The organism is Rickettsia honei RB, from assembly GCF_000263055.1.
In the GTDB taxonomy this organism is placed as follows: Bacteria; Pseudomonadota; Alphaproteobacteria; order Rickettsiales; family Rickettsiaceae; genus Rickettsia; species Rickettsia rickettsii.
Map to the genome: position 1 here is coordinate 115,343 of NZ_AJTT01000002.1, position 57,671 is coordinate 173,013.

Sequence of the window (57,671 nt, forward strand, 5' to 3'; positions counted from 1 at the left end):
AGTAAATGTTCATTATAATTGGAACTCCGAAAAAGGAAAATTTGTTAAAACTAATCAGATAGAATTTAATAATAGCAAAGGTGGATGATTAAATCAAATACTGTATACTCGTTTAATTTGAAAAATTGGCTACGTCGTCGTCCTATAAGTACTGTGTACTCACGTATTAAGTATACGTTATTACACTGGGAGTATATTGTTATTGTCACAAAGCTTATTATCTTAAAACAGCAGCTTAAATATGGAATTTGATCAAGGATTATTATCAAGGATTCAATTTGCTTTTACCATAAGTTTTCATATAATATTCCCTGCTTTTACTATAGGGCTTGCAAGCTTTTTAGCGGTAATTGAAGGGTTATGGTTGAAAACAAAAAAGCCGGTTTATCAAGAAATATACAAATTTTGGGTGAAGATTTTTGCCGTTACTTTCGGTATGGGAGTAGTTTCGGGTGTTGTAATGTCTTATCAATTCGGTACTAACTGGTCGAATTTTTCAGATAAGGTTGGAAATGTCCTTGGTCCGCTTCTCGGTTTTGAAGTATTTACTGCCTTTTTCCTCGAATCTTCTTTTTTAGGTATAATGTTATTTGGCTTTAATAAAGTCAGTAAAAAAGTACATTTTATTTCTACGTTAATAGTTGCCGTTGGTACTGTAATCTCAGCTTTTTGGATACTTGCAGCTAGTAGCTGGATGCATACGCCTGCTGGTTTTGAACTGCGAGGCGAAGGATTCTTTTATCCTTTAAATTGGCTAGAAATTATCTTTAACCCTTCTTTCCCATATCGCTTTTTCCATATGATTACGGCGGCTTATTTAACTACTTCTTTTGTTATCGGTGGTGTAGCTAGCTTTTATTTATTAAATAATCGTTATAAAGAGCATGCTAAAATTATGCTTTTTATGGCGGTGTTAATGGCGTTAATCGTTGCACCTATTCAAATAGTTATTGGTGATCTGCATGGTTTAAATACTCTTAAATATCAGCCGGTCAAGGTCTCGGCTATGGAAGGTATTTGGAATACAGAAAAAGGAGCAGCTTTTAATCTTATCGGCTTTCCTGACGGGGAAGAAGAAAAAACAAAATATGCTGTAGAAATACCTTATGCTAGTAGTTTAATATTAACGCATAGTTTAGATGGTGAAGTGAAAGGATTAAAAGAATGGACAAAAGAAGAGCGTCCGCCGGTTGCAGTAGTATTTTTTAGCTTTCGTATTATGGTAGGAATTGGTTGCTTAATGGTATTTATAGGTATTGTGGGGTTATATCTTTACTTGAAGGAAAGATTATATACTACGCATTGGTTTCAATATTGGTATATATTAATGTCACCTTCAGGTTTTATTGCAGTACTTGCCGGTTGGTTCGTAACCGAGGTAGGTAGACAACCTTATATAGTATATAATATTTTAAAAACCGTGGATACGGTATCACCGGTACTCGGCAAATATGTATTTATTTCTCTAATTGCTTTTATAGTAGTGTATGTGATCATTTTCGGAGCGGGTATATATTATATAATGCATTTGATAAAGAAAGGTATAGAAGTGATAGATAATAAAGAAATGTACGGAGAGAGTGGTTTGAATAACCCATTATTAGAAAAGTAATAAGCTTATGTTAAATTTTGCACCTTATATAGATTTACCGCTTGTTTGGGGTGGGCTTATAGCTACCGCTATTTGTTTATATGTTTTATTAGACGGTTTTGATTTAGGAGTAGGAATCTTATTTCCGTTTGCACCTACCGATGATTGCCGTCATAAAATGATCAATTCTATTGCTCCTTTTTGGGACGGTAACGAAACTTGGTTAGTACTTGGCGGCGGTGGTTTATTTGCGGCTTTCCCGTTGGCATATTCGCTATTAATGCCGGCTTTATATATTCCCATTATATTGATGTTACTCGGTCTAATATTTCGTGGTGTAGCTTTTGAATTCCGTTTTAAGGCTCATATAGGTCATCGTTATATTTGGGACTACGCTTTTCATTTCGGTTCTATGATTACTGTTTTTTGTCAAGGTTTAATGCTTGGTACGTTTGTCCAAGGAATAGAGATAGAAGGACGAGAATTTGCAGGAGGGAGCTTTGATTTTCTTACTCCCTTTTCCGTGATGACGGGGATAGCATTAATATTCGGTTATGCACTCTTGGGTGCTACTTGGCTTATTCTGAAAACAGAAAAGACAACACAAGATTGGGCTTATAAATCTGCTTTATATATTTTATTTTACGTTGCACTTTTTATGGGGCTTGTAAGCTTATGGGTTCCTTTCTTAAATAACCACATAAATCATCGTTGGTTTAGTGTACCTAATATTTACTATTTATCTATTGTACCTATTGTAACTGCTTTAATATTTATCAAGTTAATTAAAGCCGTTAAGCAGAAAAAAGAAGTAAAGCCGTTTATTTATACGATCTTGTTATTTTTATTAGGATATTTAGGGCTCGCGATAAGCATATGGCCATATATCGTTCCTTATAAAGTTACGCTTGAAACTGCTGCAGCAGCACCGGAGTCACAGTCTTTACTGTTGATAGGGGCTGGGATATTCCTACCTATCATACTTGGCTACACATTCTATTGTTATTATATATTCCGTGGCAAATCATCTCATCATCCGATATATTAAAAAATTTAAAAAAATAACCTCTTGTCTCAAAGGGTGGCAATGGTTTATTATCCTATGGCTTAGCGGATTATTATCCACATTACTTTTAACTTATGTAGTTAAGCTGGTGTTTAGGGTGATAGTAGGAATATAACCTTGACAAAACGTACTGCTTATAGTACGTTATTAATATTAAGTCTCACTAACTATAAGGAAAAAATAATGGAAATATATAATACAAGCGAAGCAAGAAGTAAGCTTTATAAACTTATAGATTATGTTTCTGATGTACACAAACCTGTTTATATTAAAGGTAAAAGAAATAATGTAGTTATAATTTCAGAAGAAGATTATCGTAATATGGAAGAAACTTTATATTTATTATCTATTCCAAATATGCATAAGTCTATAATTGAAGGACGAGCAGAGCCTATAGCAAAGTGTAGCGATAAATTAAATTGGTAATTTTTTATAAATGTATATAATTCGTTATACTATACAAGCACAAAAAGATGCTAAGAAAATAGTGCAAGCCGGTTTAAAGAATAAAGTAGAAGTTTTATTAAACATAGTTAGTACTGATCCTTGGAAAATTTACCCTCCATATGAAAAGCTCGTTGGTGACTTTAGCGGTTGCTATTCAAGAAGAATTAATATTCAACATAGGTTGGTTTATGAAGTTTATAAACAAGAAAAAGTTGTAAAAATTCTTAGAATGTATACGTATTATGAATAAGTCATTAACTGAAAAAATCTCAGCATTTATTATTACCAAAAATGAATCCACAAGGGTAGCACGAGCTATAAATAGCGTAAAAAATATTACTGATGAGGTGATAGTAGTCGATAGTGAAAGTACTGATGATACGGTAGCAATAGCTGAAAAATTAGGGGCAAAGGTAGTAATAAAACCGTGGCTTGGTTATGTAGGACAGAAATCTTTTGCCGAAAGCCTTTGCGTAAATGATTGGGTTCTTAATATTGATGCCGATGAGGAGTTGTCTAAAGAGTTACAAGACGAAATAGAGTATATTTTTGCCTCTCATAATCAAGATCGTTATTTAGCTTATCAAATAAAGCTGTTAATAATGCATCGTAATGACCAAAAGCCACGAATGTTTGCTCCATTTAATAAATGTACTCGGTTGTATAATAAAAAATTTGCAAGCTTTGCAAATACCGTAAATAGTACTACTCATGATTCGGTAATATTTAATAAAGATATTGATTTTGCAGGTAAAATTTATCTATTAAATGAAGCTGCTTATCATTATTCGGGTACTTCAATTGAGCAGTTGGTCACTAAAGCAAATTTTTATTCTAACGAGCAAGCAAAAGATTTAGTTAAGCAAGGAAAAAAGCTTTCAAATTTTCGTTTAACAACAGAAATGATATGGTGGTTTTTTAAAGCGTTTTTTATCAGACGCTATTTTGTATTTGGTTTTGACGGTTTTGTAGATTCAATAATTTTTGCTTTTGCAAGATTTCTAAGGCTTACGAAGTTAAGAGAGTCATCGCTTAAATCAAAAAACGTCATTGCGAGCGACTATAAGGAGCGTGGCAATTTCATGAAGTAATATAAAATTCCTAAGATTGCCACGTTGATGCTATGCATCTCCGCGCAATGACGATTTAGAAAATAAAAGATAAATTATGAAAGAAAATTTTAATGTTAGTAAATTAAAAAACGGTTTGACAATTTTAACATATAATATGTCTTATGTTAATTCGGTAGCAATAAATTTAATTGCTAAAGTTGGAGCACGTTATGAGAATGCAGAAGAGGATGGTATATCTCACTTTCTTGAGCATATGGCTTTTAAAGGTACAAAAACTAGAACGGCAAAACAGATAGCGGAAGCGTTTGACTCTATAGGCGGACATTTTAATGCCTATACCGGTCATGAGAATACGGTATATTATGCACGAGTCTTGTCTGAAAATTGTGATAAAGCACTTAATATACTTGCCGATATAATTCAAAATTCTATTTTTGCTGATGAGGAAATAGCTAAGGAATATCAGGTGATCATGCAGGAAATTGCTCATCATCAGGATAATCCAGATGACCTAGTATATGAGAAATTTTATAATAAAGTTTATAGAGAACAACCGTTGGGTAAGTCAATCTTAGGTACTGCTAAAACCCTTGCAACTTTTACGAAAGAACATTTTTTTAATTTTATAGATAAACATTATAATGCTGAAAATCTCTATTTATCAATTGCCGGTAATATTGATCATGATAAAATAGTAATTATAGCGGAACAGTTATTTTCTTCTTTGAAGCAAGGAGTAAAAAGTAGCTTTATTCCGGCAAAATATATAGGCGGAAAAGGCTTTATTAATAAGGAGTTAGAGCAAACTAGTTTAGTGCTAGGGTTTGAAGGTACATCATATATTAATTTAGAAAAGCTTTACCAAACCCATCTACTTTCTATAATATTCGGTGGCGGTATGTCATCGCGTTTATTTCAAAGTATTCGTGAGAAATTAGGTTTAGCATATGCAGTAGGTAGTTATAATAGTGCTTATTTTGATAGTGGAGTGTTTACAATTTATGCATCCACTGCACATGATAAATTAGAATTATTATATAGAGAGATTAAAAACGAAATAATAAAAATGACTGAACAAGTAAGCACAGAAGAGATTCTTAGAGCTAAAACACAACTACGTAGTAATTTACAAATGGCTCAAGAGAAAAATACCTATAAGTCAGAAGAAATAGGTAAAAATTATTCTGTTTTCGGTCAATATATTTCTCCTGCAGAGATTATGGAAATTATCATGAGCATAAAAGCTGATGATATTATTAATAAGGCAAATAAAATATTTAGTGGTACTACTACGTCGGCAATTATCGGTCCGAATGATCTTCAGGGATTTTAATGATATGCTTGTGTGGATACCAGAGTCGTCATTGCGAGCGGCCGTAGGCTGCGTAGCAATCTCATGAAATAATAACAAGCTCCTGAGATTGCTTCGTCAATTACTTCGTAATTTTCTCGCAATGACGAGGAAAATGAATTTTGAGACAAATAAATGAAAAAAAAATTATATGAAGGTTCAAGTAAAATTTTATATTCTGCCGAAGAAGATTTTTTACTTATAATGGCTTTTTCCGATAAGGCTATTTTAGAAACAGGTGAGATTGTTGATATATCAGGTAAAGGAGTACTTAATAATAATATTTCTTCCTTTCTAATGGATAAACTGGAAATGATCGGCATTGAAAATCATTTTATCGAAAAAATAAATATGAGGGAGCAATTAATTCACTATGTTGAGGTTTTCCCGATACAAGTAATAATATCATCAGTAGCGTGCAGTAGATTTGTAAAAGAATTCGGAATTGATGAAGGGTATGTATTTGATAAACCTATCATTGATTTTAAGGTCCGAAGTCGTGAATTTAAATATCCGATAGTTAATGAGTATCAAATATTAAATTTCGGCTGGTTAACTAGGGATGAAATTAAAGCGGTAAAAGAGCAGGCTTTGCGTATATATGATTTTCTAAGCGGCTTATTTATCGGTGTCGGGATTCGGCTTGTTGAGTGTAAATTAGAATTTGGGCGTGTGTTTAACGGTGAAGAATCTATCATTATGTTAACTGATGAAATTAGTCCGGATAATTGTAGATTATGGCATATTAACAGTAATGAAAAATTGGGATTTGAATTGCTTGAAAAAGAACCAAATAAGGTTTTTGAATCATATCAGCTAATAGCTGATCGTTTAAAAGAAAAATAAATATATTTTTTAAGCGATATATGATATTTTGGACTGTTTAAGGTTTTATTACAAAGTTCAGTTTTTCGTCATTGCGAGGAAAATTACGAAGTAATTGACGAAGCAATCTCAGGATATTTGACGAGATTGCCACGCAGCCTACGGCTGTTCGCAATGACGATTAGGTGTCTACGCAGGAACAACATTTCTGATTTTTAATAATTTTTTACAGTAAAAAAGATGAAAATACGATTTATTATAATAAGCTTTATAGCTCTAATCCTAGTAGGGTGGGGATATGCTGCCTATAAATTTGAACATCAAAGTAAAGAAAATATTATCTCTATTCTTGATAAATATGAAGAATATATAACTTATGATGCAATAAAAGTTAATAAATATGGATTTAGTGTTACTTTAAATAAAGTAATGTTAAAACCTATAGATTTTTATTTTGATGAAATAGTTATTAGACATATACCGTTTTTGAATATTACAAAAATTGATTCTTACGGAAATAATGTAAAAATTACTACCGCTCAAGATGAAAAAAATATTTTTTACTCACCTGATCATCATACAACAATTTGGTTTAGAAAATCTTTGTTTAATAGAGAGCCTGATTATTGGAAATTAAGCTTGAGTGACAATAAATCAACTCTTTATAGTTCTCTAGATGCAGAAAAATTAGCAGAGAGTGATATTAGTAATTCTGTAATTACTCATACTAAGACATCGGATAACCTTAATTTGTTAATTTTGGATGGAAAAAATACTGTTTCTTTTATTTCTGAAAATTACAGAAGAAATTTATATGATAAAATTTTTGAATTTTTGAGAGATCAAATAGCTAATGACTCTGATACTGCTTTCTTTGAGTATGGTTTGACAAAGTTAGATATATTGAATTTACCTATTTCTTACAATTCCAAATTAAAACTAAAATATAGTGATGAGTTAGTAGCTCTTGGGAAATTATTAATTCAAAATTTTTCTCTAGATCAAAGGCAAGATGAGAATATGCATGCTGTTATTTTTCTGCAGATGTTAGGAGAATTAGTAAAAGGTAAGCCGTTTTTATTTGCTTGTGATATTGAAAGAAAAGGAAAAGTAGAAAGTAATTTATATAAATTAAATATAGCAAAAGATAAAATTTTTGATTTTGCTTTAAATATTAAATCTACTATAGAACCTTCTGAAACATACCAAAAAACGGCAGCTGAAGCTTTAGGAAGCTACTTTAGTAATGGTTTAAACAAAAGAGCTGAGTTAGATAAAATTTTTAAACTAACTAGTCCTATTACTCAAGAAGATGGGGAAAGAGTAATGGGTGTTTTTGCAAAAATAAATAATTCCGAATTTAATTTAAAAGGTGAGTTTGATCCTGAAGCAAAAAAATTATCCGGTAAAATTAATCTTGTAATGGATGATTTTAATTTTGCTATTGATATTGATATGCCTACTATAGATAATCCTCTGAATCTAGAAAGCGTAATAAAATTATCGGATCCGAGTGCGGTTATAAATAATTTTGTGCATTATACTAATAATGCTATTGTACCGGTGCTTAATAAAATAGAAGATTCTAAGGAATTTGCTTTAAATCTAGGAAAACAATCTTCAGTAATAAAGCAATACGGCTTTAGGGCAATAGAAGTTTTTAGTAAAAATTCTGAATTAAAAGACGGTGAATCTTTAGTAGTGGATGTAAAAAGTAAAGACGCCGGACTAACCTTTAACGATAAAGTTATTGATCAGATCCTTAGTGATGCAAGAGTATTAGAATTTATAAATGCCATGGCTATGATAGATCAAGAAAGCAAGTAGTCTAAGTGTCATTCCTGCTTTTGCAGGAATGAAATAAGAGCTACGAGATAAGGTCTACAAGTAAAAAATTTGAAGAAAAAATAAGTTATAAAAGAATGATTAATATTTCCTTTCCCGATGGGAGTATAAAACAATTTGCAAAAAACATTACCGCCTATGAAGTAGCAAATGCAATTTCAATGTCACTTGCTAAAGCAGCAATGGTTGCTGAAATAAACGGTGAGCTTCAAGACTTAAGTATCGTAATTGACAATGATTGCAAGCTTCGTATTTTAACTGCGAAAGATCCTGAATGTCTCGAGATAATAAGACACGATGCGGCACATTTAACAGCAGAAGCAGTAAAGGAACTATTCCCTGAAACTCAGGTAACGATTGGTCCTGCAATTGAAAACGGTTATTATTACGATTTTGCTCGTGATAAACCTTTTACCACTGATGATTTAGCCGTTATAGAAGCTAAAATGCAAGAACTTTCACAAAAGAACGAGCAAGTAACAAGAGAGCTATGGGATAGGGATAAAGCCGTAGAGTTTTTTAAATCGATAGGAGAGCATTATAAAGCCGAAATTATTGCTTCAATTCCGGCAGGTGAGCCAATTACTTTATACAGGCAAGGTAATTTTATTGATCTATGCCGAGGTCCGCATGCTCCTTCTACAGGGGTTGTTAAGCATTTTAAGTTGATGAAAGTTGCAGGAGCGTATTGGCGAGGTGATAGTCGTAATGAGATGTTGCAGCGTATATACGGCACTGCTTGGGCCACGAAGGAGCAGCTAGATAGTTACCTCTTGATGCTTGAAGAAGCCGAAAAGCGTGATCATAGAAAGCTTGGGCGTGAGCTTGATTTATTCCACTTCCAAGAAGAAGCTCAAGGAATGGTATTTTGGCATGATAAAGGCTGGAGTATATATAATACCATTGAGCAGTATATTAGGAAAAAGATTCGTAAAAACGGTTATACCGAAGTTAAGACTCCTGTTTTGGTCGATAAAAGCCTTTGGGAGGCTTCAGGACATTGGGAAAAGTTTCGTGATGATATGTTTGCGTTAGAAACAGACGACAAGACATTAGCTTTGAAGCCGATGAACTGCCCTTGCCACGTGCAGATTTTCAAACAAGGTATCAAGAGTTATCGTGATTTACCTCTTCGTATGTCGGAGTTTGGTTTGTGCCATCGTAATGAGGCATCCGGTGCATTGCACGGTTTAATGAGAGTGCGGAGTTTAGTGCAAGACGATGCACATATATTTTGTGCTGCGGAACAAATTACCGATGAAACGGTGAGTTTTTGTAAATTACTGACTGAAGTTTATAAGGATTTCGGCTTTACTGATATAAAGGTAAAATTCTCTGATCGTCCTGAAATCAGAGCAGGGAGCAATGAAGTTTGGGATAAGGCTGAGAATGCTTTAAAAGAAGCAGTAGAACAAGCAGGGTTTACTTATACACTAAACCCGGGCGAGGGGGCATTTTACGGTCCGAAGCTTGAGTTTGTATTAACCGATGCGATAGGGCGGCAATGGCAATGCGGTACGCTTCAGATGGATTTTGTTTTGCCGGAGCGGTTAGACGCTAGCTATGTTGCAGCAAGCGGAGAGAAAAAAAGACCCGTAATGCTACATAGAGCGATCCTTGGCTCACTTGAGCGTTTTATTGGTATATTGATCGAAGAATATGCAGGTAGGTTTCCGCTTTGGCTTGCACCAGTGCAGGTTGCTATTGCAACTATTACCAGCGATTTGAACGATTACGCTTTGGAAGTGCAGAAAGCTTTAATTGATAACGGGGTAAGAACGGATTTTAATATCTCACCTGATAAAATTAACTATAAGATTCGTGAGTTTTCTAATCAAAAAATACCGATGATTGCAGTAATCGGTAAACAAGAGCAAGAAAATAAACAAGTAGCGATTAGAAGGCTCGGAACTACTGACCAAGAAGTATTATCGGTTGAGCAGTTAATAGCTGTGGTTAAAGAAGAGAATGAGAAATATTTGTAGATTTTAAATCTAAAGGATGATATAAGATAATAATACGTATCATAGGGATATGATATCCTAATTAGGAAAAAATCCTAAGGAGATTATGTGAGAACTATTATTAATATAGCTGATGCTAGCTGATGCGCAAATTAAAATTCTAGATAAACTATCCAAGAAAAAAATATCAAGAGATAAAATTATTGGGCAAGCTTTAACTAGTTACATTGCTAGTAATGATCACAATAATAAGGCATTTGAAAACGCTTTTGGACTCTGGAAAGATAAAAATCTAGATAGTGTAGAATATCAGGCTAAATTATGTAATGAGTGGAACGGCTACCTTTGATACTAATATATTAATAGATTATCTACAATAATGTCATTCCCTTGATCGCATATGGGTGACAACTTAAGGATCGATGTCATTCTCGCGAAGGTGGGAATCCAGGGTAAAGCGAGATAAATCGAGCTTTCCAAAAAAATCTTTTAGACCAAGATTTTTTTTATAAATTTTACTTTTCAAATAAAGTTTTAAGGTACTGGATTCCCGCTTTTGCGGGAATGACATAAGAGTCATGCAACAAGGGCACGCAGGTATGATATGAAACGGGCCATGTAATAAGGCCGCTTTTATCTAAGAATAACATACATTTCTCAACTTAATCAAAACTTATCCTGTTTCTTTTTTATGGTCTGTTATAAAGCCGTATAAATATTGGTATTTTGTTATGATGCCTTGGGCCTATTGCAAGCGGCTTTCATCCTATTATATATAATTATGCCGTAAAGCTTTTGCTTGATTTATTTACCCAAAATGAAAAGATTATATTTGCTCAAAGTTATAAACCGATAATATGGTTTGTAGCAGCACAAGCTATACTTGATGGTGCTTGGCGTGCTCATAACTTTGCACAACTTAAAGCAATGCCTCATATCTTTACAAGGCATGATGAATAAAATATGTAATCACTGTTTTAATTTGCCGTATACTTATTTTCAAAATAACCTTTCCGGTTCTATCGTTGGAAGAGTACGGGGCATAGGTGATAATTATTATAAAATGTACCAAGCAATCGAGTATCAATTAAGCAAACCGTTATTAATTACCTTGCTTTCCGGTATTGCACTGGGTCTTACTAATATTAAAGTATTTGTTGTCATTAGTACCTTTATGGCTATTGACTTACCGCTTGCTTTACAGTTTTTTACTAAACTTGCTACAATGGAATAAGATAAGCAAGACTCTTGGTAGCTGATTGTATTATAAACATCTTTACTATTTTTTCGTTTGCAGCAAAGCAGCGAGAATTAAATAAAGTAAATGATTATTACCATAATGTACATAACCCTCTAACAAAAATATTACAAATATGATTTAATTATTTGTATAATACTCAGTTTAGTATATTGGGTATAGGTGTATTTGTGTATGTAATTCATTTAACGTAATCTTGGTGAAATTAGTATCGGCGATATTGCTTTTATTATGTCCCTTACTTTTTTAGTTACTGAAAATTCGTGGCATGCCACTATGGAACTTAAAGACTTTTTAGAAGATATAGCAGCGTTTCGCTCCACCTTTACAATCATGCAAATCCCACAAGATACTGTAGATAAAAAATGCTGCTGAATTAAAAATCTTCAAAGGGGAGATTATATTTAAGGATATATCGTTTGCTTATAAAGAGGGGAGTAGTGTATTCCAGTCTCTTAATTTGTATATTAAAGCCGGTGAGAAAGTGGGTATTGTCGGGAATTCATTAGGTAGTGGTAAATCCACTTTAATTGCATTATTATTGAAAAATTTTAAGCCGGAATTTGCGATATTATAATCGATAACCAAAGCCTTTACAATACTTCCTTTGACAGCCTGTGGGAGCAGATATCATTAATTCCTCAAGATATTATGCTTTTTCATCGCTCAGTAGGTAAGAATATCGGATATGCAAAAGAGAATGCTTTGCCTTGGGAAATAGAAAATGCCGCCAAAGCTGCAAATATCCATGAATTTATCGAAAGTTTACCGGAAAAATATAACACCATTGTCGGTGAGAGAGGAGTAAAGCTAAGTGGTGGACAGAGGCAACGTATAGCAATTGTCCGTGCTATTCTTAAAAACGCTCCGATTTTGGTTTTAGATGAAGCAACTTCAAGCCTTGATAGCCATACAGAGCAAGAAGTACAAAAATCTATTAATACCATGCTTGATATTGAGAATGTCACAATAATTGCTATAGCCTACAGATTATCTACTATCAAGCATATGGATAGAATTATTGTTATGGATAAAGGCAAGATCGTAGAAGACGGCACTTTTAAGGAACTCTGGGAGCATCAAGTTAACGGATTTGTTTAAACCGGCGTTATATTAAGAATATGTAAGGTATCTCTAGGCAACAAAAAGCTAAATGTTAACCTAATAAAAGGCATTTATTACATTTATAATCAAATATTTCATGAAATGTTGTTTTGAATTGCCAATCTTTTTTACAAGATGGACAATTTGAATAATTAGAACGTGCATAGGAGTTTCCTGATACCGGTGCTGCTATAGGATAAAAAACTTTCTTTTTTAAACATTTTTGTATTCGCTTACTCATTTTTCTTCCTTTTATAGAAATATCACTATCTAATTCTGCTAATTGTTTTTCCATTAAAGGTTCTAATGTTTATAGCTTGAAAGTCATAAGCTGTAAGCCGCCGCATAATCATTTTGCCAAGAAGTAATTGTTCCTCCGAGATATCGGTCTTTATCATTTATTATATATAAAGGTAGATATCTCCCCTCATCTGTACGTAATATAAGCTGCTCTTCATAAGCTTTTGACCATGAAATAGGATATAAATAGAGAAATTTTGCATTTTCAATATTTTTTTCGATATCAATAGGTGTTTCACTAACATAGTCTGCTGTTATTTTATAACTAATTATTACGCCCAATTGCTCTAATTCATCTTTATCTTTCAATGCATGATAGCTTCAATGTGAAGCATGCAAAGCATCTTTATTAGGAATTACTGAAAATTCTCCATTATTTAATATATTACTGTTTTGGTATAAAGAACCGATAAAACTACAAAGTAAATGCCAATAATAAGAATTGCTTACTTTTATTAAACGATATAGTAACAAGATATATATTAGACATAGTTTAAATAAAATTTACCTATTTAGCTAAGAATGCTGCCTTTTATAATCTAACTTAATTGGAGTTTATTCCTAAAAAAAATTACTATTTAGGAATAAACTCCTAAAATTAGTATATAAGTAAAGGATAAAAAACATCATTGATTTTAAACATGCTTTAAAGAAAAGTATAAAATACTACTTTTCAAAGAAAAGAGTTATACCCCTAAGGCTTTTTTTCCTTTAGATTGTTCTTGTTCAACTGTTTGAGTATGAGACTTAACTTGAGGAATTGCAAGATCGACTACATGTTCATATCTAACGCCATTTTCAAATAAAACTTGACCGCATTTATTCACTTGAATAACATCTTCTTTAGAGAATTTATTTAAAATAACTTCCGTGATGTTATAAAGGAATTTCCAAGATAGTTCTATTCTTTCTTGTAATGTCAGCTTTTTATTTTCTGGTTTTTGACTATTAAGGGCCACATTTGGCGAATCATCAATATTACCTCCTTCAGCAGGTAATATATTTTTTTTACGTGCTGCTATTTTCTTATACATTAAAAATATTAATAATAATGCTAATAAGCAACCTATGGCAATTAAAATATGAGTATTAGAATTAGACACTATTTTGCTCTTCCTTGTTGTTGAGTTAAGTTGTGTGTTGTAGAAAGTATAGTAACCACTGCTTTACCTATATTAACTAAGTTAGCTATATCAGGAGTGAGCTTTGCAATTGCTAAGACCGGAGGTGGTAATAAGTTAGTTTTTATTGTGAGACTTATAACATTTCCGAGTTCTTGACTTCCTGGTATTACTCCTACTATTTTTTTATGTCGCTTGCAATTTTCGTAGCTTTTTCTGCTGCTTTACATAAGGATTCTATCTTTTCGCTATAAGAAGCTTCCGGATGTAATACTTTTAATAATTCTGTTTTAGCTTCATTTAGATTACCAGAAATAGTATTCTTTACAGAGTTTAATTTGTCAATATTTGTATCTTGTGGAATTGCACTTTCAATATTACTTTTTAGTTCTGTTATTTTTTCTTCTACTTCATCTTTGCTTTTTGGTATAGCTTTAGTAGCTTTTACAATATTCTCTAGTGAAGCTTGGTTATTAGGGTTTTTATTTGCTATTTCAATAATTTTTCGAGTCGGTTCTTTTGATATTTCTGAAATTGTAGCAACTTTTTTGGCTTTTTCATAGATGTTTTCAAGCTTCTCATGAGATTTAGCTTCTTCCCTTATTTCTTTTATATCTTATGCAATTTTGTTATTTTTGGCAATAATTTTTTCAGAGTCAATAAGATTATTTACTTTTTCAAGTATTCCTCTTGTTTGTAAAATATTCCAAGCATCGGTATTTGAGTCGACCCCCGACTAATATATTGTCTAATGATTCTATAATTTTTTTAGCAGCTCCAGGATAGAGTTTATCTCATTCTTGCTAAAATAAAATGTGTTCTAAAACATTTAAACATTTTTCTACAATAATCCTGTCAAATAAAAAGAGATATCTTTTGTTTTTTAACTGTTCTTGATATGCTTTCTCAAGCGTTTCAGATAAAGTAGTTATAGATTCTTGGATTGTCCTATTAAAAAGTTTTTCTATTTTCGCTACATCGATATTTTCAGTGTGAGATAATTCATTAAAGAATTTTGTAAAATATAAAATAAATGATCTTCTAAATCTTTTACATTCATTTTCAAAGATTTGGTAAAACCTTTTAATTTTATTAAAAGTCTTTGTTATTCTTTATTTAATCCGCTGAAACTAGAAAAATCAATTATAGACATAAAATTTTATTTTGTTATCAAATATTAATTAATCTTAAAGCTTTATAACCGTAAAATAAAATGTAAAATAGTTATCATTGCCCTTGAGATTAATTTTTGTTATATTACGTGCTAACATTGCTACAATAGATTTATATTGTTTTATTAGGATATAGGTATATTCTTGAAAGATTAAGCTAATCTAACTAACATATTATCAATTATTCAAGAAATTTATGCGTAAATTAATTACATTTATTGTTACATTATTACTAACTAGTTCGGTTGCAGCAGTTGATTTGCAGGGAGCTTTAACTGAAGGATATAAGAATAATGAGGAGCTGAAAGCTGCTAGAATTAAGTTTTTAGACTCGATTGAGCAGTTTCCGCGAGCTTTTTCGGGGTTTATGCCTAGTGCTGGATTACAGATTAATAGACAACATAATAAGACTAAATATAATAAAAAATATGCTGATAGGCTTGGTCTTACTCCAAGGGAAACAGATAGTGATCAAGGTGCATTAACAATTCAACAGTCTCTATTTAATGGTGGTTCTAGCGTTGCGGCTCTTAAAGCTGCTCAAGCAGGATTTAGAGCTGCACGGGGTGCATATTATGCCGGTGAACAAAAAATATTATTAAATTTAATAACTGCGTATCTTGATTGTTTTGAGAGCAAAGCGAAATATGATATTTCCGAAAGTAGAGTTCGCACTAACATACAACAAGTTAACACCGTTGAGGAAAAATTAAGACTTGGAGAAGCAACGGAAGTAGATATAGCAACCGCAAGAGCGGGGCTTGCAGCAGCAGAAACGAATAAACTAGCTGCTTATGCCGATTTTCAAGGAAAAAAAGCAAATTTTATTAGAGTATTTGGAATAGAGCCGACTAATATAACTATGCCTGAGTTACCTAAAATGTTACCTGCTTCATTAGATGAGTTAACTGGAAGAGCTGCTAAACTCAATCCTGATATTGATTCGGCAAGGCATAATGTAACTGCGGCTAAAGCTTTAGAAATGGCAGAAAAAGGGAAATTATTACCGCAAGTAAGTGTGCAACTGCAATCCGGTAGAACATACTACAATCCACAAGGTGATATAAATGCTAGAAATGTAAATGCTATAAATAATAGAAGCTATACTACTACTCTTTCGGTAAATATCCCTATTTATCCTGAGGGAGGAGCTCAATATTCAAGAATCAGATCGGCTAAAAATCAAACCAGAAATAGTGCAGTTCAGCTTGATAATGTGATAAAGCAGACCCAAGCAGGGGTTGTAAGCGTGTGGGAGGGATTTGAAGCAGCAAAATCTCGTATTGTTGCCGCTAATCAAGGAGTGGATGCTGCTCAAATATCATATGACGGTACTGTGCAAGAGGAAATAGTCGGATCTAAAACAATATTAGATGTTTTAACTGCCGAAGAAAAATTATACGAAGCAAAAATCACTCGTGTGGATGCGTATAAATCTTCAGTACTTGCGGCATATCAAATGAAATTGTTAACCGGCGAGCTAACGGCTCAAAGTTTAAAACTTAAAGTAAAATATTTTAGTCCTGAAGAAGAGTTTAAGACTATTAAAAAGAAAATGTTTATAGGTTTCTAACGTGAGTAAGGACAATAAAAAGAACCAAGATATGTCGATAGAAGACATATTAAAATCGATTAAAGGAGTAATAAACGAGCGTAAAAATCCTATTCATGAAAATGATAGCGCAGATGAAGATGTATTAGAGCTAACGGAAATAGTAAATCAAGATGAAGAAGAAAAGTTAATATCAACTAAATCTGCTGAAGAGGTAGGTGATATTTTTAAAAATTTTACCGATACTATTAAAGATAAAAAGCTGGATAATAATATCTCATCTAAAAATGCACTTGAAGAATTAGTCGTTGAGATGTTAAAACCAGAACTTAAAGCTTGGCTTGATAAAAATCTACCTGTACTTGTTAAAGAGTTAGTAGAGATTGAGATAAAGAAATTGGTGCAGAATAGTAAGAGGTAGGGGAGTGAATGTCATTGCTAGCTAAAAGCGGGGGAGGTGTATGGCTTGTTTATGTCATTCCCGCGGAAGCGGGAATCCAGTAATTAAAAGGTATATACACAGTAAGTTTTAATATTAAAAGCTCGCTTTACCCTGGATTCCTGCTTTCGCAGGAATGACATCGAACAACCTCCTGCTATCAAATAAATTATTTAATAAGGAATTATATGTTAAATAAATTATGTAAGATATTATTTTTTATAAATCTATTATTAGTGATAGTTCAAAGTTATGCTTCACCTCCGCCTTTACCACCATCATTACCGGCTGCCGAAGTAGATACTAAAGATAAGGATGTTCGCTCTAGTGCCGATATTTCTTTTTTTGATAAATTTAAGCAATTTTTTAGTAAACCAAAAAAGAAAGATATACCCCCTAAACAAGCAAATGAACAAACTAAAGCAGCCCATCAAGAAGAACCAAAGCTAGCTTCCCAAGAGCCTAATGACAATGAACAAGCTGAGCCGTTTATAGATGTCGGTAATACAGCATTGCCTAGTGCTACTCATGAAAGTAGTGTAAATTTAGCTTCTCATGACATTCAGGAATCTAATGAAGCCGAGGCATCTGAACCTTTTATAGATATTGGTAGTGCAACGTTACCTAGTGTTACAAGTAATGAAATGCATGAAGCACAAGTTGCTTCTAATGAGCATAATGATACAAATTTAGCTTCTAATATTATAATTCCTAACGTACCGAGACCGATAGTATCTATGCCTCCGGCTCAAGCAGGAAGTTATGTAGTGCCTCCGCAGCGACCGGTGCAAATATATAAACCAACCAATTTGCCGCTTGTGCATAAGCCTATTCCGCTTAATCCCCCTCCTGATGCTAATAAAGAGGAAGAAAGCGTAGCACCGATAGCACCGCCCTCTATAACTAATATACCTGCTGTTTCTCCGCCTGTGGTTAGCCCGTCGGTAACCCAAGATACTACATCAAGTACTATGCCGACAACAGTAGCTCTGGCAGTACCTAGTAATGTACCTGCACCTTCGGTAATGCCTACAAATCAACCTTCTACACAGCCTATAACACCAACTAGCCCAAATACACCCGTTACTACTCCGTCTAAAGTAATTCCTACAACCGATTCTTCAGCAGAACTCAATAACTCGCAAGAGACATTTGTAGCTGTTTCAGATGTCCCAAAAAAACAAGATTGGAATACGCCGCTTATACCCGTTGTTGTAGTGAAGCTGAATCAACTTCAGCCTTTACAAATTAATAATAATCAAACTACAAATAATCAAGAGAAATCACCTCCGGTAAGCTCTCCAAATGTCACGATTCAAAAACAAGATAATAACGTAAATAATGAAACATCGGAGTTGGTAACAAAATTTGTTAAAGATGAAACACAAATGTTACTTTTACCTGATGATGATATAGTTCTTGGTAAACTAACAGAGCAGGCGACTTTAGAGCAGATGGATATGTATGCATATATAGAGCTGTTCCAAAAGAAAGCAGAATGGATAGCAAGTGCCGAAAGAAGAAAAGTTGTAGAGAGTTTTATTAAATATGATAATGATATAAATAAAAAGAAAGATATTTATGCCAATCTATCTTATTGTAGTGCAGTAGAAAATGCTTTTAGAGCAGTGGATAGAAACAATCTTTTTGGGTTGCGTGCGTTACTTGACGTTTATCCTATATTGCAAGAAAAAGGTAGAGGCGGTGAGACATTACTAACTGCTGCTATTTATAACGATAATTACTATTTAGCAAAATTTTTGGTCATACGAGGTATTAAAATTTCTACTCTAAATGATGAGTGCCAATATCCATTAGATATTGCATTAGCTCAAGGAAACGCTAACATAGCTTGTATGTTAATCAAAGCTAAGGGATATTGATAAGATTATTTTTATCGTCATTGCAAGCGACTGTAAGGAGCGTGGCAATCTCATAAAATAGTATAAAATCCTGAGATTGCTTCGTCAAAACTTACAGTTTTGCCTCGCAATTACGTAGAATTTTCAAACAATTTCTTTAAAGCTTAATTGCTTTTCTATGTTAAATAGTTTAATTTAGGAGAGAAAATAATTAATTAAATCTCTAATATATGAGCGATTTATTCAGCTTTAACAAAGAAAAGAAAAATAAGCTAGTCGATAATAACTATAGTGCAAAAGATATTGAAGTATTAGAGGGGCTTGAGCCTGTTCGTAAAAGACCGGGGATGTATATCGGGGGTACTGATTCAAATGCTATGCATCATTTAGTATCTGAGGTGCTGGATAATGCTATGGATGAAGCAGTCGCCGGCTTTGCAAGTATCATCACGATAAAAATGCATCATGATCATAGTATTACTATATTTGATAACGGTCGCGGTATCCCTATTGATAATCATCCTAAATTTCCTGACAAATCAGCTTTAGAAGTAATTTTAACTACTCTTCATTCAGGAGGTAAATTCTCAAATAATGTTTATCATACTGCAGGCGGATTGCATGGTGTTGGAATATCGGTAGTAAATGCTTTATCTAAACATTTAGAAATAAAGGTTTATAAACAAGGTAAATTATATAGCCAAAGTTATTCTAAAGGAGAAAAATTAACTGATTTAATATGTGAAGAAGCATCTAAAAGGCTAAGAGGTACATCAATAAATTTCACTCCCGATCCGGAAATTTTTAGTGAAAAATTACATTTTAATCCTAAAAAGATTTATGAGCTTGCAAGGTCAAAAGCTTATTTATATCGCGGTGTTACTATAGAATGGGCATGCGAAGTAGAAGTACAGTCAGATATACCTAAAAAGGCATTAATAAGTTTCCCGAACGGTTTAAAAGATTATTTAAGTTCAAAAATAACTTTAGATAATTTAGTTATTCCGGGAATTTTTGCAGGTAATATAGAGTCTACGCCGGACAGGATAAAACTTGAATGGGCGATTTGTTGGCAAAATAACGATAGCTCGGCATTTGTTCAATCATATTGTAATACTGTTCCGACTCCTCAAGGAGGAACACATGAGCAAGGACTTAAGTCGGCTATTTTACGTGGGCTTAAAGCATATGGTGAAATGATAGGGAATAAAAAAGCTGCTAATCTAACTATTGAGGATATTTTAGAAACCGCAAGTGTCGTACTTTCTATTTTTATAGCTGAGCCGTCTTTTCAAGGACAAACTAAGGAAAAATTAGTATCAAACGGTGTAAGTAAACCGGTCGAGAATATAATAAAAGATCATTTTGACCATTTTCTTAGTAGCGATAAAGCTTTAGCTACTAATTTACTTGAGCATGTAATTAGCATTGCTGAGTTTAGAATCAGTAAGAAAAACGAAAAAAATATTGCCCGTAAAAATGCCACTCAAAAATTACGTTTACCCGGTAAACTTGCCGATTGCACACGCACTTCACCTGAAGGGACGGAATTATTTATTGTAGAAGGTGATTCGGCAGGAGGCTCTGCAAAACAAGCACGTAATAGAGAAACGCAAGCAGTATTACCGCTATGGGGTAAAGTTCTAAATGTTGCGAGTTCTACGCTTGAGAAAATCGTTAATAATCAAGCAATACAAGATTTAGAAATAGCTCTTGCCTGCGGTAGTTTAAAGAATTATAAAAAAGAAAATCTGCGTTACGAAAAAATAATTATTATGACTGATGCAGATGTTGACGGTGCTCATATAGCTTCGCTATTAATGACTTTCTTTTTTTTACGAATGCCGAAATTGGTAGAAGAGGGGCATTTATATCTAGCTAAGCCTCCGCTTTATCGTTTAACGCAGTCTAATAAAACTTATTATGCAGGCGATGAAGAGGAAAAAGCTAAGTTAACGGATAAATTATTAAAAGCTAGTAAAGCTAAAATTGAAGTAGGTAGGTTTAAAGGTCTCGGTGAAATGATGCCTGTACAATTAAAGGAAACTACTATGCATCCGGAAAAAAGATCGCTTTTAAAGGTAACTTTAGAAGATTTTCAAAATGTTGATAAAATAGTAGATGATTTAATGGGTAAAAAGCCGGAAAAAAGATTTCAATTTATTTATGAACAGGCTTTAGTTAAAATGGATAAAATTATTAGTGAGCTGGATATTTAATCGTTATTGCGAGCAGTCGTAGACTGTGCGGCAATCTCGTCAAATATCCTGAGATTGCTTCGTCAAATTACTTCGTAATTTTCCTCGCAATGACGCTTTGCTTAAAAAACACACATATTTGGAGTATTATGTTATTACGTTTAATTATAACACTATTTTTTATTATAAATTCTATTTGTGCATTTGCAGAAGGAGAAAAAGAAACTGAAAATAAAATATCAAATCAGGAAGCTTATAAGCAATTTCAAGACGTATTTGAACGTATCGAAAAGGCTTATGTACAGGTACCCGATAGGCAAAAAATGATAGATGAAGCAATTAACGGTATGTTAAACTCACTTGATCCCCATTCAAGCTATTATACCGATGAGGATTTAGAAGATATTTTTACTTTTACAAAAGGTGAATTCGGCGGAATCGGTGTTGAAATAATGTATGATAGCGGAGCAATTAAGATAATATCGCCTGTTGACGATTTGCCGGCTTTCAAAGCAGGGCTTAAAGGTGGGGATTATATAGTAGGCGTGAATGACGAGTTAGTCTCTACGCTTGGTCCTAATAAAGCTATAAAAGAGATGCGTGGTACGCCTGGTACTAAGGTTAAATTGTTGATAATTAAGGAAGAAGAGGCAAAACCGCAAGAGCTAGAGCTTACTCGCGAAATAGTAAAAATCAAGCCGATAAAAGCACATTTAGAAAAAAATAATATTGCATATATACGTATAACTACTTTTAATGAGTCAACAATTTCTGAGCTGAAGGCAGCAGTAAAGAAGTTAAAAACTGAGAGTAAAGATGACCTTAAAGGTATAATTCTAGATTTACGTAATAATGCCGGAGGTATACTCGATCAAGCTATTGCTGTTAGTGATTATTTTATTGATTCCGGTGTAATTGTAACAACAAAAGGTAGAACTACATCAAGTAATAGCGAAATTAAAGCAAATGAGTTTTCGTTAAAAGCTCCCAAAGTACCTATGATAGTTTTAATAAACGGTAATTCTGCCTCTGCCTCGGAAATAGTTGCCGGAGCTTTGCAAGATCATAAAAGAGCAATAATACTTGGCACTAAGTCTTTCGGTAAAGGATCAGTTCAGGCTTTAACGCAAATCAATTCTAGGGCTGCCGTAAAACTGACTATATCTAAATATTACACCCCAAGCGGTCGTTCTATTCAAGCAGAAGGAATAGAGCCTGATATTTTAATTGAGCCGGCGAAAGTTGAGTATCCAGAAGTGAAAAAAATAGATAAGCGTTTTTCTGAGAGTTCTTTAAAAAATTATTTGAAGAATGATAATGAAAAAAACAAAGATAATTCATCTAAAAACAAAGATAGCCAAAAAGAAACAAAAGCCAAAAATAATAAACAAGAAGAGAATGAATTATCGGAATTATACAAAAAAGATTATCAATTTGCTCGTGCTTATGATGTAATTACAGGGTTGATTATTAATAAAAAGCTGGAAACAAAAGAGAGAGTTCAACAAGAAGATAAGTAGAGAGGATAATATCATTCTCGGTTTTGCTGCATAGATAGATTCTTCGTCATAAGCTACGGAAAAACTGTAAGTTTTGTACGTACGCGATCTCAGGAACCCTGGTTTATGAGATTGCCACGCTCCTTTTAGTCACTCGCAATGACGATTTGGTATGCGAGCAAGCCTTCCGCAGGGATGACATCAGTTGAGTTAAAAATAACTACTAGGTCTTATAATGAACCATAATAAGTATATAGTAAGATTGTCATTCATTATATTGTTTCTTAATATTGTCATAAATATGATGTTTTATCGTTATTTTATGATAAAAGAAATGATAGTAAAACAAGTGGCTTTGGAACATACTAAAATTGTAGAACTTTACACTGATAATATTTGGAATGCTCATCAGAACGTAATCAGTAAATTACACAAATTCGATTATTTAAAACTATTACAAGATCAAGATTTTATTAATTTTGCAAAGATTACCGCTCAATGGTTCACCAATCTTAATATTAATATTTCTCTCTACGATCTCAAAGGTAATAAATTCATCACTAGTAATATGTTACATATGTATAGTGTAGACAATTATAAAGATGATAGTTTGGTTGAGATAGTTACCGCAAAAATCGATAAATTTTTTTTAAAATCCTTTACTTCAAAAGCTCCGCTTCGAGATGCTTTTGAAGGTATTACAAGTCATATATTATTACCAAGGGTAGTAATAGAAAATGAAAGTGATTTAACAGTGGAAGAGGCTTCTTTTGTTACTAGCTATATTCCTGTTATAACTAATAATTTAGATTTTCCTGTAGATGCAGTATTTGAGATTAACACTAATATTACCAGCCAGTGGCAAAATATGACCTCTCTTGAGCAAAAGGTTTTTATAACTTTTATCATTATTTTTATAATATTCTGCACTATAATTATTAGTAATACTAACTATGCTAGACAAATCATTGAGGAGCAGCTTGAAACAAATAGAAATTTAAAAGCTCAAATAGTAAAAGTAGAAAAAACCAGCTCTTCAAATACAAAGTTTTTTGCTAATATTAGTCATGAATTGCGTACACCGCTTAATGCTATAATAGGCTTTTCGGAAATTCTTATGTCGGAAAGAGATGCAGAAAAAAGTAAAAATTATATTAAAGATATAAATGATGCCGGTAAGCATTTGCTTAGTATGATTAATGATATTTTAGATCTTTCTAAAGCTTCTGCCGATAAATTAAAAGTAGATAGTATAGATCTTGATTTAAATAAATTAATTCGTTCTTCGCTTATACTTGTTAAGCCTCGTGCCGATCAAGCCAAAGTGGCTTTAATTAGTAGATTACCGAAAGAGCATGTGGTTATAAAGGCTGATCCAAAAAGGCTAAAACAAGTATTCTTAAATCTTTTATCAAATGCCGTGAAATTTACAAATTTCGGAGGAAGTGTTACTATTGCACTTGAAAAAGATGAGTTAGCAAAATTAGTATATATAAAAGTTATAGATACCGGTATCGGTATTGAGGACAAAAATATCCCAAAAACTTTATCGGCGTTCGGTCAAATTGATAGTGAGCTTAGTAGAAAATATGAAGGTACCGGTCTTGGGTTGCCGCTTACTAAAAAGTTGGTTGAACTTATGAACGGTAAATTTGATTTGCACAGTAAGATAAATGAAGGTACCACCATAACAATAACGTTTACATATGACGGTAGTATTGAAATATAAAAAATTGTGTGGAATATTAAAAAAATTTCGGTATTATAAAAAAATTATAAATTTTTAAAAAATATATGAAACTGATTGTCTTATTATTTACTTTTTTATTTTCTATGTTTTCTTTCGGAGAAAGCGAAACTATTAAAGGAAAGCCTTTAAAATATGCAGCAAATAATGATTTTGAAAATAGACTAGATGAACAGGAACAAGAAATCAGAAGGCTCATCGGTAAAGTTGAGGTTTTACAGCATAAAATTGATATGCTAACGCAGAACTCAAATATTTCAAATCAAGAAGAAAATACTGAAGTTTTAGAAGCCGGTGATTCAAAAAAACAAGATGTTTTTGATATAGCTTTGCTTAAAGATATGCCGGATAATGCGCCTAAAAAACCTATTGCGGTTAATAAGGATATAGCTCCTGATAAGCAAGCCTACGATTTGGCTCTTGCTGCTTATAAAGATAATAAACTTACTGAAGCAAAAGATAAGTTTAAAAATTTTATCCAAAAATATCCTAACAGTTTGCTAATTAGTAATGCTTATTTCTGGTATGGGGAATGCTTTTTTAAACAAAAAGACTATAACGGGGCAGCGGTTAACTATTTAAAAGGCTATAAAGAGTTACCGAAAGGGGCAAAATCTTCCGATGGGTTATTGAAGTTAGCACTTTCCTTAGGCGAACTAAAAAAAACTCAGGAAGCATGTAATATGCTTGCTAAGTTTGATAAGGAATTTCCAACTAATAGAACTGCCGCATCCAAGAAAATGGCAGAAGATGCTAAGATTAAATTTGGCTGTAAAAATAAATAAAAATAATAAAATATGACTGATATTTTGGATGAAGTACTGAGTGATCAAAATGAAGAAAAAAGGTTAATTTTTTTCAAAAAGCTTTTACCTATAATAATAATCATTTCTATAATAGCTATTACTATAATGGTTGTTATTAATAATAATAAAGATAAAAGAATTAAAAATAACCAAAAAAACGGAGATATTCTTGTTAAGACTGTTGGTTTGGAAACAACAAAAGATAATGAAGAATTAGCTTTTAATACTTTAGAGAATTTAGTTACTACTAGTAATACTAAAATCAAAGAAATAGCTGCATTAGAACAAGTAGCCATAAAGATTTCAAAAAAAAAATATTCAGAAGCGAAAGACCTGCTTAATAAAATTATTGAAAATAAAGAATATTCCGAAATTTCTACTTCTTATGCACGTATTTCATGGTGTAGTCTTGTTATTGATGATCACAATCTAGATATTCAAGATAAAGAGAAATTGACCAAATATTTAAACTATTTTGATGACGAGAAAAAACCTTTTTGGGCTACAGCAACTATTATAAAAGCTATGTGGGATATTAAGAATAATATGAAACCGCAAGCAGAAAAAAATCTAAAAAATTTATTAATTTCAAATAATGTATCTGATCTAATAAAAGATCAGGCTAAAGCATTGCTTGTAAATTTAAATAAATAATAATTCGTACTTAAGGAAAAATATGACAAAAAAAATAGCACTTCTGTTATTACCGTTTATTTTAATTTCATGTAACGGGCTTGGACCAAAAAGGGTAAAAAATATTGTTGAGTTGACTCCTAAATTAGCAATTCAGACTCATGAGCCTATATATTTAGATTCTAATGCAAATATATATGCATTTAATGCAAATATGCTTAAGAATAAACAGTATAGTTTCGCTAGAAGTAAAACGATTACCGAGCCGGTTTTTATAGGCGATATGATTTATGCATTGGATATTAGATCGAATATTTCTGCATTTTCTATAGAGAAAAATAAGATTATTTGGTCTTATAATTTAAGTAGACATAAAAAAGATAATTATATAGGCGGCGGAATTTTACACCATAACGGAAAATTATACGTAACATACGGTTCAAGGTTGTTAGTAGTGCTAGATGCAAAATCAGGTTATGAAATAATTAGAAAAGAACTTCCGGATATTATTAGAATTAAGCCTATTGTGCTCAATGATAATACTGTCTTAGTGCAAACTATCAGTAATCAAACTATTGCTTTAAATGCAGAAACTTTAAAAACCGTATGGGAACATGAAAGCCTAGCGGAAGTTTTGTCGGCTAGTTATTTTATGACGCCGATAGTACAGTATGACAATGTAATAGTAACTTATAATTCCGGGCAAATACTTGCCTTAAATATAACAAACGGTGAAGTAAAATGGAATTTTGAGTTTACAAATCTTAATGATCGTACAGCTATACCGAATTTTGACGAATCAAGTATTTTATGTACTCCCGTTCATGATAATATGAATCTGTATATAGCAACCGGTCTTGGTAAGCTTATTAAGCTTAATGTAGCAACCGGCAGTGTGATTTGGCAGGTAAATGCCGAGGATATTCAATCAATGTCTTTAATCGGTAATAGTCTATTTGTAACAAATAATGCTAGACAAATAGCAGCATTTAATCCTGAAACAGGGAAAGTAAAGTTTGTAGCTGATTTAAATGATGGACAAGATCCTAAGACACTAAAATCTGCTGCTTTTTTAGTACCTTTTGTTGGAGTTAATAATAACAATAAGCGAAGTTTAAATGTTATTTCCGTTAACGGTGTTTTATATAGTTTTGATGTTGATAATAATGGATTAAACATGATACCTCATGTTGTCAAAATTATAAAAAATATTCGTTATTATGGGCTAAGAGCAAATAATAATTTATATTTTTCTACCGATAGAAAAATAATATTCGGAAGTAAATAAATTATATTTAGCTTGACAGATAGCGGGTATTAATGCTATTAAATATGTTGCTTGATTCTTTAATTTTAAATTCTAATTAAAAAGATACTATTGTGAAAACTTACTCGGCAAAGCCATCGGAAATTGAAAAGAAATGGTGGGTCATAGACGCAAAAAATATTGTACTAGGACGACTCGCTAGCAGAGTTGCTAATATGCTACGCGGTAAGCATAAGCCTAGCTTTACACCTCATTTAGATTGTGGTGATAATATAATCATAATAAATGCGGAGCATGTAACATTAACAGGTAAAAAAGCAAATCCCAAAGACGGAAAAATATATTACAGATATACAGGATTTCCAGGTGGGATAAAAGATACTACGGCAGGTAAAATCTTAAGTGGTAAACACCCTGAGAGAGTTATTAAAATGGCCGTAAAAAGAATGATTACAAGAAATGCTTTAGGTGCTAAGCAAATGAGTAATTTGTATGTTTATGCAAATGGTGATCATCCTCATATGGCACAGCAACCTACTGTTTATGATTTTGCAAGCCAAAATCCAAAAAATAAAAAGTAATAGAATATGCCCGAGTTAAAAATTAAAACAGAAAAAGTAGAAAAGCAGTTAACTAAAGAACCTTTAGTATTAAAAACCCCTAAAGAAAAAATAGATAATTTAGGCAAGTTTTATGCTACAGGTAAAAGAAAAAATGCTATAGCACGAGTATGGCTTAAAGTGGGAAAAGGAAAAATAGTTGTTAATAAAAAAACAATAGCCCAGTATTTTCCTTCTGAAACTTATGTGAAAACTATCTTACAGCCGTTTGTCTTAACAAAAACTATTGATCAGTATGATATAATTTGTACTGTTAGAGGTGGAGGAATTTCAGGACAGAAAGGTGCTATTTTACATGGAATTTCTAAAGCTTTAGATAAATCTGCTCCGGATTTTCATGCTATTTTGCGTAAAGGTGGTCTTTTAACACGTGATTCTAGGGTAGTAGAGCGTAAGAAATACGGACAACGTAAAGCACGTAAGAAAACACAATTCTCTAAACGTTAAGATAAAATTTGAGAAGTTGCTAGTCAATTGTTGCATGGATCAATTTTTTATTGTCATCCCGCGACTTGATCGTGGGATCCAGCTTAAAATATTTAAATTAATTAGTATTTTAAGTTGTTTTTTTTGGATACCGTGGTCAAGCCACGGTATGACACTAAGTACATTTTCCAAGCCATGCAACCGCTTTTATCTAGAATGACACTTCTTAACAAATTATATAAACACTTTTCCCCTGGCGGGGTAGCTCAGCTGGTTAGAGCGACGGAATCATAATCCGTGTGTCGGGGGTTCAAATCCCTCCCTCGCTACCATTCATCCGTCTTTTTGACAGTTCTATAGTAAATTGATTTGAACTTTGTGCTTCGTTGTTCATCTCCTCGTCTATTATATATATAGGCTCTACCTTCGTGCCTGTCACAAAATGGGGGTGAGTTTACTATAGTACTGTTAAACAGTTCCATAGTTTTTAATAAAATTTTGTATAAGATAAATATTAGATTTCTTGCATAACCTATTTTATAAAGAGGAATTTGAAGGAGGCACGGAACATAGAACCGGAGCGTAGCCAAATCTATGTAAGGATTCGAACCAGCTCCAAATTACCTTTAGAAAGAGATTATGCCAAGGAGTCTATTTTATATTAGGTTCTGTGAAGATCTCTAAAACGATTTGATTTGCACTAAAAAATATCTCAAAATAAAATCAATTAGAAATCTTTACAAAGCCTAGCATTTTATGAAATTGATTTTAACAAGTTTAATTTTTATATTTATGCGCTTTCTTCCAATATATGCTAAATCCTTACTTAAAGGGTTCATGTATCTGAAAGATATCGACCCTACAATTATTCAAAATATGCATTATTATTCAGATGAAAATTTTGTTGGTAAAAAGGTAGATGGTTATAAAGCACCGGAAGCAATTTTAACCATAGAAGCTGTTAAGGCTCTTAAAGCAGTACAAGCTGAGATACAAAAAGATGGTTATTCACTGATTATATGCATATAGACCACAAAAAGCTGTACAACATTTTTAAGATGGAGCAAAGATATAATATTGATCAAAAAAATAAGGAAAGCTTTTACCCATATATAGATTAAGTCTAAATGTTTTATATTAGGTTATATAGCTGAAAGATCTAGTCATAGACTGTAGATTGACCAATAATAAAGCTTCAGAAGGAAGTTAATAATAATCCTGAAGTCATTATTAAGAGAAAGCTGAAAGACACGCGTGTTATAATCCTCTTTAGATGATAATACGGTAGACATGTATACTTCTTTTGACTTATTTGATAAAGCTTTACCCCATGATAGTAAATTAATTGATAAGCAATATTTAGCAAAACGTAATTATTTATGTTCTAAGATGCAAAAACATAATTTTAAAGCATGTAAAATTGAGTGGTGGCATTATACAACTTGCAGATGAGCCTTATAAAGATCAATATTTTAACTTTGATATAGAAAAAAAACTATGACAGTATTAAGTGAGAAAAGATGCATACCATGTGAGGGTGGAGTTCCGCCACTTGAGAAAAAAGAAATTGATAAGTTATTAGTTCAATTACAAAGTGAGTGGCAAGTGAATGCATTAGGGCCTCTTTATAAAAAATATAAATTTTCTAATTTTATAAAAGCTATGGAATTTGCAAATAAGATAACTGAAATTGCAGAGCAGGAAGCACATCATCCCGATTTAACTATATCTTGGGGAGCATGTAGTGTGGAAATATGGACTCATAAAATCGACGGTCTTATGGAAAACGACTTTATATTGGCTGCAAAGATAGAAAGTAAAATCTAATTATTTTCAGGTTGAATTACTTAAGTGAAAAGAATAATAGCAAAAATCACACAAGTATCAACAGCTAAACGATGGTTTCTTATTAAATTAATTGAATTATAACAATAATCTTAATAATATTTAATAATAAGACATGTTGTAATAAACATAAAGTAACGTTATGCCAAATTATCATATTAAATTTTTACCAAATATAGTTAAGTTAATCGGTTATTTTTGTAGACTTATTTTATTACCAAATTTAATACCAGTTGGTTCTAGTGAAAATAGTTATGACCAAAGCCTTGATAGAAATAAGGTATATTCTGTACATTTAAAACCTTTTTCTAATACCTCTACATATTTTTTAGATGAGCATCCTGATCATACCTTTGTACATATTACTGATAAAAAATATATTTTATATGGATTGGTTAGAGAGCTAAAATTTGCGTTTGAAGATATAAAAATTCATGATTTTCAATGCCGGAAACTCAAATTGATACGGTTAATTGGGAAACCGAAACAACAACAAATTACTGTCTAAGTAATTTCATTATAAACTTATTTCATATAAGAGAAGTAAAAGATTTTATTGCTAATATAATCTAGCAAATGCATTTACTGCACATATAATCGGTGATAATAATTATAACCTAATAAAGAATGATAGTACGTATTATATGATTGAATCTAGTTGCGATAAAGATTAGTTTATTGTCTAGAGGAACAAATGAATGTGCTGTATTTACTTTAGGCAAATAATACGGATATTGCATTATTTAGTGCTATAAATGAATGAATTGAAGGTGATAAAGAGGTAAATAGTGCTGTTCTACAAGTACTATATATATAAAATTTTACTGAATTAATGATTCAAATTCTTTTACGACGGCTTGGTAAAGTTTACGTTTAAACGGTATTATAATAGATAAGAGTTCATCAAGTGATGCCCAACGCCATTGGTCAAATTCCGGATTAGAGGTATTTATATTAATATCTTCGTTATTTCCGGTAAACCTAATTAAAAACCAGCGTTGTTTTTGTCCACGAAAATTACCGTTCCACAGTTTAGGTATTAAAAAGCTTGGTACATCATAACTATACCAGAATTTGCTTTCGGCAATAATATATCCTTTATCGCTGCCTATTTCTTCTAACATCTCACGCATTGCTGCAATACTTGGTGTTTCGCCGGGCACTATCCCACCTTGCGGCATTTGCCATGCAGATATTTTTGTATCTATTCTTTTACCGACGAATATATGGTTATCGGCATTTAATATCATCATGCCGACTCCTGGTCTATATGGTAAATCAAGATGTTTTTTGGAAGAATTGCTCATTATTTTTTTACTTTAAAAAATCAATTATAATTTTACTACTTTATTTTTACCCGTTGTTTTAGCTTCATACATAGCTTTGTCAGCACGTTCAATGAAAGATTCTATTGATTCTTCTTTTTTATATTTCGTAACTCCGATTGAAATAGTTGTTTTTAAAGGTTCAATTTGATCTTCAATGTGAAAATTCATATATTTTATTTTAACTCTAACTCTCTCCGCAGTTTCAATTGCTTTAGAAATATCTATATCCGTTAAGAGTATAGTAAATTCTTCACCGCCGAATCTTGCTATTAAGTCTGTTACTCTGAGAGTATTTTTCAAAATACGGGATACAATTGTTAAAACCTTATCGCCTGCTTGATGACCGTAAGTATCGTTTACATGTTTAAAATTGTCGATATCGCACATAAGTAAATATAATTTAATACTTTCTTTATTAGCTTTCTCAATAATTTGTTTGAGATGTATATCGAAATAGCGACGATTAAATAAGCCGGTTAGACCGTCTTTAACTGCTAAATTGACACTTTGTTCAAGATCATTACGTAAATTATCTTGATATTGCTTACGTCTTAATTGTGTTCTAATTCTAGCAAGCAATTCGCTTTCCTCTATAGGATAAACGAAATAATCATTAATACCGAGTTCAATACCTTTCACAACCAAAGGCATACCGTCTTCATCAATTTGTAAAATTATTACTACGCCGCTTATTTCTGCTTTACCTCTTAAAATAACACTGATCCTCAAAGGATCGTCATTTTCGAGCGTACTACTGATAATTACTAAATCGGGGGTATATTCATTTATAATATCTAATTCATCGGAATTACTTATTACCTTTACGTTTTGGGTAAGCTTAAGTAACATTTGTTTTATATTTTTAGCTTGTACCACATCATCATTAATTAGTAATATTTTTTTATCTGCAAAAGTGTCATGCATTTCGATATTTGTTACGCCTAATAATGCATTAGTGCTATTACGAAGCTTTAACTCATCAATTAAGCTTTTCATTCTAGATAGCGATTTAAGTCTTACAAATAGAGCAGTATCGTTAATCGGCTTTGTTAAAAACTCATCAGCTCCTGCCTCAAGACCTTTAACTCGATCATCAATATCGGAAAGTGCAGTTACCATTACAACCGGTATATGAGTAGTTTCCGGATTGGTTTTTATCGTTTTACATACCTCACATCCATCCATTTCCGGCATCATAACATCAAGTAGTATAATATCAATTTTTTCTTTTTTAAGAATTGCTAGTGCTTCTTTACCGCTATTTGCAGTAAGAACCGTATAATACTCTTTTAAAAGTTTGGCTGTTAGTAACTTAATATTGGGTTCTATATCATCTACTACTAATATTGTGGTCATAAGATTAAATTCTTGTTTTTAAAGGAAATAATTTGTATATTTATACTTTAATTTTAAGTCTTAAATGTATGATATATGAAAATTTCAGCAAATTCAATTAGAACAGGTAACATATTAGTTTATAATAATGATTTATGGGTTGTCAGCAAAACACCGGAACATACTCAACCCGGGAAAGGTGGAGCTTATGTACAAGTTGAGATGAAAAATTTAAAAACAGGGACAAAGCGTAACGAAAGATTCAGTTCTGCCGATTATTTAGAAAAAGCTGAACTTGAACAAAAAGATTATCAATTTTTATATTTTGAAGGTGATGATTTGGTATTAATGGATACCAAACATTTTGATCAAATAAATATTTCCAAGGAAATGTTAGAAGAAAAATTATCTTTCTTAACTGAAAATATGATTGTTAAAGTCGAATTTTATAATGACAAGCCTTTAAATATTGAGCTTCCTCCAACTGTTATACTTGAAATTAGTGAAACTGATCCGGTAATAAAAGGAGCAACCGCTACCGCTTCTTATAAACCAGCAATTTTAGAAAACGGTATTAAAGTTAAGGTCCCGCAATATTTAGAAATAGGAGAAAAAATTGTTGTTAAAACTGATGATATGACATATGTTGAGCGAGCGAAGTGAGCTGTTTTATTGAACTATGGATACCACCCCGTCATTGCGAGCAGCCGTAGGCTGCGTGGCAATCTCGTCAAATATCCTGAGATTGCTTAGTCAAAACTTACAGTTTTTCCTCGCAATGACGACTTTCAGCATCCACTCAGGTAATGCTTTTAGCTAGGAATGGTATCAATTTTTTAAAGCCATACGACATAATTTCTAAAACTAATATCTTAAATTAAAAATATCAAATGCAACCTATAACTAATTTATTAATTAATGCCCTGCGTAAAGCTGTTAAGTTTTTGCATAGAGATTTTTTAGAACTCGAAATGCTACAAAAAAACTCTGTAAGAAATGAAGAATTTTGTAAGCGATCTTATTTAAAATTAAAAACTTTATTATGTGAAGAATTACAAAAATATACACAATATTTATTTTTTCCGGAGGATAAATTCGATTTAAATAATAATTATGAGAGTGTTTTTTTAATTAATCCTATAGATAGCCCAAATAATTTCGCCAGAAGCATACCTTTTTTTGCGATATCCGTAACTTATTTAAAAAGGAATCAAGAAGTTTTAACTCCTACTTCTACAGTAATATATTTTCCTGCTCTTAATGAAATTTATTATGCTGAAAAAGGTAAGGGAGCTTGGATAGAAAAAAATAATTTAAACTCTAATTATCAAGGATTAAGACTTAGAGTTTCCGATAATGCCGATTTAAAAAACTGTTTAGCAATTATTGAAGATGTAAATCATAATGATTTGGAGGAGATAAAGGTAGATAATATTAGATCTTTTGGTTCTCTTTGCTATGGGGCTACGCTTGTAGCGTCAGGTAAAGCGGATTTAATATGTTTATCATTATTAAATTTTACATTATATTATGCATTTGAACTTTTTATTAAGGAAGCAGGCGGGATAATTATAGATTCTAGCGATAAATTTCTATATTCAAATCGTTATATTGCTAAAAAACTTAAAAAATATTAGACAAGAAATTATTTTAGATTTGCATTTTTATTGTTATAATAATATTAATATAATTATTAATTCATAAAGTTATGGCACATTATAAAGAGTTTGAATTTGACTGCGATTTTAGTGGACAAAGAGCCAAATTTAAGTTTTATATAGGTACGCCTCAAGAAGGGCATCATCCGCTACAATTTCAAGCAAAATGGTTATCTGACGAAAGAGGCGGTACTATTCCTGATGATGTTATGAAAGCAATATCACAGCTAAATGATCTTGCCAAAAAAAACGGTGTTCCACTCCCGGACTTATGCGTATATGCTCTTGGTTCTGCGCAAGAAGTCCAAGCTACCCCTCAAGACGAAGATGAAAACGAGAGTGAGAACCAAGAGGATAAAGCAGAGCAGGCATAGTTAAAAATAATAAGGAGATTCATAGAGATTAAAATGAAACAATATAATGATTTATTTAAAATTATTCACCGCGAAGGATATATATTTATTGCTAGCTTTGCATTAGTAAGTTTTTTATTAGCATCATTTAATGAAAAACTTGGTTGTATTGGATGTATTGCTACTGCTTGGTGTATTTATTTTTTCCGTAATCCTGATCGCTTTGTGCCTATAAGTGATGATCTGGTAATAAGTCCTGCAGATGGAATAATTCAAGAAATTAAGGAAGCATTGCCGCCTCCGGAATTAGGACTTGGTGATGTGGAAATGATTAGAGTTAGTATTTTTCTAAATATTTTTAATGTCCATGTTAATAGAATCCCGGCAAACGGAAAAATTTTAGCACTTCATTATAATCCAGGAAAATTTTTTAATGCTTCACTCGATAAAGCTAGTATTTATAATGAGCGTCAATCAGTATTAATGGAAACTGCTCAAGGTCAGAAAATTGTTTTTGTTCAAATAGCCGGACTTATAGCAAGGCGTATAGTTTGTGATTTAGAAGAGGGTAATGAAGTTAAAACGGGCGAGCGATACGGTATAATTCGTTTCGGTAGCAGAGTAGATGTTTATCTACCGTTGAAAACAACTTTATTAGTGAGTAAAGGGCAGACTGCTATAGGCGGTGAAACTATCATTGCTGATTTTGGACGTAAAAAGACAACAGAATTTAAGTTTGAGAGGAAGTAGCCTCATAACTTTAAAACTGTCATTGCGAGCAGCTGTAGGCATGGTTTGTTTATGTCATTCCCGCGTAGGCGGGAGGGAATCCAGTGAAACGTATAAAAAACAAGTTTTTTATCTGTTTATTTTATCAAATATATAATTTTGTACCAATTAAGATTATTTTTTTCTGGATTCCTGCTTTTGCAGGAATGAGAAATTGACAGCCATGCAATCACACTGTTTTTTTCTTGCAATGATGTGATAAATACATTTTGAGTATAAAAATTGTTAAAAATTCGTAAATCTATAATAACTAAGCCTGTACCTCTAATAAAATTAATTCCCAACTTTATTACGTTGCTTGGTTTAGTAACCGGTATGAGTTCTATAAAATTTGCTTTGGATAGCAGATGGGAACTTGCGGTATATTGCATTATAGTAGCGGCAATTATTGACGGTATCGACGGTAGAATAGCAAGGATGCTAAATGCAGTTAGTCCATTTGGTACAGAGCTTGATTCATTATGCGATTTTGCTAATTTCGGTATAGCTCCTGCCTATCTGATATATTTATGGTCTTTTCAACAATATGAGTATAAGGTATTTTCATCAGCGGTAATGTTATTATTTATAGTCTGTATGGCACTACGTTTAGCTCGCTTTAACGTTGGTATTTATCAACCGAAACAAGATAAAACTGATTATTTTTTTACCGGTGTACCTGCCCCATGCGGTGCTTTACTTGCTTTAATGCCTGTAATGATAGATTTTGAAATCGGTACGTTATTAAATATCAATACCCGTACTCATACTATAACAATTAATATATATTTGGCTATTATAGCTTTTCTACTTGCTAGTAGGCTGCCTACAATCTCAACAAAAAATTTGAGTATTAAACCTGAATATTTATCGCTTGCAATGATTTTAGTTGCTATTGTTATTATAAATCTTATCATATATCCATGGTATTCACTGCCGTTAATTGCAGTTATATATATTCTTTCTATACCAATTTGTTATTTTTTGAAACATAGAGGGTATTGGTAAAGTTAATTATGCCGAGTGTATTACAACAAGCTATCGACAAATATAAACATCATCCATTTACTAAATATGTAATTATTATAGTCTTAATCATATTTATTTATTGGGGATATAGAATTTATGTTTGGGCAAATACACAATCTACGGATAATGCTTACATAGATGCAGATATTTCAAATGTTAGTGCTGAAGTTAGCGGTGTTTTAACAAAGTTATTTGTTACCGATAATACTAAAGTTAATAAAGGCGATCTGATAGGTGAAATTGACGATAGAGATTATAAGGCAAAGCTTGCAGCACTTGAAGCATCTATTGAAGCTTGCATAAAAAATATAGAAATTATAGAGCAAAAAATCTCAATAGGGCAGATTAGCCTAGAGCAAGCAGCTGAAAAATTAAAGCTTAATAAAATAAGCTTTGATATTGTTGCAACAGATTTTATGAGAGTGCAGGAGTTAAATAAGGCAAAATTTGCTAGCTCTAAAACGTTAGATGATTCTAAAAACGCATATCAAAAAGCCAAAACGGATTATAAACAAGCACAGTTAGATTTAGATATATCTAAGCAACATTTACAGCTTCTTGAGCTTGAAAAAGCAGCAGAACAGGAAAAACTTAAAGAGCTAACAGAAAATAAAAAAGTAACCTTAAGGAGCTTACAAAATACTAAACTTATTGCTATGGTACCCGGTATATTCGGTAATAGTAGTTTAGAAGTCGGAAATTACATAGTACCGGGTAGGGTGTTGTTTTCTATAGTTCAAGATAATACTATGTATATTCAGGCTAATTTTAAAGAAACACAAATTCAGAAATTTAAGTCTGGCATGAAAGTCAAAATTGAATTTGATGCTTTGCCTAAAAAGGTAATTTACGGGAAGATTCGTAATATTGCTCCTGCGACCGGCTCTAAATTTAGCTTAATCCCACCAGATCATGCTACCGGTAATTTTACTAAAAGCGTACAACGTGTACCTGTTTTAATAGATTTTGAATCCCCAAATGCTAATCTAGTTCCCGGCATGTCAGCAATCGTATCCATTAGAACGGATCAGAGTACGTAATTTTTGTTAAAAAATAGCAATAATTATTCTATTAAAAGTACATATTCTAGTGTTATTTACTGATTACTTAAAAAGTTATATAATATGAGTAATACCAAAAGTAATAATTAATATGCAAAGATATTTAGATCCCACTAATTGATAGTGTATTTAAAAAAATCTTTCGTGATTTAGAGAGGTTCAAGGAATTTATCCATGCAGTTCTTGAACTACCTGAGGGGCTTAGAATTAAAGCAATAGAATTTATACCTGTAGAGCAAGTACCTATGCTCGATAAAGGCAACAAAAAGCATATTTGATTTAAAGGTTAAAGATGAAGCCGGTAGCTGGTATATAATCGAGATGCAAAAAAGAAATGAAAGCGATTACTTAAAAAGAGTGCAATATTATTCTGCTCATTCTTACGTACAGCAACTTACACAAGGAATAAAGCATAAAGATTTATTACCGGTAATAGTTATTTCACTTATTAAGACTAAAATGCTTGAAACTAAAACAAATAAGCAATATTTATTTGATTTTTCCTATGTATTTATAGAGCTTAAAATTTTGATAAAGATAAGCTTGAAACTACTATAGATGAGTGGCTACATTTATTTAAGTGTGCAGAAACAGAAAACAGCCCACCTGTAAATATAAAGAGCGAGAAGGTATTAGATGCATACAATATAATAGAAATGCATAACCTCACCGCCGAAGAATATGATGTCTATATAAGAGCGAAATTAATGGAAGATGCCGAGGAAATAGCTTTAGGAAGAACAGTGTGAAAAAGGGAAAGAAGCATAGAAATAGCAAAGAACTTGTGACTTAAATATATAGATGTCAATATAATAGCAGATTCAACAGGGCTAACTATAGAAGAAATAGAAGAGCTAAAAGCAAAAATAGAAAATTCTGAAACTAGTTGATTAATTATTTGCTTTTTAACTCTGCTAATTCTTGCTTGAGTTTTATTACTAAAGTTTGTAATTTTTCAAATTCTTCGCGAGTGATGTAATTACCTTTAAGTATTTTATCCTCAATTATGCCACAGCTTTTATCCGTTATACTATTTAAGGCTTTTTGTGCTACGCTGCTAGCTCCAACCGCTACTTTTAAAATATTATTTGTTTTCATAGTACCTCTATCGATAAAGCATGCAAGCCGCTATTAAATTCATCGGCAAGTAAGTTATTAATAGTGCGATGATTGGCAATTAGGCTTTTCCCCTGTAATGTTTCTGCAGAAATTCTTATTTTGATATGGCTGTGAATTCCGTTATAATGACTAGCATGTTTATAGCTTTCATCTATTATTTCTTGAAAATGTGGTTTTAACACACTTAATTTTTCTTGTATCCTTTCTATGCGGTTCATATTTTTATTTCATTTACAGTAAAAATGTCCTAATATTCTTAAGTATATAATTTTATGATACACATGGCAATGTCGGAATTAATAACGAATTATAAAGATTTACAAGATGCGATAGATAAATTGGAAAAAGGCGTATGTTTTGCTTGTAGATTAGTTAATTATGATGAAATAGAATTTATAGAGCAGGGTAAGCATTTTATAATTGAAGATTTAGATCAAATCATTGAAGATGTAAGCAAAGAACTTAATATTTTTTCAAAGTTTAAGAAAATAAAGAAAGATAGAATATTATTTATCCTAAATACTACTGATTCTGACTTAATTAAAAATTTTGCTAGAAAATTATATTTATTTTTGCAGCTTTATATTAATGAACAGAAGCCGGCAATTTATATGAATTGTTATATTGCTAGTATTAAATTTCCAAAAAAAGTAAGTAATAATGCTAAAGAAATTGAAAAAATATTAAATATGTTACTTTCACAAGATAATCATTATTATTACCGTGAATATAGCAGTACAGAACATGATTTGGAAAATATAAGAAAATCTAATCTTCAGCTTAACTTACTACGACAAGCCTTAGCAAAAAAGACTATGCGATTTGCTTATCAGCCTATAATAGATCGTAATACTATGAAGATTCATTATTATGAATGTCTGCTTCGTATACCTGACGAGAACGGTGTTTATATTTCCGTAGGTCCTATAATCCCTATTGCTGAAAATAAAGGATTAATTTTTATAATTGATCAAATTGTTTTAGAAATGACTGTTAATGAACTTGTCCGCAACCCAAACTTAAAGTTAGCCGTTAATATTTCAAATATAGGAACAGGCGATGAAGCTTTATGGGAAATAGCAGAAAACTTATTAAAAGCTCATAATGTTCGGGATCGTTTAATTATTGAAATTACGGAAACTTCTTTCAATCAGCATTACGATAAAATAACTTTATTTATTAATAAACTACGTAAGTACGGATGTAAATTTGCATTAGACGATTTTGGTGCGGGTTTTACTTCGTTTAAACAACTTCAAAGCTTACCAATTGATATTATCAAAATTGACGGTAAATATGTGCGTAGTATTACAAGTGATGTACAAAGTAGGTATTTCGTAGAAAGATTAATTAAAATTTCAGAAGATTTATGTATTGAAACGGTAGCTGAATTCGTAGAAAACGGAGAAATAGCTAAATTTTTAATTGATCTAAAAGTCGGTGGGCTACAAGGAAACTTCTATTCCGAAGCAAAATTTGATAGGGTGGATGAGGTTTAATGATTGTCATACTGAACCGGTTTTGTTGCATGGCTCTTGAAAAAGACTCCGATGTCATGCCGTGATTTGACCACGGTATCCATAAAAATAACTTTTAATATCAATGATTTTAATATTTTAAACTGGATACCGCGATCAAGTCGCGGTATGACACAGTTATTGCTTGACAATGTTACTTAAAACCTATATGCAGAACTCAATTTTAAATTTTAAATGATTAAACTTAAATGCTGTTACTTGAATTAAAAAAAACTAATCAAACCTTAGGAACTATACATTTTATAGGTATCGGCGGCGTTGGCATGAGCGGTATTGCCGAGATATTATATAATCTAGGTTATAAAGTACAAGGTTCCGATTTAGTAGAAAATTATAATACTAAAAGGCTTGAGTCATACGGCATTAAAATATTTTTAGGACACGCCGAGCAGAACATTACCAATGTGTCGTATGTTGTTATTTCATCGGCAATTAATCCAAAGAATCCTGAAATAAAAGAAGCTTTGGAGCGTAAAATTCCAATTATTAGACGTGCGGACATGCTTGCTGAACTTATGAGATTAAAATGTTCAGTAGCAGTTTCGGGATCGCACGGTAAAACCACTACTACTTCTTTAGTTGCTTGTTTATTTGAGGCAGCTGGTTTATGTCCTACGGTTATTAATGGTGGGATCATCAATAATAAATCGACTAATGCATATCTTGGTTCAAGTAATTATTTAATTGCGGAGGCCGATGAATCGGATGCAACGTTTATTCATATTCCATCAACTATTGCGATAATAACTAACATTGATCCTGAACATTTAGATTATTATAGAGATTTTGAAACATTAATTGGTGCTTTTAGAAGCTTTATTACTAATTTGCCGTTTTACGGTTTTGCCGTTTGTTGTATCGATCATAAAATAGTTCGTAAGTTAGTAGACGATATTACTGAAAGGAAGATTGTTACTTATGGCATCGATTCGGAAGATGCTCATATTATAGCGTTTAATATTAACACTGATATTGCCTCCTCTACTTTTGACGTAAAAATTAGTCTACCAAATGTACTAGGTACAACGATTATTGAAAAAATTACTATTCCAACGCCCGGAAGACATAATATTTTAAATAGTCTTGCTGCAATTGCCGTTGGGATAGAATTAGATTTCGGTATTAAAGCTATTAAAAACGGTTTTAATAATTTTAAAGGAGTGAAGAGGAGATTTACTAAAGTAGCTGAATATAATAACGCTTCAATTATCGATGATTACGCTCATCACCCTGAGGAAATCAAAGCAACGCTTGCGACGGCTAAAAATATAGCAAATAAACAAAACGGTAAAGTTATTGCTATTTTTCAGCCTCACAGATATTCAAGAATGCAGTATTTATTTGATGATTTTATGTTTTGCTTTGCTGATGCCGATATACTCTATATTACCGATATATATGCTGCAGGTGAAAACCCTATAGAAGGAATTACAGGACGAAGTTTAGTTGATAAGATTACTAAGCATAAACATCACGATAAAGCAAATTTTCTAGCAGAGCTAGATGATGCGGTTGGAGTTATTATAGATAATGCAGCTTCTGGTGATATGATAATTATGATGGGAGCAGGTAATATTTCAAGTTTTGCTAATGAATTAGATGGGAGATTGTCATCCCGTGGCTTTCATCCTGTGGTTTGACTGGTATTGTTGCATAGCTCTTATGTCATTCCCGCTTTCGCGGGAATGACATCTGTTCGTATAACATAGGGTCAAGCGAACTAGGGTACAAAAGAGTGAAGATAACAGTAAAGCGAATAACAGGACTCAATATGTTAATTTTACCGATAGTAAAAGGCGAGTATAAAAAAGATTATAATTTAAAACACTTAACATGGTTTAAAGTAGGCGGTAATGCTGAATTTTTCTTTAAACCTTTAGATAGCGAAGATTTAAAAAGTTTCTTAATACAAAATAAGCAAAAATTACCTATAAAGACTTTTGGAGCAGGCTCAAATATTATTATAAGAGACGGCGGCATAGAAGGGGTCGTTATAAAACTTGGTCAGAATTTTAGCAATATTGAGTTTATAGATAATCATTTAATAGTAGGTAGCAGCTGCCTTAATTATAATTTAGCAAAATTTTGTCAAGTAAATGCTATTTCCGGTTTTGAGTTTTTAGTAGGTATTCCAGGGACTATCGGCGGCGGTGTTGCTATGAATGCCGGTGCTTACGGCTCTGAATTTAAAGATATTGTAGTGCAGATTGAAGCGATTGACTTTGCAGGAAACTTTTTAACATTCACAAATGAAGAAATCGGTTTTAAATATCGCAGTAATAATTTACCAAAGAATTTAATTATTCTCAAAGCTGTTTTTAAAATAAATAAAGGCGATAGTGAAAATATATTATTACGGATGAATGAAATAAATAACGCAAGATCATCTACACAGCCTATTAAAGAGCGTACGGGCGGTAGTACTTTTGCAAATCCTGAAGGGCGTAAATCTTGGGAACTTATTGACAAAGCGGGGCTTAGAGGCTATAGAATAGGCGGTGCTTCGATGTCAGAACTTCATTGTAATTTTATGATAAATAATGGTGATGCTACCGCTAAGGATTTAGAAGATTTAGGTGATTTCGTCCGGCAGAAAGTATATGAAGATAGCGGGGTTAAGTTAGAGTGGGAGATTAAGAGAATCGGACGTCATCCCTAATTAAAAATGGCGTTGTTGCAGCTAGTTTTATGTCATTCCCGCGAAGGCGGGAATCCAGTAAAACATATAAAAAACAAGGTTTTTATATGTTTATTTTATAATATGTAACTTCTATATCAATATTGAAGTTATTTTTCTGGATCCCCGCCTACGCGGGGATGACATCGAGTAGGTTTTGCGAGCTATGCAACAAGGCCGCTTTTAGTTAGGAATTACAATGGATTTAATAAGAAAGGAAAAAACGTGCATAAATATCAAACACATTGGGTAGAACACTCTATAGTCAAAATATTAAGTAGTACCGGTAAAAAGCATATAGCATTAATGGCAGGCGGTATGTCTGCTGAGCGTGAAGTATCGTTAGTGTCAAGCGAAGGAGTTAGTAAAGCTTTAATTGAATTAGGATATAGAGTTACCTTTATTGATATGGGAGCGGATATTGCAGTTAGATTACAAGAAATAAAACCTGATATCGTTTTTAATTGCCTGCACGGTACATATGGTGAAGACGGTTGTTTACCAGGATTACTTAATATAATGCGGATTCCTTATACTCATAGCGGCGTGTTATCTTCAGCTTTAGCATTCGATAAAATACATTCTAGGATCTGGTTTTTAACGAATAATATTAATATGGCAGAAAGCATTGTTGTAAATAAAAGCGATAATATAAAAAATGATCCTATGAAACGACCGTACGTTATTAAGCCTCTTACGCAAGGTTCAAGTATTGGTGTTGAGGTGATATTTGCAGAAGACGATTTTAACTTTGCCGATTATGATTTTCCTTACGGTGATCAGGTAATAATAGAACAATATATAAAAGGGCGAGAATTGCAAGTAGCGGTATTAAACGGCAAAGCTCTTGGAGCTTTAGAGATTAAATTACTAAAGAATCGTTTCTATGATTATGAAACTAAATATACCGAAGGATTTGCTGATCATCTTTGTCCTGCTCCGCTACCTGCTAATTTATATGAGAAATTACTTATAGAATCAGAAAAAATTTATAAAACAATCAATTGTAAAGGTCCTGCTAGAGCAGAGTTTATTTTAGAAGAGCAGACAAACAAGTTATATACTTTGGAGATAAATACTCACCCAGGTATGATGCCTTTATCAATAGTGCCGGAAATTGCAGCTTATGCAGGGATAAATTTTACTAACTTAATTGAAGAAATTATAAAGACGGCAAGCTTTGAATCATGAGAAAAAAAACAAGCTCCAATAAAAAAAACAAACAACAAAAACTCATAATATCTCATTACGCCGAAAATTAGGACTAATTTACAAAAAAGCAATATTAGGGCTTAAGATTACTTTAATTATCTTTGTATGTCTATTTGTTTTTACAAAATATTTTGCCGGCATAAAAACCTACTTAACAACAAATATATACCAAACAACAACAAAACTTGGGTTTAAACTTGAGAATGTTATTATTGAAGGACAGCAAAATGTCGATGAGCCTACAATATTAAAGGTTTTAAATGCGAATAAGGGCAGTCCTATTTTTGCTCTTAAATTAGACGAAATTAGAAATAATTTAAAGAAAAATAAATGGATCAAGGAAGTATATGTCAGTAGAAGATTACCAAATACGGTATATATAAAATTATTTGAAAGAGAACCTATTGCTATTTGGCAAATTAATAATCAGCTTTTCTTAGTCGATGAAGAAGGTTACGAAATTAGTAAAAATATTCAACCTTTTCCTCATTTATTACATGTTGTAGGGGAAGGGGCGAATATCTATGCAGGTACATTAGTATTAGAGCTGCAGAAATATCCGGCATTAATGAATAAAACTTCAGCTGCTGTAAGACTCGGAGATAGAAGGTGGGATTTAAATCTTAAAGGTAATATAAGTATTAAGTTACCTGAAAAAGAGTTTGAAGAAGCATTAAAATATGTCGATGCACTAAATAAAGCTAATAAGCTATTTAACCAAAATTATAAGGTTTTGGATTTAAGGGATAAGAATAAGTATTATATAGAGAAGTACTGAGAATCATCATTGTGAAGAGAAACGTAGTTTCGACGTGGTACTCTTGTCAAGCATCTTGAGCTTGCTTCGTCTCATTACTTTGTAATTCTTCGCGCAATGACGTTTTTGGAATAACAAGCATAAAAAAATGAAAGAGAAAATATCAAATTTTGTTACACTTGATTTCGGTAGTAGTAAGATTGCCGTAATTGCTGCCTATATTAGTAAAAAAGGTGAAATTAAAGTAGCTAGCCAAAATTTGCATCATTCTAAAGGTATTAAATCAGGAGTTATATCAGATTTAAAAAATGCTGAAACTAGCATTGTTTCAGCAATTTACGCACTTGAAAAAGATTGCGGTAAAAATATAAAAAAAGTTATATTATCGTTATCAGGTGCCGACACTAAATCTTATTATATTAATTATACCATTAAAGTTAACGGGCAAACCGTAACGCAGCAGGATATTAAAAAGTTACTACAAAAAGCATTACTTGAATTTAAAGTTAAAAACCAAGAAATTATTCATTATTTTCCTCTTGAATTTACCCTTGATAATAATTCAGTCGAGAATCCTATAGGTATGTACGGTAGAGAACTTAGTTGTGAATTACATATTATTGCTGCTAGTTCAAATATGTTATCAAATATTGTACAATGCTTCGCTAAATGTCATGTTGAAGTCACAAATATTACTCTAGCAATTTATGCTTCTGCTATTAGCTGTCTTACGAATGATGAAAAAAATCTAGGTTCGCTTATCATCGACATGGGGGATAAAACTACCTCTTTCGGCATTTTTTTTGCCGATAAATTAATATATACGGGGCATGTAAATATAGGTAGTTTTTATATTAGCTCGGATATTGCTAAAGTCTTTGGTATTGATCTTGTTACGGCAGAGAAATTAAAAATTTTATACGGTAATGCAATGATACCTTTATTTGAGAAAGATAGTATTATAAATATGGAGGATTTTCAGGTTGATACTCATCATACTTTAAATACTTCCGTAACAATTTATAAATTGGCTGAGGTAATAAGAGCAAGAGCCGAAGAAATATTATCAATGGTAAAAGCCGAATATGATAAAGCAACAAAAGGGCAGGTTGAAGTTTTTAGAGTTGTAATTACCGGCGGCGGGTCTCAGCTTAGAGGACTTAAAGAGCTTTCAAATAAAATTTTTGAAAAACAGAGTAGAATCGGTAAACCGGAGATTATTGCCGGTTTTATAGAAGACTATAATCCGGCTATGTATTCAGCAACTATAGGAATGCTAAAAATTCATGCTCTAAAACAGCAAAAAGAATTTGCTCATATTAGACTTGATGCCAATAGTAGCTTCTTGAAAAAAGCTTTTGATTGGTTTAAAGAGAATATTTAGAGAGGCTACCCGCGTTGGACTGGAAAATGCATTTAGTGTCATTCCCGCTTCTGTGGGAATGACATAAAATGATCCACGCAACAATACCTACTTGCAATGAGGACTTGTATTTACGCGGGCAATGTCATTTAGAAATATTTTGCTAAGAATTATTATTAGGTTTTTCTCTAGAACAAATTAGTACATTCCCTTTAACTTCGATAATAAAAAGTCGGTCGCCTGTTTTTGCATCGATTTCATTTGGAACAAGGTAAGCATTCATAATAGCACCGGACCATCTTACTTGTCCTATAGTATCAGAAGAAACTGTAGCACTATAAACCTCTACCGTTTTGCCTATCATATCCGAGTAATTTTTTGTTTTATCAGTTTTATTATAAACATATTTTTTAAGAGGATAATATAATATGCAAAACCAAATAAGTGATAATATACCAAAAAATGTTATTTGATTTGTTAAGCTAACTAGAGGGTAGTTATATACCACAAGAGTGTTTGATAACGCTCCAAGCCCAAAGAATAAGAATCCAATACTTGGAACTGTAAAGAATTCAACAACTATGCAAATTATACCTATTATTAACCATATTTCGGTGAGATAATTATTTATCATGAACATAAGTTTTTAAAAATAATATTACGTCAGCTATGTCTTGTGGCTTTGAGATACCGGCAAAGGACATTTTAGTTCCTGGTGCATAGCTACTTGGTTTATGTAAGAAAGCAAATAAACTATCATCATCCCATACGCCGCCAAGTTTTGATAGAGCAGGGGAATATTTATAGTCTGCTATGCTTGCTTTTGGTCTGCCTGCTACATCCCAAAGATGCGGTCCTAGTTTATTTGGACCGTCTTTATCAAGAGAATGACACATTAAACATTTCTTGGCTATTTCACGACCGTTATCGGCGTTAGCAGTCTTCATTAATTCCAGTATATTGACCGGTGCTTGCTCTAGTGCGGTAGTATTTTGATTTTCTGATGATTCTTGAACTGCAACGCTGTAGCCGCGATGTTGTAACTCTAGAGTGGGCTTGTATAATATATTTGCAACAAATCCAACCATCATAGCAATTAAACTAGCAAATAAGATGGCTGCAACAATTTTATTTAATTCTTTTCCAGACATTTATTTTGTTTTTTTATTAGAATTTATACTATAATTTAAGTTGTAAGAGAAGTTAATTAAATAAATAAAAGAAAAATTTATAAAAATATTTGTTCTTTGGAGAGAAAAATAAATGTCAAAAAAATCAAGGGTTAGAAAAATATTTAATAAGTTAAAATCTTATTGGACTAGTTTTAGACAAAGTAAAATCGGTAAAATATTATTTAGCAATAGTTTAAGTTATGCAGTTTCCATAGCTTCTATAGCAATTACAGTTTCTGGACTTTTTACTCCTATATCACCGATAATTATAGCTGTAGCTGTTGTTTCAGGAGTTAGCGTAGGAATTCAAGCTGTAAATGAGACTTTGAAAGTGCATGATTTGCGTAAACTTCATAAAGAGAATAATTTATTAGTACATAACAGAAATGCTAAAAGTCAGCAAGATTATATATTATCATTAGAACCGAGCTTAAAAGATATTTTGAAAAATGAATTATATACGCCGCAAACGGCAGGTAAGGATGCTACTCAAGATAAGTATGAGTTAAATGTAAATAAATTGAAAAGTACAGGACGAATATTTGGCAATAATTTAGGTGGAGCCGCAAATTTGGCCGCTTCTATTATTAAAGGTGCGAGCGGTAATGTGCTTGATATATTAAAAGCTACGGGTTACGGTGTAGTTACGACCGCATCATTAATTATCGACGGTCTTACTGAAAAGGAAAAAATAGAAATAAAAGCAATATTTAAATTAAATATAAATGAAGAATATAAAAAACAAGATACTCCTATATATAAAAATTTAGAACAATTAGAGAATTATACTAAGAATCAAGTATTGCAAACATTAGCTTTAAAAAAATTAATAACGGATAAGAATTATTGGAGTATGAATAAAGACCAAAAAATACAAAAATTTCGAGCAATAATAGGCAGTTTTAATTCTGAAATAAAAAGAAACGGTTTAGAAGAATTTTTTAGAGAAAATAAAATAACAATGGATAATAGCAAAGAGAGCTATGTTAAAGATATTAAAAATGTAATGAATCCATTTTATGAAAATCCTAGTAAAACCGAAGGATATAATCCTTTAACTAAAGCTATGGATAAAGATAAAGTTAATAATGCTGAAATAAAAAGGACAAAAAGTGAAAATTTAACAAGGATGCAAAAAAGAAAGCGAAATTTAACAATATGAAATGATTATTATAACTCACTGCTAGTTACAAATTTGTAAGAGGTAGTATCGCTAAATATTCTATGCAATAGTTCATTATTAAGAGCATGGCTGGTTTTGTAGCCTTTAATTGCACTTACAATGCTAGTGCCGTTGGTATATAAATCACCGAATAAATCTAATAGTTTATGGCGAACAAATTCATCTTCATAACGTAAGCCGTTTGGGTTTAAGATTTTATCCTGCTCATCTATTCCTATAGCATTCTCAAATGAGGCACCTTGGGCAAGCCCTTTGCTTTTCAAATAATCAACATCTCTTATAAAGCCAAAAGTTCTAGCATCCGCAATATTTTTAGTAAAAGATTCTTGATCCCTAAAACTTAGATTTTGTCTGCCTATAGCTTTACTACTAAAATCAATGGTTAAATCTACAGTCATGTGATCGGAAGGAGTACAATATAATTCACAATCTTTATGGACTACTTTTATATCTTTTAAAATTTTTAGATATTTTTTAGGAGCATTTTGTAATTTTTTTCCTGCACACTCAATCATAAACACAAAAGGTTTACTACTGCCGTCCATAATTGGTACTTCAGGACCGTCAATTTTAATAATTGCATTATCAATGCTGCATCCCCAAAGTGCTGCCATTAAATGTTCAATTGTTGAAATTTGAACTTTATGATCATTACTGATAGTAGTAGATAACAAGGTATCGGAAACATTGAAATAGCTAGCTTCAATATAATTATTTTCAGAAGATATATCGGTTCTAATGAATATAATTCCGGTATTTTCTTTAGCGGGTTCTATAGTTAACTGGGTACGTTTTCCTGAGTGGACCCCGATTCCGTAACAACTAACCGGTTTTAATAATGTACTTTGCTGCATTTTAGGCATTTAAAAATATATTTAAATATTAATATTTAATGCCAAATTATACAAGTTATATTATGTTACAGAATATTACTACTCGATGAACTTCAAAAATTGGCTGTGTCATCCTACAAGAGTTGCGATACTTACGTATTAAGTATACGCGCCGCTCCTCACCTTGTGGATTCCTTGCTCTTTTTGAAGTTGATCTTCGTCTATGTTAGTATAAGACTTCTTGCATAACTTGCTAATAAGGAGAAATTTGAAGGAGATACGGAACGCAGAACCGCAGCGTACACGCAAGTAACGTGAGGATTCGAGTACCGGATCGACGTACAAATTACCCTTATTAGCAAGTTATGCAAGAAGTCTTATTAAAATCTATATAATGTATACTTAATAAAATACCAAAAATGATAAGCTACAAAACTACCGACTACGGCAAAAACAGAAAATAAGAAATCACTGCCGTTAATAGTGCCGTAAGGTACATGAGATGATAAAGCTCCGGCATATGTACCGATGCTGCACATTGAAAAATACGAAAATAAAGCTGTTCTAAGTTCGTAATCCCTAAATTTATCAATTAGTATTAAAATATTGCAAATATAAATGGATCCTAAACAACTACCGATTAGTATTATATATAATATATTAAGGTTTTTATTAGTTCCATGAAGCGGTAGTAAAATAAAGCAGACGAGCAGAATTATAGTGAGTGATAAATTAGCAAAATATTTATTTACTTTGCTTAATATATAGCATATAGGAATTATAGAAAAACATATTGCTAGAAAAATGTATTTTAGTATAAGTCTTAAATTAATTAATGCTAATTCTTTCTTTAATGCAAAAGCTTCATAATACCATAATATATCCAAGGTGACATAAGCAACTACGAAGCCTGTCAATAATTGTAATTCGACATTTTTTATTAAGGATGAAAATTTGGAATTTAAATTTAATTTATGAGATGTAGGATTATAATGCAGAAATTCGGTTAGTATATTGATACAATATAACAATGCACAAATTACTATAGTATTATTTGTTGGTGTTATAAATGGATTTAATAAATCTACCATTAAGTTTCCACCCGCCCATAACAACATTATACAAGCTAAAAAAAAATATTTCTTTTCTTTGCTACTCTCAATAATGTCTAATGTTATAGAAGTGAAATATGAAAATGTTCCAAAATTAATTACAATAAAATTAATTTTAATTAGAGTATAATTATTTAATAAAATTAGGTTTATTGTACAAATAATTAATAAAGATAAGCTAATTAAAATAATTTTTTGATTACTTAACTTATTAATTAACTGTGTTAAGGCAAAGCCTGCGATTATCGAACCTATAAATTTAGTTTGATTGATATGATTTATTTGTTCTCCGCCTAGATTTTTATTTAGCAGTAAAAAGATTTTAAAATTATAAAAATTTATAGCATTGATACAGGAAAAAATAAATATTCCCAACAGTGAGAAAAAAATAGTTTTGTAATCGTTTTTTAAAGTCATAAATTAAGTGTTTGCTAAACATAAATACATGGTATATAACTCATAATTATAATGATTAAGATTATTATCTTAAAAATTAAAGAGATTCGTAATTCCATTATTTAAGTATATATGGATAGTTATTAGATTATCAGCTTTTAATCAAGTATGGTAGTCTTATTTGTAATTTGTATATAATTATTGTTGAATTTTAAAAAAAATTAATGAATTAAATAATATGAAAATATTTTAATGTAAGAAAAATAATAATATATTTTTTAGTATTTTAAAGAGGTGTTATTTGAAGTTTATCTAGAATTTCATTTTTGCTCTTTACTCATAGATAAATTATCTATTTAAATAAATTAATACAAGATAAACAATGATTTTTCTTAAGATACAAGCATTATATTAATTATTTGTTCTTCAAGTTAGTGAGCAAGATAAATGAATAAAAAGATTATAATTGATGCTAATTTTCCAAGCGAAACAAGAGTAGTTTTATTAGGACAAAGCAACAATATAGAAGATATTGAATTTCAAACAACCGTAAGACAACAAAATAAAGGTAACATTTATTTAGCAAAAGTTACAAGAATAGAACCGTCGCTACAAGCTGTTTTTATAGAGTACGGAATGGATAAAAGCGGTTTTTTACCGTTTAGTGAAATCCATTCTAACTATTACAATTTGCCTACCTCGGAGAGAAATTTTCCGGTTAATGCTTTTCCTGAAATAGCTCTTTCAAATATTACGGTTGAGGATGATAAAGAGAAACCGGTTGCTATATATGATTCTTTGGTTGATAGTGAAGAAATTGACCTAAAAACCATAGAAGATTTAGTAGAGAGTAAATTCCAGTCAGAACTTAATTTAGAAGCGGCTGATGATATTGAAATGATTCAAAGTGGTACCCCTGAGTCAAATATTCCGCAATATAAACAATATAAAGTTCAAGAAGTAATAAGAAAAAACCAAATATTATTAGTGCAGGTTACTAAGGAAGAACGAGGAAATAAGTGCGCCGCTTTTACTACTTATATATCCTTGGCTGGTAAATATTGTGTTTTAATGCCTAATAAAGGTTCGCAAAACGGTATATCGCGTAAAATATCAAACGGGGAAGAAAGAAAAAGACTGAAAGATATTTTAAATAAAATAGTAAGCGGTGACAAAAATGCTTATAGCGTCATTGTTAGAACCGCAGGTAGAGGAAGTAGCACCTTAGATTTAAAGAAAGACTATAATTATTTAGCAAGGTTATGGAATAAAATTCGTAAAAGTACTATTAAATTTCCGGCTCCGTGTTTTATTCATGAGGAAGATAGTATAATACGTAAAACCATACGTGATATGTGCGATCACAATGTTAAAGAGGTGGTAATTCAAGGACAAGAGGGTTATGAAGACGCTTCAAAATTTATGCAGGATTTATTACCTTCAGAGCTTGTAAAGCTGAAAGAGCATAAAAGTAAAACTCCTATATTTACTAAGTTTCAAATAGAAGAGCAATTAGTTAAATTATATCAGCCTGTAGTGACGTTACCTTCAGGAGGATATATCGTTATTAATCCTACGGAAGCTCTTATTGCAATTGATGTAAATTCCGGTAAATCAACTTCTGAACAAAATATTGAAGAAACGGCGCTAAAAACTAATTTAGAAGCAGCCAAAGAAGTAGCAAAGCAAGTAAAGCTTAGAGATCTATCAGGTTTGATAGTTGTTGATTTTATAGACATGAGCGAAGCTAAGAATCGTAAAATTATTGAACGATCCTTTAAAGAGTTTTTAAGTCGTGATCGTGCTCGTATACAAACCGGTAATATTAGTCAGTTTGGACTACTTGAATTCTCAAGGCAGAGATTACGTTCTTCTTTCTTAGAAACTAATTCGGCAATTTGTTCTCATTGTAACGGTAAAGGAGTCATTAGAGCAAGTGACGCTAATGCTATGTTAATTTTACGTACTATAGAGAATGAAATTTTTGAAGAAAGAATTGATGTAATAAATGTTTTTACCAATATCGTTTCAGTTATTTATCTACTTAATAATAAACGTGCTGAGATAAAATTTATTGAAGAAAAATATAATATAAAGCTTAATTTTTATTCCGATCCTAATGCTACATCAGATAGTTATTCGATTGAAAAAGTGAAGCTGTTCAAGAAAAATAACAATAATTTTAATTCTGTTAAGCCGGTAATTCAGAATCATAATGCCGATTATACTGAAGAAGAGTTGAAAAAAGAACAGTTACGCAAAAATAAACATAAATGGAAAACAGCTAATAATAGTAATAATGTTGCTAATGAAGTAAAAGATAAGAGTTTAGAGGCAAAAGAATCGGTGGAGCAAACCGTAAGCGTTGTGGAAGAGGTGAAAGTTGTAGAAAGTAATGCCGGCTTAGAAGAAGCACAAGCTGCTCCAAAAAAGACAAAACGTAGATATCGTAATAATAAAACATCAAATAAGAAATGTCCTTCTAATACCGTCGAAGATACGGAAAAGAATGCAGAGTCTTGATTTGAGGGCAATATGTCATTCCTGCGAAAGCAGGAATCCAGTAATCCTTAATGTCACCCCGTGGGCTTGACCACGGGGGCAAAATAATAAAAAATACTAATAATATTAGTATTTTTAGCTGGATCCCGCGATCAAGTCGCGGGATGATAAATGATAAACCTATCCACGCCACAAGGCCTACGCGGGGATGACATAGCAATGCTGTAATGACGCGATAAAAAACATAAACTTAAAATAAAAGTGCAGAAAAGTTTAATTACAAAATGGTTGTGTATAAGTTGTATAATGGTCATAGCGACGATTGTTATAGGGGGGATAACAAGGCTTACCGGTTCTGGTTTATCTATAGTTGAGTGGCGTCCGGTAACCGGTATTTTGCCGCCTTTTAGTTTTGAAAGCTGGCAATCGGAATTTGCTAAATATAAAACTTTTCCTGAATATAACTCCGTTAATTACGGAATTACTTTATCACAGTTTAAGTTTATTTATCTGTTAGAGTTTATACATCGATTACTCGGTAGAATTACAGCTTTAATATATATTGTACCTTTAATATATTTTTATTTTAAAGATGTTATAAAAAATCGTGACATGCTACCTTATATAATTGCTTTGTTGTTATTTTGCGTACAAGGCTTTATAGGGTGGTATATGGTTAAAAGCGGCTTGTTGAATAGCCCGTATGTTAGTCATTTTCGACTTGCTTTTCATTTAATTATCGCCGTAATTATTTATCACATACTTTTTTATCAACTAATAAAAAATCGTTGTGATATTTTGTTAATCCCGTCACAAACAGATTTTAAATTACCATTAATATTTTCCGGTATTGCTATTACTGTAGTATATGTGCAAATTTTTTTAGGTGCTTTAGTTGCAGGGCTTGATGCAGGGCTGATATATAATAGTTTTCCGCTAATGGATGATAGATTTATCCCGATGGAGATAAAAGATAATTTCTTTGATCTTAAAAATTGGTATGATCCGGTTTTTATACAATTCATACATCGTTTAGGCGGCTATAGCGTATTTTTGGTTGTTGTAGTTTTGATAATTTGCTTATTAAAAATAGAGCATCCGAAATTAAATAAGATAGCGTATTTTCTAATGATTGCATTATTTATGCAGGTATCTACCGGAATAATTACTCTTTTATACTCTGTACCTATAATAATTGCCTCTATACATCAGCTTTTTGCTATAATCCTTTTATCTATAATAATTTGGTGCTATTTTTTAATAAAAAGTTCCTAATTTATTAAAAATATGATCATCGGTGTCAATACTCCTATTTCTTCTAGATTAGATAAATATTTAAAACGTCTATATCCCTTATTGACTCAAGGAGTAATAGAAAAAGCATTACGTCAAAAACAAATTACCGTTAATTCTCAGAAAGCAGAAGCGAGTTTAAGAGTAAAGGGCGGCGATAAAATTTTTATTAACGATAAGTTTAATTTACCTGTTAAGCAACCTGAAAAATTAGTTTTTACCGACGCTGAAATTAAGCTAGCGAAGAAAATTACTACCGATTATTTGATATATGCAGATGATGATTTAATAGCTATAAATAAACCTGCAGGTCTTGCTACTCAAGGCGGCACTAAAATAAATTTATCTATTGACTCTGCATTAAAATATTTGAATTATAAAGGTGCTGATTTTAAGCTAGTACATAGATTAGATAAAAAAACAAGCGGTTTGCTCTTAATAGCCAAAAATTATTTAAGTAGTGTAAAACTTCATGATGCTTTTAAAGAAAAATTGGTTGTAAAAACATATTTTGCCGTAACCTATGGGAAGCCAATTAAAAATGTAGGCGAAGTTAGAAGTAATATAGAAAAGAGTAAAGGAAGTACACCTAAAATTACTGATCTTGATATTGAAAATGGTAAACTTGCCATTACTTATTATAAAGTACTTAAATCACTTGATAATAACTTATTTTTAATTGAATTTACGCCGGTTACAGGTAGAATGCATCAATTAAGGTTGCATGCTAAATTATTAGGTTGTCCGATACTTGGAGATGATAAATATGGTAATAAAGAAATAATGCCGTATAGTAAATATATGTTCTTGCATGCTAATAATATATGTTTATCTGAAAAAATTTTTGGTCAAGAGATTAAGTTAGAAGCAAAATTACCGTTTTATTTTAATAGACGTCTTACATAACTTGCTTCTAAAGGTAATTTGTACGTCGATCCGGTACTCGAATCCTCATGTTAAGTGTACGCTGTGGTTCTGCGTTCCGTGTCTCCTTCAAATTTCTTTTTATTAGCTGCGTTATGTAAGACGTCTATTAAGTTTGTGGAGTGTTGCAGTTATGATGCGTAGGTATTTTTTATTGTTGCTTTTTTTTATTACTAATTGTATTGATTGTTTTGCAGATATACAGCAAAGAATCAATGAAGCAGAAAAAGAATATATCAGTAATAGGTTTTTAAATGCCGTTTTTATGTTTGCCGATGATTATAAACCTTTATTAACCGGTGCTAAAGGAATTTTTGCTTTAAATGGTGAGCAATTAAAAGCAAATGAAATGATGCCTATTGCTTCTGCTACAAAGCCTTTTACAGCAGCGGGAATCTTAAAATTACAAGAACAGGCATTATTAAATATTAACGATAAAATTTATAAATATCTTGATCCGGAAATGTGGGGTGGAAAAGTGCCGGATTGGGCATATAAAATATCTATCCATAATTTATTAACGCATAGTAGCGGTATTGCTGAATATTTTAGTTTTGTTAAACTTGATTTAAATATGTCTAAGAAAGAGATTCACAAGAAAATATTACAATTTGTTTCTTCTAAGCCTTTAGAAATATCTATAGGGAAAAATTTTAAATATAGTAATACTAATTTTGTTATACTCGGTATGATTATAGAAAAGGTGGCTAAAAAAGATTTAGCTAACTTTTTTTATGATGAATTTTTTAAACCGCTTAATATGAAATCTACTAGTTTTGCTTCATATAGTGAAGCCGCTAGAATCCAAAAAAACGTTATTAGTTCTAATTATCCGGTAAGATATTTTTTAACGCCTAATAATAGTAATAAACCTATATTTACTCCTGTAACTGCTGATTTTTTAGCAGTTCCTTGTGCTGACGGTGGTATAATATCAACACCGGTTGATCTTATTAGATGGTATAGGGCATTAAATGAGGAGAAAATTCTTTCTAAGAAGTCGTATAAACTTATGACTACTAAATATTTTTTAGCACAAGATATAGAAGGGCGTAAGTCTTATATGGGTTACGGTATTTTTCTTACTGATCTTGATTCTAAGCGTTTAATGATTCATTATACGGGAAAAGCCCTTGGAATACAAAGTGAAGCAGGATATGTTTTGCCTGATAATCTTTATTTTGCTATACTCAGTAACACTATGATAAAAATTCCTGAAGAAGAAAAAGATAAAATTGACATGACAAATCCTTTAAATCAACTTGGAATAATTTATTTTAGAGATGCAATAATAGGGGCAGCTATAAAAAATTAAATAGACTTGTTGTGTAACCTATCTTATAAAGAGGAATTTGAAGGAGACACGGAACGCAGCACCGTAGCGTACACTTAGTACGACGTGAGGATGCGAGTACCGGATTGACATACAAATTACCTTTAGAAGGAGGTTATACAACAAGTCTAATGAAGATAGTTACTTGGAATATTAATTCATTGCGTCTACGGATCGATTTATTAAGAAAATTAGCATATGAACATCAGCCGGATATTATTTTACTTCAAGAAACAAAGGTAGCTGACTCATTATTTCCTCTTGAAGTTATTAAAAATATAGGCTATGAACATGTAATATATTCAGGGCAGAAATCATATAACGGTGTTGCTATTATTTCAAAATTTCCTTTGAATAATGTTTTTTCATTGGAGTTATATAATAGTGATAAAAGGCATATAGCAGCTATAGTTAATGATATAGAAATACATAATTTTTATGTTCCTGCCGGCGGTGATATACCTGATATCGAGGTAAATACAAAATTTAAGCATAAGCTCGAATATGTAAGGTTAATGCAGGAATGGTTAACGACTAACCGTACTAAAAACGATAAAATGATTATTGTTGGGGACTTGAACATTGCTCCGCATGAACATGATGTATGGTCTAGTAAGCAGTTGCGAAATGTTATCAGCCATACCGATATTGAACGCTCGTTATTGGTAGAGCTACAAAATGCGTTAGGTTTTATTGATAGTAGCAGACATTTCG

Annotated in this window: 58 protein-coding genes, 1 tRNA gene and 9 pseudogenes (2 of these 68 running past the window's edge); 55 read left to right on the forward strand and 13 right to left on the reverse strand. The window is 31.9% G+C overall.

The genetic code is table 11. The features are described from left to right. The 16 genes from WSW_RS0102885 to WSW_RS0102960 all read left to right on the forward strand — a co-directional run. Nucleotides 1–88 carry the final stretch of a DUF2671 domain-containing protein gene (locus WSW_RS0102885; protein ID WP_010976947.1) on the forward strand. 185 nt of this gene lie to the left of the window's left edge, so the window shows 88 of its 273 coding nt (coding positions 186–273); its start codon lies off the left edge, out of view; its stop codon occupies nucleotides 86–88. A gap of 153 nt (nucleotides 89–241) precedes the next feature. Continuing rightward, nucleotides 242–1,612, forward strand: coding sequence for a cytochrome ubiquinol oxidase subunit I (locus tag WSW_RS0102890; protein ID WP_016917003.1), 1,371 nt, complete (start codon nucleotides 242–244; stop codon nucleotides 1,610–1,612). A gap of 7 nt (nucleotides 1,613–1,619) precedes the next feature. Further along, nucleotides 1,620–2,639: a cytochrome d ubiquinol oxidase subunit II gene (cydB, locus tag WSW_RS0102895; RefSeq protein ID WP_016917004.1), complete on the forward strand. Its 1,020-nt coding sequence runs from the start codon at nucleotides 1,620–1,622 to the stop codon at nucleotides 2,637–2,639. 201 nt (nucleotides 2,640–2,840) lie between these two features. Further along, nucleotides 2,841–3,083 carry a type II toxin-antitoxin system Phd/YefM family antitoxin gene (locus tag WSW_RS0102900; RefSeq protein ID WP_004996433.1) on the forward strand — a complete coding sequence of 81 codons (243 nt, stop codon included), beginning with the start codon at nucleotides 2,841–2,843 and terminating at the stop codon, nucleotides 3,081–3,083. Between the two features lie 10 nt (nucleotides 3,084–3,093). After that, nucleotides 3,094–3,354, forward strand: a complete 261-nt coding sequence (locus tag WSW_RS0102905; RefSeq protein ID WP_004996425.1) for a Txe/YoeB family addiction module toxin — start codon at nucleotides 3,094–3,096, stop codon at nucleotides 3,352–3,354. Next, complete coding sequence (locus tag WSW_RS0102910) at nucleotides 3,347–4,195, forward strand: glycosyltransferase family 2 protein (RefSeq protein WP_016917005.1); 849 nt, start codon at nucleotides 3,347–3,349, stop codon at nucleotides 4,193–4,195. The genes WSW_RS0102905 and WSW_RS0102910 overlap by 8 nt, the downstream gene beginning before the upstream one ends. A 76-nt stretch (nucleotides 4,196–4,271) precedes the next feature. After that, on the forward strand, nucleotides 4,272–5,510 hold the full coding sequence (locus WSW_RS0102915) for a M16 family metallopeptidase (RefSeq protein WP_016917006.1): 1,239 nt from the start codon (nucleotides 4,272–4,274) through the stop codon (nucleotides 5,508–5,510). 153 nt (nucleotides 5,511–5,663) lie between these two features. Beyond that, nucleotides 5,664–6,374 carry a phosphoribosylaminoimidazolesuccinocarboxamide synthase gene (locus WSW_RS0102920; RefSeq protein ID WP_016917007.1) on the forward strand — a complete coding sequence of 237 codons (711 nt, stop codon included), beginning with the start codon at nucleotides 5,664–5,666 and terminating at the stop codon, nucleotides 6,372–6,374. Nucleotides 6,375–6,593: 219 nt separating this feature from the next. Continuing rightward, a complete protein-coding gene (locus tag WSW_RS0102925; RefSeq protein WP_016917008.1) occupies nucleotides 6,594–8,180 on the forward strand; it encodes a hypothetical protein in 1,587 nt (528 codons plus the stop codon). A gap of 95 nt (nucleotides 8,181–8,275) precedes the next feature. Then, nucleotides 8,276–10,183 (forward strand): threonine--tRNA ligase, encoded by a 1,908-nt coding sequence (gene thrS / locus WSW_RS0102930; RefSeq protein ID WP_016917009.1) that lies wholly within the window; start codon nucleotides 8,276–8,278, stop codon nucleotides 10,181–10,183. 112 nt (nucleotides 10,184–10,295) lie between these two features. After that, nucleotides 10,296–10,511: a hypothetical protein gene (locus tag WSW_RS0102935; RefSeq protein ID WP_016917010.1), complete on the forward strand. Its 216-nt coding sequence runs from the start codon at nucleotides 10,296–10,298 to the stop codon at nucleotides 10,509–10,511. Between the two features lie 446 nt (nucleotides 10,512–10,957). Beyond that, nucleotides 10,958–11,122, forward strand: coding sequence for a hypothetical protein (locus tag WSW_RS1000000112895; RefSeq protein WP_016917011.1), 165 nt, complete (start codon nucleotides 10,958–10,960; stop codon nucleotides 11,120–11,122). Next, a complete protein-coding gene (locus tag WSW_RS1000000112900; RefSeq protein WP_238528466.1) occupies nucleotides 11,112–11,396 on the forward strand; it encodes a hypothetical protein in 285 nt (94 codons plus the stop codon). Before WSW_RS1000000112895 ends, WSW_RS1000000112900 begins: the two co-directional genes overlap by 11 nt. A gap of 255 nt (nucleotides 11,397–11,651) precedes the next feature. Further along, nucleotides 11,652–11,795: a hypothetical protein gene (locus WSW_RS1000000111955; RefSeq protein ID WP_167316246.1), complete on the forward strand. Its 144-nt coding sequence runs from the start codon at nucleotides 11,652–11,654 to the stop codon at nucleotides 11,793–11,795. Nucleotides 11,796–11,904: 109 nt separating this feature from the next. Then, a complete protein-coding gene (locus WSW_RS1000000113575; RefSeq protein ID WP_274378109.1) occupies nucleotides 11,905–11,997 on the forward strand; it encodes a hypothetical protein in 93 nt (30 codons plus the stop codon). A gap of 50 nt (nucleotides 11,998–12,047) precedes the next feature. Beyond that, on the forward strand, nucleotides 12,048–12,521 hold the full coding sequence (locus tag WSW_RS0102960) for an ATP-binding cassette domain-containing protein (protein WP_274378110.1): 474 nt from the start codon (nucleotides 12,048–12,050) through the stop codon (nucleotides 12,519–12,521). A gap of 55 nt (nucleotides 12,522–12,576) precedes the next feature. On the opposite strand, the gene WSW_RS1000000112905 is transcribed toward WSW_RS0102960, so the two are convergent. From WSW_RS1000000112905 to WSW_RS1000000114125, 4 genes and pseudogenes are all read right to left on the reverse strand, one after another. After that, complete coding sequence (locus WSW_RS1000000112905; protein WP_016917015.1) at nucleotides 12,577–12,819, reverse strand: DUF2310 family Zn-ribbon-containing protein; 243 nt, start codon at nucleotides 12,817–12,819, stop codon at nucleotides 12,577–12,579. 29 nt (nucleotides 12,820–12,848) lie between these two features. Further along, nucleotides 12,849–13,133, reverse strand: coding sequence for a hypothetical protein (locus tag WSW_RS1000000112910; protein WP_016917016.1), 285 nt, complete (start codon nucleotides 13,131–13,133; stop codon nucleotides 12,849–12,851). 377 nt (nucleotides 13,134–13,510) lie between these two features. After that, nucleotides 13,511–13,927, reverse strand: a complete 417-nt coding sequence (locus WSW_RS0102980) for a DUF2660 domain-containing protein (protein WP_016917017.1) — start codon at nucleotides 13,925–13,927, stop codon at nucleotides 13,511–13,513. Next, nucleotides 13,927–15,038, reverse strand: a pseudogene (locus WSW_RS1000000114125) (hypothetical protein). Before WSW_RS1000000114125 ends, WSW_RS0102980 begins: the two are co-directional and overlap by 1 nt. 275 nt (nucleotides 15,039–15,313) lie before the next feature. Between WSW_RS1000000114125 and WSW_RS0102995 the strand changes: the two are divergent. The 18 genes and pseudogenes from WSW_RS0102995 to WSW_RS1000000113870 all read left to right on the forward strand — a co-directional run bounded on the left by WSW_RS0102995 (nucleotide 15,314) and on the right by WSW_RS1000000113870 (nucleotide 30,685). Beyond that, nucleotides 15,314–16,690: a TolC family protein gene (locus tag WSW_RS0102995; RefSeq protein WP_016917019.1), complete on the forward strand. Its 1,377-nt coding sequence runs from the start codon at nucleotides 15,314–15,316 to the stop codon at nucleotides 16,688–16,690. A gap of 1 nt (nucleotide 16,691) precedes the next feature. Continuing rightward, nucleotides 16,692–17,090 (forward strand): DUF2497 domain-containing protein, encoded by a 399-nt coding sequence (locus tag WSW_RS0103000; RefSeq protein ID WP_016917020.1) that lies wholly within the window; start codon nucleotides 16,692–16,694, stop codon nucleotides 17,088–17,090. Between the two features lie 8 nt (nucleotides 17,091–17,098). Continuing rightward, nucleotides 17,099–17,307: pseudogene (locus tag WSW_RS1000000112920) on the forward strand (hypothetical protein). Next, nucleotides 17,297–18,991 carry an ankyrin repeat domain-containing protein gene (locus tag WSW_RS0103005; protein WP_016917021.1) on the forward strand — a complete coding sequence of 565 codons (1,695 nt, stop codon included), beginning with the start codon at nucleotides 17,297–17,299 and terminating at the stop codon, nucleotides 18,989–18,991. The pseudogene WSW_RS1000000112920 and the gene WSW_RS0103005 overlap by 11 nt, the downstream one beginning before the upstream one ends. A gap of 209 nt (nucleotides 18,992–19,200) precedes the next feature. Next, nucleotides 19,201–21,189 carry a DNA topoisomerase IV subunit B gene (gene parE / locus WSW_RS0103010; protein ID WP_016917022.1) on the forward strand — a complete coding sequence of 663 codons (1,989 nt, stop codon included), beginning with the start codon at nucleotides 19,201–19,203 and terminating at the stop codon, nucleotides 21,187–21,189. A gap of 128 nt (nucleotides 21,190–21,317) precedes the next feature. Beyond that, on the forward strand, nucleotides 21,318–22,688 hold the full coding sequence (locus tag WSW_RS0103015; RefSeq protein ID WP_016917023.1) for a S41 family peptidase: 1,371 nt from the start codon (nucleotides 21,318–21,320) through the stop codon (nucleotides 22,686–22,688). Between the two features lie 214 nt (nucleotides 22,689–22,902). Further along, entirely contained in the window at nucleotides 22,903–24,396 is a 1,494-nt protein-coding gene (locus tag WSW_RS0103020; RefSeq protein ID WP_016917024.1) for a sensor histidine kinase, read from the forward strand. A gap of 65 nt (nucleotides 24,397–24,461) precedes the next feature. Further along, nucleotides 24,462–25,199, forward strand: a complete 738-nt coding sequence (ybgF, locus tag WSW_RS0103025; RefSeq protein ID WP_012736493.1) for a tol-pal system protein YbgF — start codon at nucleotides 24,462–24,464, stop codon at nucleotides 25,197–25,199. A 12-nt stretch (nucleotides 25,200–25,211) separates the two neighbouring features. Further along, nucleotides 25,212–25,874, forward strand: a complete 663-nt coding sequence (locus WSW_RS0103030) for a DUF2659 family protein (RefSeq protein ID WP_016917025.1) — start codon at nucleotides 25,212–25,214, stop codon at nucleotides 25,872–25,874. Between the two features lie 22 nt (nucleotides 25,875–25,896). After that, a complete protein-coding gene (locus WSW_RS0103035) occupies nucleotides 25,897–27,141 on the forward strand; it encodes an outer membrane protein assembly factor BamB (protein ID WP_016917026.1) in 1,245 nt (414 codons plus the stop codon). A gap of 92 nt (nucleotides 27,142–27,233) precedes the next feature. Then, nucleotides 27,234–27,701 (forward strand): 50S ribosomal protein L13, encoded by a 468-nt coding sequence (rplM, locus tag WSW_RS0103040; protein WP_016917027.1) that lies wholly within the window; start codon nucleotides 27,234–27,236, stop codon nucleotides 27,699–27,701. Between the two features lie 6 nt (nucleotides 27,702–27,707). Beyond that, nucleotides 27,708–28,187 carry a 30S ribosomal protein S9 gene (gene rpsI / locus WSW_RS0103045; protein ID WP_012736490.1) on the forward strand — a complete coding sequence of 160 codons (480 nt, stop codon included), beginning with the start codon at nucleotides 27,708–27,710 and terminating at the stop codon, nucleotides 28,185–28,187. 234 nt (nucleotides 28,188–28,421) lie between these two features. After that, nucleotides 28,422–28,498: transfer RNA gene (locus tag WSW_RS0103050), tRNA-Met, on the forward strand. A gap of 424 nt (nucleotides 28,499–28,922) precedes the next feature. After that, nucleotides 28,923–29,120 (forward strand): annotated as a pseudogene (locus WSW_RS1000000113865) (D-alanyl-D-alanine dipeptidase); the annotation flags it as partial. 336 nt (nucleotides 29,121–29,456) lie between these two features. Then, a complete protein-coding gene (locus WSW_RS0103060) occupies nucleotides 29,457–29,618 on the forward strand; it encodes a M15 family metallopeptidase domain-containing protein (RefSeq protein ID WP_016917029.1) in 162 nt (53 codons plus the stop codon). 45 nt (nucleotides 29,619–29,663) lie between these two features. After that, a complete protein-coding gene (locus WSW_RS0103065) occupies nucleotides 29,664–29,993 on the forward strand; it encodes a 4a-hydroxytetrahydrobiopterin dehydratase (protein WP_016917030.1) in 330 nt (109 codons plus the stop codon). 160 nt (nucleotides 29,994–30,153) lie between these two features. Continuing rightward, nucleotides 30,154–30,438 (forward strand): annotated as a pseudogene (locus tag WSW_RS01000000108140) (hypothetical protein); the annotation flags it as partial. Nucleotides 30,439–30,455: 17 nt separating this feature from the next. Continuing rightward, a pseudogene (locus tag WSW_RS1000000113870) lies at nucleotides 30,456–30,685 on the forward strand (hypothetical protein). 147 nt (nucleotides 30,686–30,832) lie between these two features. On the opposite strand, the gene WSW_RS0103075 reads toward WSW_RS1000000113870, so the two are convergent. Both WSW_RS0103075 and WSW_RS0103080 read right to left on the reverse strand, forming a co-directional pair. Next, on the reverse strand, nucleotides 30,833–31,318 hold the full coding sequence (locus WSW_RS0103075; RefSeq protein WP_004996360.1) for an RNA pyrophosphohydrolase: 486 nt from the start codon (nucleotides 31,316–31,318) through the stop codon (nucleotides 30,833–30,835). A gap of 24 nt (nucleotides 31,319–31,342) precedes the next feature. Beyond that, nucleotides 31,343–32,695, reverse strand: a complete 1,353-nt coding sequence (locus tag WSW_RS0103080; protein WP_016917032.1) for a PleD family two-component system response regulator — start codon at nucleotides 32,693–32,695, stop codon at nucleotides 31,343–31,345. 75 nt (nucleotides 32,696–32,770) lie between these two features. Between WSW_RS0103080 and efp the strand changes: the two genes are divergently transcribed. From efp to WSW_RS0103115, 8 genes and pseudogenes are all read left to right on the forward strand, one after another. Next, entirely contained in the window at nucleotides 32,771–33,337 is a 567-nt protein-coding gene (gene efp / locus WSW_RS0103085; RefSeq protein ID WP_016917033.1) for an elongation factor P, read from the forward strand. Nucleotides 33,338–33,564: 227 nt separating this feature from the next. Then, entirely contained in the window at nucleotides 33,565–34,311 is a 747-nt protein-coding gene (locus WSW_RS0103090) for an inositol monophosphatase family protein (RefSeq protein ID WP_016917034.1), read from the forward strand. 71 nt (nucleotides 34,312–34,382) lie between these two features. Continuing rightward, nucleotides 34,383–34,706 carry a DUF2610 domain-containing protein gene (locus WSW_RS0103095; RefSeq protein WP_010976982.1) on the forward strand — a complete coding sequence of 108 codons (324 nt, stop codon included), beginning with the start codon at nucleotides 34,383–34,385 and terminating at the stop codon, nucleotides 34,704–34,706. Between the two features lie 33 nt (nucleotides 34,707–34,739). Next, entirely contained in the window at nucleotides 34,740–35,435 is a 696-nt protein-coding gene (locus tag WSW_RS0103100; RefSeq protein ID WP_016917035.1) for a phosphatidylserine decarboxylase, read from the forward strand. Nucleotides 35,436–35,696: 261 nt separating this feature from the next. Then, nucleotides 35,697–36,461, forward strand: a complete 765-nt coding sequence (gene pssA, locus WSW_RS0103105; protein ID WP_016917036.1) for a CDP-diacylglycerol--serine O-phosphatidyltransferase — start codon at nucleotides 35,697–35,699, stop codon at nucleotides 36,459–36,461. A gap of 8 nt (nucleotides 36,462–36,469) precedes the next feature. Beyond that, the gene (locus tag WSW_RS0103110) at nucleotides 36,470–37,522 is read left to right on the forward strand and encodes an HlyD family secretion protein (RefSeq protein WP_016917037.1); all 1,053 of its coding nucleotides are present in this window, start codon (nucleotides 36,470–36,472) and stop codon (nucleotides 37,520–37,522) included. 112 nt (nucleotides 37,523–37,634) lie between these two features. Further along, nucleotides 37,635–37,821, forward strand: a pseudogene (locus WSW_RS1000000113875) (hypothetical protein). 37 nt (nucleotides 37,822–37,858) lie between these two features. Continuing rightward, nucleotides 37,859–38,101 carry an Rpn family recombination-promoting nuclease/putative transposase gene (locus WSW_RS0103115; protein WP_238528473.1) on the forward strand — a complete coding sequence of 81 codons (243 nt, stop codon included), beginning with the start codon at nucleotides 37,859–37,861 and terminating at the stop codon, nucleotides 38,099–38,101. Between the two features lie 336 nt (nucleotides 38,102–38,437). Here WSW_RS0103115 and WSW_RS0103120 read toward each other — a convergent pair whose 3' ends face one another. Both WSW_RS0103120 and WSW_RS0103125 read right to left on the reverse strand, forming a co-directional pair. After that, the gene (locus WSW_RS0103120; protein WP_016917038.1) at nucleotides 38,438–38,641 is read right to left on the reverse strand and encodes a hypothetical protein; all 204 of its coding nucleotides are present in this window, start codon (nucleotides 38,639–38,641) and stop codon (nucleotides 38,438–38,440) included. Beyond that, on the reverse strand, nucleotides 38,638–38,880 hold the full coding sequence (locus tag WSW_RS0103125; RefSeq protein WP_012736546.1) for a BolA family protein: 243 nt from the start codon (nucleotides 38,878–38,880) through the stop codon (nucleotides 38,638–38,640). The genes WSW_RS0103120 and WSW_RS0103125 overlap by 4 nt, the downstream gene beginning before the upstream one ends. Nucleotides 38,881–38,934: 54 nt before the next feature. Here WSW_RS0103125 and WSW_RS0103130 point away from each other — a divergent pair, with 54 nt between their 5' ends. The 6 genes and pseudogenes from WSW_RS0103130 (at nucleotide 38,935) to ftsA (ending at nucleotide 46,230) form a co-directional block, all read left to right on the forward strand. Continuing rightward, nucleotides 38,935–40,161 carry an EAL domain-containing protein gene (locus WSW_RS0103130; RefSeq protein WP_016917039.1) on the forward strand — a complete coding sequence of 409 codons (1,227 nt, stop codon included), beginning with the start codon at nucleotides 38,935–38,937 and terminating at the stop codon, nucleotides 40,159–40,161. A gap of 227 nt (nucleotides 40,162–40,388) precedes the next feature. Next, nucleotides 40,389–41,840 (forward strand): UDP-N-acetylmuramate--L-alanine ligase, encoded by a 1,452-nt coding sequence (gene murC / locus WSW_RS0103135; RefSeq protein ID WP_016917040.1) that lies wholly within the window; start codon nucleotides 40,389–40,391, stop codon nucleotides 41,838–41,840. A gap of 131 nt (nucleotides 41,841–41,971) precedes the next feature. Further along, the gene (gene murB / locus WSW_RS0103140) at nucleotides 41,972–42,859 is read left to right on the forward strand and encodes a UDP-N-acetylmuramate dehydrogenase (RefSeq protein ID WP_016917041.1); all 888 of its coding nucleotides are present in this window, start codon (nucleotides 41,972–41,974) and stop codon (nucleotides 42,857–42,859) included. 243 nt (nucleotides 42,860–43,102) lie between these two features. Next, nucleotides 43,103–44,068, forward strand: a complete 966-nt coding sequence (locus tag WSW_RS0103145) for a D-alanine--D-alanine ligase (protein WP_016917042.1) — start codon at nucleotides 43,103–43,105, stop codon at nucleotides 44,066–44,068. Continuing rightward, a pseudogene (locus WSW_RS01000000108145) lies at nucleotides 44,065–44,867 on the forward strand (cell division protein FtsQ/DivIB). The gene WSW_RS0103145 and the pseudogene WSW_RS01000000108145 overlap by 4 nt, the downstream one beginning before the upstream one ends. Nucleotides 44,868–44,994: 127 nt before the next feature. After that, nucleotides 44,995–46,230 carry a cell division protein FtsA gene (gene ftsA, locus WSW_RS0103155; RefSeq protein WP_016917043.1) on the forward strand — a complete coding sequence of 412 codons (1,236 nt, stop codon included), beginning with the start codon at nucleotides 44,995–44,997 and terminating at the stop codon, nucleotides 46,228–46,230. Between the two features lie 142 nt (nucleotides 46,231–46,372). Here the strand turns inward: ftsA and WSW_RS0103160 are convergent, their stop codons facing one another. Together WSW_RS0103160 and WSW_RS0103165 are read right to left on the reverse strand one after the other, a co-directional pair. Then, on the reverse strand, nucleotides 46,373–46,849 hold the full coding sequence (locus WSW_RS0103160; RefSeq protein WP_012719513.1) for an NfeD family protein: 477 nt from the start codon (nucleotides 46,847–46,849) through the stop codon (nucleotides 46,373–46,375). Continuing rightward, nucleotides 46,833–47,360 (reverse strand): c-type cytochrome, encoded by a 528-nt coding sequence (locus tag WSW_RS0103165; protein ID WP_016917044.1) that lies wholly within the window; start codon nucleotides 47,358–47,360, stop codon nucleotides 46,833–46,835. The genes WSW_RS0103160 and WSW_RS0103165 overlap by 17 nt, the downstream gene beginning before the upstream one ends. A 112-nt stretch (nucleotides 47,361–47,472) precedes the next feature. Here WSW_RS0103165 and WSW_RS0103170 point away from each other — a divergent pair, with 112 nt between their 5' ends. After that, nucleotides 47,473–48,543 carry a hypothetical protein gene (locus tag WSW_RS0103170; RefSeq protein ID WP_016917045.1) on the forward strand — a complete coding sequence of 357 codons (1,071 nt, stop codon included), beginning with the start codon at nucleotides 47,473–47,475 and terminating at the stop codon, nucleotides 48,541–48,543. A gap of 8 nt (nucleotides 48,544–48,551) precedes the next feature. Here WSW_RS0103170 and lpxC read toward each other — a convergent pair whose 3' ends face one another. Beyond that, on the reverse strand, nucleotides 48,552–49,418 hold the full coding sequence (gene lpxC, locus WSW_RS0103175) for a UDP-3-O-acyl-N-acetylglucosamine deacetylase (protein WP_012719516.1): 867 nt from the start codon (nucleotides 49,416–49,418) through the stop codon (nucleotides 48,552–48,554). Nucleotides 49,419–49,638: 220 nt separating this feature from the next. Here lpxC and WSW_RS1000000111555 point away from each other — a divergent pair. Then, nucleotides 49,639–49,788 (forward strand): annotated as a pseudogene (locus WSW_RS1000000111555) (palindromic element RPE1 domain-containing protein); the annotation flags it as partial. On the opposite strand, the gene WSW_RS0103180 reads toward WSW_RS1000000111555, so the two are convergent. After that, nucleotides 49,778–50,926 carry an MFS transporter gene (locus WSW_RS0103180; RefSeq protein ID WP_016917046.1) on the reverse strand — a complete coding sequence of 383 codons (1,149 nt, stop codon included), beginning with the start codon at nucleotides 50,924–50,926 and terminating at the stop codon, nucleotides 49,778–49,780. The pseudogene WSW_RS1000000111555 and the gene WSW_RS0103180 overlap by 11 nt on opposite strands. A gap of 426 nt (nucleotides 50,927–51,352) precedes the next feature. On the opposite strand from WSW_RS0103180, the gene WSW_RS0103185 reads away from it, so the two are divergent. From WSW_RS0103185 to WSW_RS0103195, 3 genes are all read left to right on the forward strand, one after another. Next, nucleotides 51,353–53,428 (forward strand): Rne/Rng family ribonuclease, encoded by a 2,076-nt coding sequence (locus tag WSW_RS0103185; protein WP_016917047.1) that lies wholly within the window; start codon nucleotides 51,353–51,355, stop codon nucleotides 53,426–53,428. Nucleotides 53,429–53,668: 240 nt separating this feature from the next. Next, nucleotides 53,669–54,682 carry a COX15/CtaA family protein gene (locus WSW_RS0103190; RefSeq protein WP_016917048.1) on the forward strand — a complete coding sequence of 338 codons (1,014 nt, stop codon included), beginning with the start codon at nucleotides 53,669–53,671 and terminating at the stop codon, nucleotides 54,680–54,682. Nucleotides 54,683–54,694: 12 nt separating this feature from the next. Next, the gene (locus tag WSW_RS0103195) at nucleotides 54,695–55,606 is read left to right on the forward strand and encodes an RluA family pseudouridine synthase (protein ID WP_016917049.1); all 912 of its coding nucleotides are present in this window, start codon (nucleotides 54,695–54,697) and stop codon (nucleotides 55,604–55,606) included. On the opposite strand, the pseudogene WSW_RS1000000110515 reads toward WSW_RS0103195, so the two are convergent. Continuing rightward, nucleotides 55,585–55,755, reverse strand: a pseudogene (locus WSW_RS1000000110515) (palindromic element RPE1 domain-containing protein); the annotation flags it as partial. The gene WSW_RS0103195 and the pseudogene WSW_RS1000000110515 sit on opposite strands and share 22 nt — an antisense overlap. 2 nt (nucleotides 55,756–55,757) lie before the next feature. Here WSW_RS1000000110515 and WSW_RS0103200 point away from each other — a divergent pair. Both WSW_RS0103200 and xth read left to right on the forward strand, forming a co-directional pair. Then, nucleotides 55,758–56,939, forward strand: coding sequence for a serine hydrolase domain-containing protein (locus tag WSW_RS0103200; protein WP_016917050.1), 1,182 nt, complete (start codon nucleotides 55,758–55,760; stop codon nucleotides 56,937–56,939). Nucleotides 56,940–57,088: 149 nt separating this feature from the next. Next, nucleotides 57,089–57,671 carry the 5' portion of an exodeoxyribonuclease III gene (gene xth, locus WSW_RS0103205; RefSeq protein ID WP_014273305.1) on the forward strand. The gene runs 233 nt beyond the window's last position, so 583 of the gene's 816 nt are visible here — the first part of the coding sequence; its start codon is at nucleotides 57,089–57,091; the stop codon falls past the right edge of the window.

Bases quoted from the DNA above. Each gene is read 5' to 3' on its own strand.
- WSW_RS0103160 (WP_012719513.1), bottom strand. From the start codon at position 46,849: ATGTTCATGATAAATAATTATCTCACCGAAATATGGTTAATAATAGGT.
- WSW_RS0103125 (WP_012736546.1), bottom strand. From the start codon at position 38,880: ATGAACCGCATAGAAAGGATACAAGAAAAATTAAGTGTGTTAAAACCA.
- lpxC (WP_012719516.1), bottom strand. From the start codon at position 49,418: ATGCAGCAAAGTACATTATTAAAACCGGTTAGTTGTTACGGAATCGGG.
- WSW_RS0103095 (WP_010976982.1), top strand. From the start codon at position 34,383: ATGGCACATTATAAAGAGTTTGAATTTGACTGCGATTTTAGTGGACAA.
- WSW_RS0103130 (WP_016917039.1), top strand. From the start codon at position 38,935: ATGATACACATGGCAATGTCGGAATTAATAACGAATTATAAAGATTTA.
- WSW_RS0102905 (WP_004996425.1), top strand. From the start codon at position 3,094: ATGTATATAATTCGTTATACTATACAAGCACAAAAAGATGCTAAGAAA.
- murC (WP_016917040.1), top strand. From the start codon at position 40,389: ATGCTGTTACTTGAATTAAAAAAAACTAATCAAACCTTAGGAACTATA.
- WSW_RS0103005 (WP_016917021.1), top strand. From the start codon at position 17,297: ATGTTAAATAAATTATGTAAGATATTATTTTTTATAAATCTATTATTA.
- WSW_RS0102900 (WP_004996433.1), top strand. From the start codon at position 2,841: ATGGAAATATATAATACAAGCGAAGCAAGAAGTAAGCTTTATAAACTT.
- WSW_RS0103165 (WP_016917044.1), bottom strand. From the start codon at position 47,360: ATGTCTGGAAAAGAATTAAATAAAATTGTTGCAGCCATCTTATTTGCT.
- WSW_RS0103090 (WP_016917034.1), top strand. From the start codon at position 33,565: ATGCAACCTATAACTAATTTATTAATTAATGCCCTGCGTAAAGCTGTT.
- WSW_RS0102920 (WP_016917007.1), top strand. From the start codon at position 5,664: ATGAAAAAAAAATTATATGAAGGTTCAAGTAAAATTTTATATTCTGCC.
- ftsA (WP_016917043.1), top strand. From the start codon at position 44,995: ATGAAAGAGAAAATATCAAATTTTGTTACACTTGATTTCGGTAGTAGT.
- WSW_RS0103020 (WP_016917024.1), top strand. From the start codon at position 22,903: ATGAACCATAATAAGTATATAGTAAGATTGTCATTCATTATATTGTTT.
- WSW_RS0102995 (WP_016917019.1), top strand. From the start codon at position 15,314: ATGCGTAAATTAATTACATTTATTGTTACATTATTACTAACTAGTTCG.
- WSW_RS0102935 (WP_016917010.1), top strand. From the start codon at position 10,296: ATGCTAGCTGATGCGCAAATTAAAATTCTAGATAAACTATCCAAGAAA.
- WSW_RS0103060 (WP_016917029.1), top strand. From the start codon at position 29,457: ATGTATACTTCTTTTGACTTATTTGATAAAGCTTTACCCCATGATAGT.
- WSW_RS0103080 (WP_016917032.1), bottom strand. From the start codon at position 32,695: ATGACCACAATATTAGTAGTAGATGATATAGAACCCAATATTAAGTTA.
- efp (WP_016917033.1), top strand. From the start codon at position 32,771: ATGAAAATTTCAGCAAATTCAATTAGAACAGGTAACATATTAGTTTAT.
- WSW_RS0103030 (WP_016917025.1), top strand. From the start codon at position 25,212: ATGACTGATATTTTGGATGAAGTACTGAGTGATCAAAATGAAGAAAAA.
- WSW_RS0103185 (WP_016917047.1), top strand. From the start codon at position 51,353: ATGAATAAAAAGATTATAATTGATGCTAATTTTCCAAGCGAAACAAGA.
- WSW_RS1000000112900 (WP_238528466.1), top strand. From the start codon at position 11,112: ATGATGAATAAAATATGTAATCACTGTTTTAATTTGCCGTATACTTAT.
- WSW_RS0102915 (WP_016917006.1), top strand. From the start codon at position 4,272: ATGAAAGAAAATTTTAATGTTAGTAAATTAAAAAACGGTTTGACAATT.
- WSW_RS0102890 (WP_016917003.1), top strand. From the start codon at position 242: ATGGAATTTGATCAAGGATTATTATCAAGGATTCAATTTGCTTTTACC.
- WSW_RS0103170 (WP_016917045.1), top strand. From the start codon at position 47,473: ATGTCAAAAAAATCAAGGGTTAGAAAAATATTTAATAAGTTAAAATCT.
- WSW_RS0102925 (WP_016917008.1), top strand. From the start codon at position 6,594: ATGAAAATACGATTTATTATAATAAGCTTTATAGCTCTAATCCTAGTA.
- WSW_RS0103195 (WP_016917049.1), top strand. From the start codon at position 54,695: ATGATCATCGGTGTCAATACTCCTATTTCTTCTAGATTAGATAAATAT.
- WSW_RS1000000112905 (WP_016917015.1), bottom strand. From the start codon at position 12,819: ATGGAAAAACAATTAGCAGAATTAGATAGTGATATTTCTATAAAAGGA.
- cydB (WP_016917004.1), top strand. From the start codon at position 1,620: ATGTTAAATTTTGCACCTTATATAGATTTACCGCTTGTTTGGGGTGGG.
- WSW_RS0103075 (WP_004996360.1), bottom strand. From the start codon at position 31,318: ATGAGCAATTCTTCCAAAAAACATCTTGATTTACCATATAGACCAGGA.
- WSW_RS0103100 (WP_016917035.1), top strand. From the start codon at position 34,740: ATGAAACAATATAATGATTTATTTAAAATTATTCACCGCGAAGGATAT.
- WSW_RS0103200 (WP_016917050.1), top strand. From the start codon at position 55,758: ATGATGCGTAGGTATTTTTTATTGTTGCTTTTTTTTATTACTAATTGT.
- thrS (WP_016917009.1), top strand. From the start codon at position 8,276: ATGATTAATATTTCCTTTCCCGATGGGAGTATAAAACAATTTGCAAAA.
- murB (WP_016917041.1), top strand. From the start codon at position 41,972: ATGTTAATTTTACCGATAGTAAAAGGCGAGTATAAAAAAGATTATAAT.
- WSW_RS0103120 (WP_016917038.1), bottom strand. From the start codon at position 38,641: ATGAAAACAAATAATATTTTAAAAGTAGCGGTTGGAGCTAGCAGCGTA.
- WSW_RS0103180 (WP_016917046.1), bottom strand. From the start codon at position 50,926: ATGACTTTAAAAAACGATTACAAAACTATTTTTTTCTCACTGTTGGGA.
- WSW_RS0102910 (WP_016917005.1), top strand. From the start codon at position 3,347: ATGAATAAGTCATTAACTGAAAAAATCTCAGCATTTATTATTACCAAA.
- WSW_RS1000000111955 (WP_167316246.1), top strand. From the start codon at position 11,652: ATGTCCCTTACTTTTTTAGTTACTGAAAATTCGTGGCATGCCACTATG.
- WSW_RS0103110 (WP_016917037.1), top strand. From the start codon at position 36,470: ATGCCGAGTGTATTACAACAAGCTATCGACAAATATAAACATCATCCA.
- WSW_RS0103035 (WP_016917026.1), top strand. From the start codon at position 25,897: ATGACAAAAAAAATAGCACTTCTGTTATTACCGTTTATTTTAATTTCA.
- rpsI (WP_012736490.1), top strand. From the start codon at position 27,708: ATGCCCGAGTTAAAAATTAAAACAGAAAAAGTAGAAAAGCAGTTAACT.
- WSW_RS0103065 (WP_016917030.1), top strand. From the start codon at position 29,664: ATGACAGTATTAAGTGAGAAAAGATGCATACCATGTGAGGGTGGAGTT.
- WSW_RS0103015 (WP_016917023.1), top strand. From the start codon at position 21,318: ATGTTATTACGTTTAATTATAACACTATTTTTTATTATAAATTCTATT.
- parE (WP_016917022.1), top strand. From the start codon at position 19,201: ATGAGCGATTTATTCAGCTTTAACAAAGAAAAGAAAAATAAGCTAGTC.
- ybgF (WP_012736493.1), top strand. From the start codon at position 24,462: ATGAAACTGATTGTCTTATTATTTACTTTTTTATTTTCTATGTTTTCT.